A 56,133-nucleotide genomic window follows, 5' to 3' on the forward strand; every position below is an offset into this window, starting at 1 on the left:
CCCTGTGCCCAGGTTTGAAGCTCGCGGGCATCTTCTGCGCGAATCGTCTCCCCCGGTGCGCGGGGTGGGCGCAGCTGGGACTTAGAGCTGTTGCGGCGGAAGGGGTTGAACATGGCTCTTTAGCCTACAGGAGGCATCCTTGAGCCCCTTCGCGCGGAGGATGCCCTAATTCACCCCACCCGTGCGCGCCTTTTATAAACACGCTGTAGAATCGAACACTAGCGTTTCAATAATTCCAACTTTCGAGGAGTCTTAATACTTATGGCACACTCTGTTGTGATGCCCGAACTGGGCGAATCTGTAACCGAAGGCACGATTACCCAGTGGCTGAAGTCCGTCGGCGACACCGTTGAGGTCGACGAGCCTTTGCTCGAGGTCTCCACCGACAAGGTCGACACCGAAATCCCATCCCCGGTCGCCGGCACCATCCTCGAAATCAAGGCAGAGGAAGATGACACCGTAGACGTGGGCGAGGTCATCGCCATCATCGGTGACGAGGGCGAGTCCGCACCGGCTGCTGAGGAGTCGGAGGATTCCTCCGAGAAGGCCAAGGAGACTCCGGACAAGCCTGCTGAAGACGCTGAGTCCGAGGCCCCTGCTGCTTCTGGTGATGCCACCGACGTTGAGATGCCGGAACTCGGTGAGTCCGTCACCGAGGGCACCATCACCCAGTGGCTGAAGTCCGTCGGCGACACCGTCGAGGTCGACGAACCACTCCTCGAGGTCTCCACCGACAAGGTCGACACCGAAATCCCGTCTCCAGTCGCCGGCACCCTCGTTGAAATCCTCGCCGAGGAAGACGACACCGTCGACGTCGGCGCCGTCATCGCCCGCATCGGCGACGGCTCCGCCGCCTCCGAGAAGCCTGCCGCCAAGGAAGAAAAGGCAGAAGAAACGAAGGAAGAGCCCAAGGCAGAGGCTAAGACCGAGGACAAGCCTGCTGCTTCTGGTGATGCCACCGACGTGGAAATGCCGGAGCTCGGTGAGTCCGTCACCGAGGGCACCATCACCCAGTGGCTGAAGTCCGTCGGCGACACCGTCGAGGTCGACGAACCACTCCTCGAGGTCTCCACCGACAAGGTCGACACCGAAATCCCGTCTCCAGTCGCCGGCACCCTCGTTGAAATCCTCGCCGAGGAAGACGACACCGTCGACGTCGGCGCCGTCATCGCCCGCATCGGCGACGGCTCCGCCGCAGCCTCCGAGAAGCCGGCCACCAAGGAAGAAAAGGCAGAGCCGAAGGCAGAAGAAAAGAAGGAAGAGCCTAAGGCAGAAGCCAAGACCGAGGACAAGCCGGCCGCTTCCTCCACGTCCTCCGAGCCGAAGGCATCCGAGACCTCCACGAAGGTCAACAACGGTGACAACGTCCCGTATGTCACCCCGCTGGTACGCAAGCTGGCCGAGAAGCACGGCGTGGATCTCTCCACTGTCTCTGGCACCGGTGTTGGCGGCCGCATCCGCAAGCAGGACGTGCTGGCCGCTGCTGGTGAGGGTGAGGCTCCGGCTTCCTCCGCTAAGGCAGCTTCCACCAGCCCGCGCGCTCGCTGGTCCACCAAGTCCGTGGATCCGGAGAAGCAGGAGCTCATCGGCACCACCCAGAAGGTCAACCGTATCCGCGAGATCACGGCATCCAAGATGGTTGAGGCCCTCCAGATCTCCGCCCAGCTGACCCACGTCCAGGAAGTCGATATGACCGCCATCTGGGATATGCGCAAGCAGTCCAAGCAGGCGTTCATTGACAAGTACGAGGCCAACCTCTCCTTCCTGCCGTTCATCGTGAAGGCAACCGTAGAGGCACTGGTGTCCCACCCGAACGTCAACGCGTCCTACAACCCGGAGACCAAGGAGATGACCTACCACGCTGACGTCAACGTGGCCATCGCCGTGGACACCCCGAAGGGCCTACTGACCCCGGTCATCCACAAGGCTCAGGAGCTGACGCTGCCGGAGATCGCTCAGAAGATCGCCGAGCTGGCTGACAAGGCACGCAACAACAAGCTCAAGCCGAACGATCTGACCGGTGCAACCTTCACCGTGACCAACATCGGCTCCGAGGGCGCCCTGCTGGATACCCCGATTCTGGTTCCGCCGCAGGCCGGCATCCTGGGCACCGCCGCTATTACCAAGCGCGCGGTTGTCGTCACCGAGGACGGCCAGGACGCCATCGCTATCCGCCAGATGTGCTACCTGCCGTTCACCTACGACCACCAGGTGGTCGACGGTGCCGACGCTGGTCGCTTCATCACGACCATCAAGGACCGCCTCGAAACCGCAGATTTCGAAGCTGACCTTGACCTCTAAGACTTAACAAGACTCTAGGTCTTAAGAGGCTGCTCCCCCACCACTGCGGCGGGGGAGCTTCGTCGTTTTCGCCCTGCTTTCCTCCACCCCACAAACACAGCTCGGTGACATCGCTCAGCGGCGCCGCAACTGCCCGTTCTGCCAAAGTTATCGTCCTCGACTCAAGATCTGGCCGGATCTTTGGCAACAACGGCAGTTAGGCGCGTTTTCTTTATCCGTCTTGCCACCAAGACCCGACAACTGTGACTCAGCACACTAGACTGAGCCGCATGGTTTCTCAGAAGTGGTTTCGCGTCGCACTCGGTATGTTCCTCGTCGCCTGCGGCGCTAATCTCTTCGCCCCCATGGTCGTGGTCTACCAAACCACCACCTCCCTCGGGGTTCTGCAAACGACCTTCCTTTTTGGCATCTACGCCCTCGGCATCATGGTCGCCCTATTCATCGGTGGTCCGCTTTCGGATTCGCTAGGACGCCGCGCCATCATGCGCCCAGCTGTCCTCACCACCACCGCCGGTTCCCTCGTTTTCCTCACCGGCGCAGGCGGCGCCTTCCTCCCCTTGTTGATCGGCCGCCTGTGCGCCGGTGCCGCCGTGGGCCTCGCCATGTCTTCCGGCGCAGCCTGGATCAAGGAGCTCAGCACACACCTGAGCGTTGGGGCCAAGCGTTCCTCCATAGCGCTGTCGGCCGGTTTCGCATCGGCACCCGGCGTGGCTGGTATCGCCGCCGAGTTCCTCCCCTGGCCCACCGTCGTGCCTTATCTTTTGCACATCGGACTAGCACTCGTCGTGGTCCCACTCGTGTGGACGGTGCCGGAACCGAGATCTACACAGGCAGCTTCGAGGCGCCGTTCATTTGTCCCGACCAGCCTGATTACTCCCCGCTACTTACCGGTGGTGGCCTACGCACCGTGGGTCTTCGGCTCCGCCACCACCGCCTTCGTATTCCTGCCCGCGCAGCTCAGCGAGCACCTACGCCACCCCGTTCTTGTCGCCGGCCTGTGCGCGCTTCTCACCATGGGCAGCGGCGTGGTTATCCAGCAACTGGCTGGCCACATCCGCGTGACCTCGTTCCACGGCATGGCGCTGGCCGCAGTAGGAATGGCACTGTGCCTCGCCGTCCTCGCTGCGGCTCATCATGGTTGGGCAGTTTTTCTCCTGCCTATCGCGGCCATCATCATGGGCAGCTCCTATGGAATCGGCATGCTCAGCGGACTCGCGGAGACCCAAGCCATCGCCGACGCAGAGGAGCTCGGCGCAGCGACGGGGGTGTTTTATTCACTGACCTATCTGGGTTTCTTTGCCCCCTTCATCCTGTCACTTTTGGGCCCTGCCGTTGGCTATTCCACGGCCTTCGTCATCGGCCTCACCGTCGCGGTAGCGACCGCCGTAGCGCTGCGCCTCCATGTCAGGGGTAACCGGGGCTAATGTCATGGCCTACGCCTTATACTTGGGGGCAGTTTAGGTCACACAAACTAACGCCACAAAGGAGATAAAACACATGGATTTCATCTCTCGCCACCTCGGGCCTGATGCGGCCGAGTGTGAGACGATGCTCAAGGCAGTGGGCTATGACAGCGTGGAGGCACTCGTCGATGCCGCCCTGCCCACCTCCATCCGCGCCACCGAAGCGCTGAACCTCCCGGAAGCTTTGAGCGAAGATGACGCGCAGGCGAAGCTGCGCGAGTACGCCTCCCAGAACGTCGTGCTGAAGTCCTTTTACGGCCAGGGTTATTCCGATCCCCTCACCCCGGCGGTCATCCGCCGCGGGCTGTTGGAAGATGCCGGCTGGTACACCGCCTACACGCCCTACCAGCCGGAGATTTCCCAGGGCCGCCTCGAAGCCTTGCTCAATTTCCAGACCATGATTGAGTCCCTGACCGGTCTTCCCATCGCGAACGCCTCGCTTCTCGACGAAGCCTCCGCCACCGCCGAAGCCGTCGGCCTCATGGCCCGCGCGGTGAAGAAGGGCCGCCGCGTGCTGCTCGATTCCCGCCTGCACCCGCAGGTTCTCGCCGTCGCCGCCGAGCGTGCACGCGCCATCGAGCTCGAGGTCGAGATTGCTGATGTCCGCGATGGCATCGTCGGCGAAGACTTCGTCGGCGCCGTTCTGGCTTACACGGGCACCGAAGGCGATATCATCGACCCCCGTGCCGCCATCGAGGAGCTGCACACCCGCGGCGCTCTTGCCGCCGTCGTGGCTGACCCCCTGTCGCTGCTTCTCTTGGAAGCCCCCGGCGAGATGGGCGCAGACGTCGTCCTCGGCTCCTCGCAGCGCTTCGGTGTCCCGCTCTTCTTCGGCGGCCCGCACGCGGCCTTCATGTCTGTTACGGACAAGCTCAAGCGCCAGCTGCCCGGCCGCATCGTGGGCGTGTCCAAGGATGCCGCTGGCCGCCCCGCCTACCGGCTCGCATTGCAGACTCGTGAGCAGCACATCCGCCGCGAGCGCGCGACCTCCAACATCTGCACCGCCCAAGCACTTCTGGCCAACGTGGCCTCCATGTACGCGGTGTACCACGGGCCTGAGGGCCTCAAGGCCATCGCGCAACGTGTCCACGACCGCGCTTCTGCTTTCGCTAAGGCAGTCACCGACGCAGGCAAGGACATTGTCTCGCGCGACTTCTTCGACACCGTGACCGTCACCGGCGTGGATGCCGCGGCCATCAAGACCCAGCTGCAGGAGCAGGGCTACCTGGTGCGCACCATCGGCTCGGACAAGGTCTCGGTCTCCTTCGGCGAGTCCGCCACCAACGAGGATGTCAACATCCTCACCGCCGCCTTCGGCGCCGAGTCCTCCGCTAACTCCGAGCCGGCCGCGTCTGGCTCCTTCGAGATTCCGTCCTCCGTCCAGCGCGCCGAGGCCCCGCTGCAGCACGAGATCTTCAACTCCATCCACTCCGAGACCCAGATGCTGCGCTACCTGCGTACCTTGGCGGATAAGGACCTGGCCCTGGACCGCACGATGATCCCTCTGGGTTCGTGCACGATGAAGCTCAACCCCACCGCTGCGATGGAGCCCATCTCCTGGCCGGAATTCGCCGGCATCCACCCGTATGCCCCGGAGGAGACCACCGCGGGCTGGCGCGCGCTGATCGACGAACTCGAGTCCTGGCTCGCCGAGATAACCGGCTACGCCCAGGTCTCCATCCAGCCCAACGCCGGCTCCCAGGGCGAGCTGGCCGGCCTTCTGGCCATTCGCCGCTACCACGTGGCCAACGGCGATCACGGCCGCGATGTCATCCTCATCCCGGCCTCCGCGCACGGCACCAATGCGGCCTCAGCCACCTTGGCCAACCTGCGCGTCGTCGTGGTCAAGACCGCGGACGATGGCTCGATTAACCTCGCCGACCTCGACGCCAAGATCGAGCAACACGGCGAGCACATCGCCGGCATCATGATTACCTACCCCTCCACCCACGGCGTCTTCGACCCCGAGGTACGCGAGGTCTGCGACAAGGTCCACGCGGCCGGCGGCCAGGTCTACATCGACGGCGCCAACATGAACGCGCTAGCCGGTTGGGCCCGTCCGGGTGCCTTCGGCGGCGATGTGTCCCACCTGAACCTGCACAAGACCTTCACCATCCCGCACGGCGGCGGTGGCCCGGGTGTGGGCCCGGTGGGCGTCGCCAAGCACTTGGTGCCCTTCCTGCCGTCGGATGCCAACGACCCCAAGCTGGATCCCTCGCAACCGACTGCGGAGACCACCGGCGTGCCGTCCACAGCATCGCGCTACGGTTCCGCCGGCGTGCTGCCGATTTCCTGGTCCTACCTGGCCATGATTGGCGCCCAAGGACTCACGGAGGCCACGAGTCACGCCATCCTCGGCGCAAACTACCTGGCGCAGAGCCTGAAGGATTCCTTCCCAGTGCTTTACACGGGCAATGCCGGCCTCGTGGCTCACGAGTGCATCTTTGACCTGCGCGAGCTGACCGACGCCTCCGGCGTCACCGCCGCTGACGTGGCCAAGCGCCTCGTGGACTACGGCTTCCACGCGCCGACCCTCTCCTTCCCGGTGGCCGGCACCCTCATGGTGGAGCCCACCGAGTCCGAGGACCTGGGTGAGCTGGACCGCTTCATCGAAGCCATGCGCTCCATCCGCGCCGAAATCCAGGAGATTATCGACGGCCAGGTGGCCTACGAGGACTCCGTCATCCACCATGCCCCGTTCAACGCCGAGTCCGTCGCGGCCGACGAGTGGGATTTCGCCTTTAGCCGCCAGCAGGCCGCCTACCCGGTAACTTCGCTGCGCGCCAACAAGTACTTCCCGCCGGTGCGCCGCATCGACGAGGCTTATGGTGACCGCAACCTGGTGTGCACCTGCCCGCCGCCAGAGGCTTTTGACTACTCCGACGACAACCAGGAGGTTTAATCAATGACTGACTACCTGCACTCCCCGCTGCACGCTGAGCACGAGAAGCTCGGCGCCACTTTCACGCCCTTCGGGCCGTGGGAGATGCCGCTGAAATATGACAACGAGCTTGAGGAGCACCGCGCGGTGCGCGGAGCCGCCGGCCTCTTCGACCTGTCCCACATGGGTGAAATCTGGGTCAACGGCCCGGACGCCGCCGAGTTCCTGTCCTACTGCTTCATCTCCAACCTGGTTCCCCTCAAGGTGGGCAAGGCAAAGTACTCCATGATCTGCGCCGAGGATGGCGGCATCATGGATGACCTCATCACCTACCGCTTGGAGGAGACCAAGTTCCTCGTCGTGCCGAATGCTGGCAACGCCGATACCGTGTGGGAGGCTCTCAACGAGCGCGCCGAGGGCTTCGACGTGGACCTGAAGAACGAGTCCCGCGATGTGGCCATGATTGCTGTCCAGGGCCCGAAGGCGCTGGAGATTCTCGTCCCGCTGGTGGAGGACACCAAGCAGCAGGCCGTGATGGACCTGCCCTACTACGCCGCAATGACCGGCAAGGTGGCGCGCAAGTACGCTTTCATCTGCCGTACCGGCTACACCGGCGAGGACGGCTTCGAGCTCATCGTCTACAACTCCGATGCCCCGGAGCTGTGGGAAGAGCTGCTCAAGGCCGGCGAAGAATACGGTATTAAGCCTTGCGGCCTGGCTGCGCGCGACTCGCTGCGCTTGGAGGCCGGCATGCCGCTCTACGGCAACGAGCTCACCCGCGACATCACTCCGGTCGAGGCCGGTATGTCCCGCGCCTTTGCCAAGAAGGAGCAGGACTTCGTGGGTGCAAAGGTGCTGCGCCAGCGCGCCGAAGAAGGCCCGCAGGCCGTTATTACCGGCCTGGTTTCCTCGCAGCGCCGCGCCGCCCGCGCCGGAGCGGAGGTCTTCGTTGGTGAGAACAAGGTGGGCACGGTGACCTCCGGCCAGCCCTCCCCCACCCTGGGCCACCCTGTCGCGCTCGCGCTCATCGATACCGCCGCAGGCTTGGAGGCTGGCGACGCCGTGGAGATCGACATCCGCGGCAAGCGCTACCCCTTCGAAGTGTCCGCGCTGCCCTTCTACAAGCGCGAGAAGTAAACTCCACTACTGAATCCATCTACCGAAAGGACATCCCTTCTCATGGCTAATCTTCCTTCCGATTTTTCTTACTCCGAGGACCACGAGTGGATTAACGCAGCTGCTGATTCCGTCGTCGGTTCCACCGTCCGCGTCGGCATCACCTCCGTGGCCACCGACCGCCTGGGGGAGGTCGTCTTCGCCGAGCTGCCGGCCGTGGGCGATACCGTCGAGCACGGCGAGACCTGTGGCGAGGTGGAGTCCACCAAGTCCGTGTCTGACCTCTACTCCCCGGTCACCGGTACCGTGACCGCCGTCAACGAGGGTGTGCACGATGACTACGCCGTCATCAACAACGATCCCTTCGGTGAGGGCTGGCTCTTCGAGGTCGAGGTCACCGAAGCCGGCGAGCTGATGACCGCTGAGGAGTACGCCTCCGCCAACGGCGTGGCCTAAATCTGCGCCTGAACAGCACGCATTCAGCCCTTGTCTGGCTGAATCTTCGCGGGGACTAGCATGGGTATCCATGACTGCTCCCCGCGAACCTTTCTTTCCCGCCAACCGCTCTATTCGCGCTTCCGACGAGCCACTGGAGATCCGCCGCTTGGGCCGCATGGGCTACCAAGAGGCCTGGGATCTCCAGGCCGAGCTCGCCGCAGCGCGGGCAGCGGGCACGCAGGGTGATGTCATCCTCGTGGTTGAGCACCCCAACGTCTACACCGCCGGCAAGCGCACGCAGCCGGAGGATATGCCCGATAACGGCCTGCCGGTCATTGACGTCGACCGCGGCGGGCGTATCACCTGGCACGGCGAGGGCCAGCTGGTTGTCTACCCCATCATTAAGCTGGCCGAGCCGGTCGACGTCGTTGACTACGTCCGCCGCCTCGAGGAAGCCATCATCCAAGCCGTCCGCGAACTCGGAGTGAGCACCGCCGGGCGCATCGATGGCCGCTCCGGCGTGTGGGTCCCCTCCACCACCTGCGCCGCCGATCCGTCCGCCCCGAAGCGCGACCGCAAACTGGGCGCCTTGGGCATCCGCGTTACCCGCGGTGTAACCATGCACGGCCTCGCCCTCAATTGCACCAATACCCTGGAATACTACGAGCACATCGTCGCCTGCGGCATCGACGATGCCGACGTGTCAACCCTCTCGCTAGAGCTTGGCCGCGAGGTCACCATTCAAGAAGCGGAAGCGCCGCTTCTCGACGCCCTCCTCAAAGCCCTCTCAGGCGAACTCACCGTGGCCGACCACACCTTCGCCTCGGCGCCTGATCCCATCAAGGTGGCCAACGAGAAGGCACGCCAAGCCCGCAAAGCAGCAGAGGGAAAATAGAAGATACATACCCTCGGTGGAATAAACCCGGCTCTCGCAGGACTTGTATTAGGAAGAGCTAACCCCAACGCGTAAAGTGAGGTTCCGTGACTGTTAAGCCTGAAGGACGCAAGATGCTCCGCATTGAGAAGAAAAATGCGGAGTCGCCCATCGAACAGAAGCCACGCTGGATCCGCAACCAGGTTCGCACCGGACCGGGTTATGAGGACATGAAATCCCGCGTATCCGGAGCTTCCCTACACACCGTGTGCCAGGAGGCCGGCTGCCCCAATATCCACGAGTGTTGGGAATCGCGCGAGGCCACCTTCCTCATCGGCGGTGACAAGTGCACCCGCCGCTGCGATTTCTGCGATATCGCCACCGGCAAGCCGGAGGAATTGGACCGCGACGAGCCGCGCCGCGTGGCCGAGAACATCCAGGAGATGGATCTCAACTACACCACCATCACCGGCGTGACCCGCGATGATCTTCCCGACGAGGGCGCCTGGCTCTACGCCGAGGTTGTGCGCAAGATTCATGAGCTCAACCCCAATACCGGCGTGGAGAACCTCACCCCGGATTTCTCCGGTAAGCCGGATTTGCTCCAAGAGGTTTTTGAAGCCCGCCCTGAGGTCTTCGCCCACAACCTGGAGACGGTGCCGCGCATCTTCAAGCGCATCCGCCCGGCCTTCCGCTATGAGCGTTCACTCGACGTCATCCGCCAGGCTCACGATTTTGGTTTGATCACCAAGTCCAACCTCATCCTGGGCATGGGTGAAACCGCCGAGGAGATCGAGGAAGCCCTTCGCGATCTCCGCGAGGTCGGCTGCGACATCATCACGATTACCCAGTACCTGCGCCCCGGTCCGCGCTTCCACCCCATCGAGCGCTGGGTACGCCCAGAGGAGTTCGTGGAGCACTCCAAGCTGGCCAAGGAGCTCGGCTTCGGCGGCGTCATGTCCGGTCCGCTGGTGCGCTCCTCCTACCGCGCTGGCCGCCTCTACGTGCAGGCTATGGAGGCCCGCGGCCTCGAGCTTCCGGAGAACCTGAAGCACTTGGCTGAGACTTCCCAGGGTGCTACCGCCCAGGAGGCCTCCACGCTTCTGGAGAAGTACGGCCCCTCCGAGGAGACTCCGGTGACCACGCGCATGGTTAAGACCCCGGCCGGTGCAGCGAACCCGAACTCTGCGGCGTCCACTATTCGCTAGTTCGATTCTCTTTTTGACCCTCTGACCTCTAAAGTAGGAGCCATGGCTAACGACGACAAGGCATCGCTCAAGGAAGCGAAGAAGCAGGAGCGCGCGGCCAAGCGTGCTCAGCGCAAGCAGAACTGGTCACAGATGTGGCAAGCGTTCAACATGCAGCGCAAGCAGGATAAGGCGCTCATCCCCATCATGCTGGCTGCCTTCTTGGGCATGGGCTTGCTCTTCTTCCTAATCGGCATGCTCTTCAACGGCGAGTGGTTCATGCTCATCCTGGGCTTGGGCATCGGCGCCATCCTGGCCATGTTCCTGTTTACCCGCCGCCTCGAGCGCGATATGTACAAGAAGGTGGAGGATCAGCCTGGCGCCGCCGGCTGGGCCTTGGAGCAGCAGCTGCGCAACACCGTCGGTGTGGTGTGGAAGGTCAAGACTGGTGTGGCCGCTACCCGCCAGCAGGACCTTATCCACCGCGTTATCGGCAACTCCGGCGTCATCTTCGTCGTCGAGGGTGACCGCAAGCGCGTCGGCCCTACTCTTAACCGCTTGAAGAAGCGCGTGGACCGTATGGCCGGCGGCGTGCCGGTGTACGAGGTCTTCGTGGGCAATGGCGAGGACGAGGTTCCCGTGTCTAAGCTGCGCAGCCACATTATGAAGCTGCCGCGCAACTACAACAAGAACGAAACCTACGACAACATTCGCCGCATCGAGGCCATGGATGATCTGCCGGGCACCACCCCTGGTCTGCCCAAGGGCCCGATGCCCCGCCAGGCTCAGAACATGGCGGGCATGAACCGCCGTATGCGCCGCATGCAGGAGCGCAAGGGCGGCAAATAAGCCACTAGCTCCAAGCACAACAAGGGTCCCTTCCGAGATTTCGGAAGGGACCTTTTTACGTTGCCTTCGAAGCCTACCGGCCTAGTTGCCTCACGCACCCCAGCAGCTTTATCGCTGGTCCCAACAGCCTTAGGCCATGATGACGGCGGTGCCGGTGGCGCGGTCGTGGAGGCCGCGGCCGTCGGCGTCGACCATCGCTGCGGGAAACAGCACGGCGGTCAGCAAGGTACGGACCGCCGCACGCCACAGGCCGACGGAGGTGCCCGGCACGTCGAGGCGCGCCACGCCCATACCGAGCAACGCCATTCCCGGGGTGCGGGCGAACAGCCACCCGCACACGATGCCCATGACTACCCACACTGCATAACCCAAGAAGGCGGGACCGCCCAGATTGTCGGTGAAGAGCTCGAGAACGTTGGCAATGATCATGGCCAAAATCCAGTCAATTAACACGCCGAACGTACGCCGCATTACCGACGCCAGGGCACCTGGCCCCTCCTTGGGCAAGCCCAATGCCTGCCCAGGCCACTGCCCCGACCCGATGCCATCGTTGTTATCTGCCATGCCCACCAATCTAGCCGCCGTCCATCCCGAGCAGAAATTTTGCCTTCAGGTGCCCACGCGTCCCAGTGATGCAGCCAATACCTGTAAACTAGTCGGGAGTACTACACGTCAACCAACAGGAGACCACCGTGTCCTTTGAGACAATCCAGGACGTCATCACATTCATCAAGGAAGAGGACGTCAAGTTCGTTGACATCCGCTTTACGGACGTCCCCGGCACAGAGCATCACTTCTCTATTCCGGCCGAGGAATTTACTGAAGACGCAGCCGCCGACGGCCTCGCCTTCGACGGCTCTTCCATCCGCGGATTCACCACCATCGATGAGTCCGACATGACGCTGCTGCCGGATCCGAAGACTGCCTTCGTGGATCCTTTCCGCACCGCGAAGACTCTGAACATCAAGTTCTTCGTCCACGACCCGTTTACTCTGGAGCCCTTTAGCCGCGACCCGCGCAACATCGCCCGCAAGGCCGAGGAATACCTCTCCTCTACCGGCATCGCGGATACCTGTAACTTCGGCGCTGAAGCTGAGTTCTATATCTTCGATTCCGTTCGCTACGGCACGGAGATTAACAACGGCTTCTACGAGGTGGACACCGATGAGGGCTGGTGGAACCGCGGTTCTGAGACCAACTTCGACGGCACCCCGAACACCGGCTTTAAGACTCGTGTGAAGGGCGGCTACTTCCCGACGGCACCCGTCGACAAGCACGGCGAAGTCCGCGATGCCATGGTGGAGCAGCTGCAGAAGGCTGGTTTCACCATCGAGCGCTTCCACCACGAGGTGGGCAGCGGTCAGAACGAGATTAACTACCGCTTCAACTCCCTGCTGCACGCGGCTGATGATATTCAGACCTTCAAGTACATCATCAAGAACACCGCGGAGCAGTTTGGTAAGACCGTAACCTTCATGCCGAAGCCGCTGGCCGGCGATAATGGTTCCGGTATGCACGCCCACATGTCCCTGTGGCAGGACGGCAAACCGCTCTTCCACGATGAGGCTGGCTACGCTGGTCTGTCCGACATGGCTCGCTACTACATCGGCGGCATCCTGGCCCACGCACCGGCTGTGCTGGCGTTCACGAACCCCACCCTGAACTCCTACCACCGCCTCGTTCCGGGCTTCGAGGCGCCGATTAACCTGGTGTACTCGCAGCGCAACCGCTCGGCTGCCATCCGCATCCCGATTACCGGCTCCAACCCGAAGGCCAAGCGCATCGAGTTCCGCGCGCCGGATCCGTCCGGCAACCCCTACTTCGGTTTCGCTGCCATGATGATGGCGGGCCTCGACGGCATCAAGAACCGCATCGAGCCGCACGCTCCGGTGGATAAGGACCTCTACGAGCTGCCGCCGGCAGAGGCCGCCTCCATCCCGCAGGCACCGACCTCCCTGGAGGCCTCCATCGCAGCACTCGAGGAAGACAACGACTTCCTCACCGAGGGCGATGTCTTCTCCGAGGACCTCATCGAGACCTACATCAACTACAAGCGCGAGAACGAGATTGCGCCGGTCCGCCTGCGTCCGACTCCGCAGGAATTTGAAATGTACTACGACTGCTAGAGCCTAGCTCTGAGCCAGCTCTGAATCCGATCCGGGCCCTGACGATTCGCATGAACCGTCGGGGCCCGTCGTCGTATCACGCAGTGAGCATCGCTGCCGACGGTGAAGTCAACCGCCCACGCACATCCTGTGTGCCCTCCCCTACTGCCGAGCGCAACAGGGTGCAATCTCACGGCCCAATTATGCGGATCAATGGGGCCGAAATGCAGTGGGATGGCTACCATTCCAGCTGTGACTGACAGATTCCGCCAACTGCCACCGCCCGGGCCCGCATGGGGCGGCAGCCTCATGGGAACCTCCATCGTCTCCCGGCTGCTCGTTGAGGAGGGCATGCTGACAGGCTCCGCCGTTTTCGCAGCGCTATCCTGCATTATTCTCCTCGTGCTGACGGTTGGCTTTGCGCTATACCGCCAGCCCAGCTTCGCGCGAACCTCGATGGCTGAATGGTCCATGTATTTCATCGGCATCCTGGCGCTCGGAGCAGCGCTGTCCGGGTTGACGGATATCGGAACCTTCCGCTTAGTGGGCTTTTGGATTGGCGGCCCGGTTACCGTCATCACGTGGGCTATTCAGCTCACCCGCTTCGACGGTGAACCGCGCTTTACCTGGGGCCTGCCGCTGGTCGGTCCCATGATTTCATCCTCCGTGGCTGGCTTTCTTGCCCTCGACTACGGGCATGCCTACCACGTCATGGGCACCATTCTTTTCATCATGTCGATCTCTACCGCGGTTCCCACCTTCATCCGCGTGTACTGGGCCGCTTGGCACGGCAAGGTAAATCTCTCCGGAGCCAACTCAGCTACCGCCTGGGTTCCGCTGGGCGTGGTGGGCCAATCGACCACCGCGATGCAGATCCTCTACCCCGGTCATGTTTCCGTCTATTACGGGCTGACCGCCATGGTCATCGCCGTCCCCCTCGCGCTCTATGCCATGATCACCTTCTACCCCAATGTGGCTCGCTGGGTGGACTACTCGCCCGCATGGTGGGCCTGCACCTTCCCGCCCGGGACGGTCAGCATGGGTGGTCACCAGGTAGCCCTAGTGAATGGCTCGGAGCTTCTCGACGTCATCGCGCTCAGCATCCCGTTGCTCCTCATCGCGCACTGGTCTGCCTGCTCCTGCCGCTTCATTAGCTGGCTCATCGAAGGCCGGCGCGCACAGAGAAGCGGAGCTAGCCCAATCTCGAGCTAGCTCCGCAGTGCACGCTGTCAGCGTGTTTATCAGGCTTTAGTTTTCAGCCTTGGTGAACTGGATGACCTGGCCCTGGCTGCCCAGCGCAAAGGTGTTGCCCTCTACGGGGAAGACAACTGGCTTGGCGGAGAGGATGGCGTTGAGCGCATCGGCATCAGCCATCTCATCCGGGGCGCAGGCACGCATCGTGGAGTTCAGGTTCTCCACCACGATGGCATCGGTCTGATCAAGCTTGTAGCTGCCGCCACCGGAATTGCAGCCATCGTTGTAGGTCAGCGTTCCGTCGTCATTGAAGGTCACGGAAATCGCCGGGTTCTTCTTGGCAGTGAAGGTACCGTTGAGAACCTTCTGCGCCTCATCAGCGGGCAGCTTGTCCTGCAGGCCGTCGATGTCTTCATACTTCTCAATCAAGCCAGAGCCTTGCGGAGCTTCCGGCTTCGTGGAGGACGAGAAGGAGTCACCGAACAGGCGCGAGCTCAGCTCCTGAATCTGGCTGGACTTCACGGAGTCAGCGGAGGATGGTTCCTGCGCACCGGCAGTACCGGCACCCAGGACGCCGCCCGCGAGGGCGACGAACGCGGTTGCAGTGGTTACTTTCTTCAGTGTGCGTGAAATCATGACCCCGAAGCTATCGAGCACCAACGGCAACATCAACCCACTTCATGCGTTTCTGATGATACTGTGCGGTAACTCCAACGATTCCCAGCCCACGGACAAACCTCAAAGAAAAGACCCCTGAACTGGGTTTTTTAGTTGCGCTTAACGTAGCCCATCCGCGGACGGAAGCCCTGCGGATGTTTCATCTGCGCCACGGCGTCCCCGATGATCATGCGATGGCGCGCGCTGACAGACGTCGGCATCTGCGCCACCGAGAACCACTGCGCGGCAAGGTTCTCTTCGTCGGAGACGACCGGCTCCGCATCATCCGGAACGGAGACACGGATGGAGGTATCCATGTAGATGCACTTATCCCCATTGGGACAGACCACTGGGCCCACCTGACCGACGCCGAGGAGCGCTTCGATACGGCCGTCGAGCCCCACCTCTTCCTTGAGCTCACGCAACGCGGTCGTCGTGACTTCCTCGCCAGGCTCACAAATACCGGAGATGGGAGCCCACGTGCCATTATCGGCTCGCTGGGCCAGCAGCACTGAAGGCAGCTCCCATATCGCAGAACCGGTAGGAACCGCCCGCACAATAACCGCGGTCACGCTGGGAAGGAAGAGCTGCTCGTGACCAATCTTCTCACGCAGGGACACAATAAAATCAGGAGTCGGCATGAGTTTAATCTTAGCGCCTAGACCCGCTCCAGAATCTCCGGCAGGAGTGCCTCGATGTCGGAGGCAGCGGTAAAGGACATCTCCGCCTCAGACCCATCGATGCAGCCCTGACTACGTGCCGCGGCTTCCGTCGTCCCTGACAGAACCCCGACGATCACGCCTTCAAAGGGGCTGCCCGGCGCGCCAAAGACCGGCGCCCCGGAATCACCATGCGTGGAACAGACTCGGGCACTCGCCGAGACGGTGTCCAACGTTCGGTCGCCAAACTGAAGTTTCCCGTGGCTTTCTCCATGCGTTAGCGGTCCGCACGTCTCTCCCGTGATGCGCCCCAGCTTGCACACCTCATCCGGAAGCTCCTCCTGCCCCGCAGCGACCACGCTGGTAGGCATGTCCTGCGGGACATAAAACTCCGCCTGCCGCGTGATCTCCACCAAAGCGAAGTCGAGCTGGTGTGTGTCAGGTGAGCTGAGATCGGAATAGATGATGGTGCCGACGGGCTCCGCTGGGTACACGAATTCCCTATCCTCAGCGCCCGCCCACACCGTATCCCCTGGCTCACCGCAATGGGAGGCGGTGACAGCGATGGTACGGGCGTCGTCAAGCACGAAGCTCCACGCCACCGTGCAGAGGTTGAAGTCAAAGGCTTCGCCGGGAACGGGCTGCATAGCAGAGATGTCGAGCGCCGCGCCCGGCGGCACCGGGGAGGCATCGGGCGTATGCGTCTGCGGCGGGGCCGGTGAAATCGTGGTGTACTCGGACGTGCTCGAGGCAGCTTCGGGAACGGAGTCAACCCCCATAGGCATTGAGCATCCAGCCACTGCCAGCGCAGTCGCGCTGAGCACCACCAGAAGGTAAGGCCTAGTCCTCCTGAGCGGATGCAGCCTCACCCGGGTCCGCCTTTTGATCCTTGTTTTCCTTCTCCATCTCAGCGACCTGCTTCATGTCACGGATGAACTTCTCCGGGTCAAACTCGGTGAAATACTCCGGACCCGAGAACTGTTCCTGTGCCATTGGCTTAAACCTCCGTGCTCTTGATGTACTGCGTGATGTAATCCTTCACCGCCGCCGCATCGTTGGGCAGATCGGTGACGTGACGCTCGGCTTCCAGGATTCCGGCGAAACGCTCCGGCACCTCCGGTTCAGTGCCGATGGCTTCCGAGATGGTCTCCGCGAATTTCACCGGAAGCGCGGTTTCTAGGCACACGATGGGAGTGTCAACGCCGAACTCATCCTTAACTGCGCGGGCAACCTTGATGCCGTCGGCAGTGTGCGGATCCACCAGCACGCTGTAGCGCTCGTGGACATCCTTAATGGTGGCAAGGCGGTCGGCGTGGGTCGAGGAGCCAGACAGGAAGCCGTACTCGGCGCGGGCAGCGTCGAGCGCCTGCTTGTCGACGTTAAACCCGCCTTCCTTCACCTTCGTTCCAAACAACTCCTTAACTTGTGCGGCATCGCGGCCCAGCAGGTCAAAGGCGAAGCGCTCGAAGTTCGAGGCACGGGAAATATCCATCGACGGCGAGGACGTCTTGTACGTCTGCTCCGAGGAGCGCGGGCGGTAGCTGCCGGTGCGGAAGAACTCATCGAGCACGTCATTCTCATTGGTCGCGACGATGAGTTTGTCGATGGGCAGGCCCATCTGGCGGGCGATGTGGCCGGCGCAGATATCACCAAAGTTGCCGGTGGGCACACTGAAGGAGACCTTCTCGGTGTTCTCCGTGGTGACCTTGAGGTAGCAGTTGACGTAGTAGACCACCTGCGCCATGAGGCGGGCCCAGTTAATGGAGTTGACCGCACCGATGCGGTTCTCGGCCTTGAAGTTGGCGTCGGCCGATACCGCCTTGACCACGTCCTGGCAGTCATCAAAGACGCCATCGAGGGCGATATTGCAGATATTCGGGTCATCCAGGCCGAACATCTGGGCTTGCTGGAAGGGCGTCATGCGCCCGGCCGGGGTCAGCATGAAGACGCGAATTCCCTTGCGACCGCGCATGGCGTACTCCGCCGAGGAACCGGTGTCACCCGAGGTAGCGCCCAAGATGTTGAGGGTCTCGCCACGGCGGGCCAGCTCGTATTCGAAGAGCTCGCCCAACATCTGCATGGCCATGTCCTTGAAGGCGGCCGTCGGCCCTTCAGAGAGGTGACCAATGTACAGGCCCTCCCCCAGTTCGCTGACGGGGACGATCTCCTCGTGGTCAAACTTGGGGTAGGTATAGGCGCGCTGGGCAATTCCTTCGAGGTCTTCTGCGGGAATATCATCCACGAAGAGCTTGAGCACCTCCGCGGCCAAGGCCGCGTAGCCGTCCTCCGCCAAGGTCTGGCGCCAGTTAGTCAGGGTGGCGTCATCGATGCGGGGGTAAGTTTCCGGCAGGTAGAGGCCGCCATCAGGGGCCAGACCTCCAAGGAGGATATCCGTGAAGGAGGCGGGCTGGCGGTCGGTATCGCGGGTCGAAATGTACTTCACCCCCTGCATCTTAGTTGGTGACGCGTAAAGTATCAGCCATGTCGGTTCCTCATCCACGCAATGTAATTACCACGAAGGCTCTCTCTGTGTGGGTGGCTGCGGTGTTGGTCTATATCGTGGCGATGACCGGCCGCACGTCATTTGGCGTGGCGGGCCTCGAAGCCATCGATCGCTTCGAGGTCGACGCCTCCCGCATTGCCGTGTTCACCGCTGTGCAATTGGGTATCTATTCGCTGGCGCAGATCCCTACCGGGATGCTCGTCGATAAGTTCGGGCCGCGGCGCCTGCTCGTCATTGGTTCCGTCATCATGGGCGTGGGTCAGGTACTCCTTGGCTTCACCAGCAATTATTGGGTAGCCATCGCCGCCCGCCTGCTCATCGGCGCGGGCGATGCCACCGCCTTCCTCTCCGTGATGCGCATCTTGCCCTACTGGTTCCCGCTGCACCGCACCCCCATGTTCACTCAGGTCACCTCGTCGCTTGGGCAGCTGGGCCAGTTCTTGTCCGCCCTTCCTTTCGCCATGCTGCTGGGCTGGGGTGGGTGGACCATGGCCTTCGTTAGCTTGGGTGCGGTGGGCATCCTCATCGCCGTTGCGGCCGCGGTGGCGGTGGCTGATTCCCCAGAATCCCTCGGCATCGTGCCCAAGCCGAAAGAAAAACCTAACGCGAAGCCGGAAAGCACAGCAGCGCTGTTATCCACCGTTTTCCGTTCCCCCGTAGCCTGGCAGGCATTCTTTATTCACTGGATCGGCCTGGGGGCCACCAACGTGTTCGTCATGCTATGGGGCGTGCCGCTGATGACTGCAGGCATGGATTTTTCTAAGACTAGCGCCGGCTGGATCCTGACGTGGTTTAGCGTGTGCATGGTGCTCGTCGGCCCACTGCACGGCAAGCTTTCCTCCAGGGCCAGCGGTTTCCGCCCGTGGCTCGCCTTAGGGTTTGTGGCTACCCACTGCGCGGTGTGGGCCCTGTTCTTCCTCTTCGGTGGCAGCTATCTCTCGCTGTTCATCCTCATCAGCCTGGTAGCCCTGTGCACACCGGTGGCAAATTACGGTTTCGACATTGTCCGTGAAAACCTCGACCGCACTGTCGTCGCCACGGCGACGGGCCTGGCCAATATGGGAGGCTTCATCGCCACGGTCATCGGCGCCCAGCTCGTCGGCATGGTTCTCGATCACTTGGGTAATGGGCCTGACTACCCCTTCCATGACTTCCGGCTCGCTGCTTGGGCAGTCTTTGGCGTGTGGTGCATTGGCATCGTGGGTGTTCTCATCACGCACATCCTGCGCAGCCGCGGCGAGGACGGCGGCCCGCACGTCACCATCGTGCAGGTTGGTTAGTTCAGGGCTGGGCTAATGAAGGGCCGCGGCGCTGAACGCCGCCTCAAGGGGTACCGAATTGGCCACTTCGAAGACCCCGAGCCCACCGCCAATCGGAACGAGGACGGCAATGCTCACCCCCAGGGCGGTTCTGAGCAGCTCGCGTAGTTTTCGTTGTTTCTCCACCTCAACGCACCAACCTTTATCGATTCGTTATCTGTGCGTGTGAGCTTAAGATCCGCGGCTGCCAGGCAGATCCCCGTTGACTGCGTATCACCTGCCAGTCCCTGTGTATTCGCGCCGGCACCCCAGCCGGGCTAGTTCATCGGGCTATTCGGCCGGGGTCGATTCCACGAGAATCGGGCCATCCACCGGGGCGACGACCCCGGCGTCGAAGGCGGCGAGCACACCCTTCGCATCATCTTTCGTAATTGCACCCGCCTCCACGGCCTTCTTGAGATCAGTCTCGAGGATCTGGCGGGAGCGGTACCTGTCTGATGCCACCGACAAGAGGCCGCGAGGAACCGACTCCGACGGGATCCCCAGTGCCTCTGCCAGCGAAACAATGCGGTCATTTTCAGCAGGGTCGAGCTGAACATCAACCGACTGATCCTGCGGGACGCCACCGTTGACCACCTGCTCCACGGTCAGCGCGCCCTCCGGCACCTGGTGCCGCTCTGTGGCCCACCAGCCTGCGCCGACGGCGGTGATGACTGCGATCACAACGAGGACCCACACGGCGATAAACTGCTTGGACTTCACGGCCACAACCTTAGACTTTTCTCACACCGCCGGCTTAATCCGCGCCAGGGCCAAAGGTCCCAAAAGAGGTACCGCGCGGGGGATGCGGCGAATCCAGGCGCTCGGACAGCGCATCAATGATGGACCGGATAGTTGACTCCGCGACGGAGCGATCGAGGCTGCTGCGGCGTGGGGTCTCTGGCTTCGGCTCAGGAGGGACAACGCGGGGCTTGTCGACGTCCAACCGCATCACCGTCCCCTCCACGCTCAGCGCGGCGGCGGGATCGCACCCGGCGGCTCGGGCCGCGGACAAGAATGCATCGAGATCAGCCAGCGTGGCAGCGTTGAGGTCGAGAGAAAGATTAAGGCTCATGGTGTTCTCCTTTCGGGCTCCTTGAAGGGCGCGGGACACTATCTGTTCACTTCCGCCTAAGGCTAACGGCTTATCACCTGATTGAACAGGGGGTGTGCGTTAATTTCAGGGATAGATCCGGGTTAACTCAGGGTGCGGATCAGGGAGAATAAGCGCCTCCCCTCGCTGTGCTCTACTAATCGTGCTCGAATGACTCAGTCTCACCCCAAAACACCTCGTCGACTACCTTCCGGGCGTGCCGGGTGACTTTGAGATAGTGCTCTAGGAATTGTTGGTTGTGCTCGGGCTCCCAGCCGGCCGCACCAGCCACCTGCGCCAGTTGAGGGCCCGGTGCCGGAAGCTGGTCCACGCGCTTACCACGCACCAGTACCAGGGCGTTGCGGGCATCGGTGGCCAACAACCAGGCCTCTCGCAGCTCCTGCACTTGTTGGACTGGAATGACCTCGCTCTCCTCGAGGGCGTCGAGAACGCGCAGTGTGGAGGGATCATGGAGCGCCGGCACGTCGTGAGCATGCATCATCTGCAGCAGCTGGACGGTCCATTCGATATCGGTCAACCCGCCGCGCCCCAGCTTGGTATGGGTATTGCGGTCAGCGCCGCGCGGCAAACGCTCGTTATCAACGCGCGCTTTCATTCTGCGGATATCGCGGATGGTCTTCTCGCTTACGCCCTGCGGCGGATAGCGGAAGACATCCACCATGGTGAGGAAACGTTGCCCGACGTCTTTGTCCCCCGCCACGAAAGCCGCGCGGAGTAGTGCCTGCATCTCCCAGGGCTCGCCCCACTGCGAGTAATAACGCTCATAGGACTCGATCGAGCGCACAACTGCTCCCGACCGACCCTCTGGGCGCAAGCCCAAATCAACGTCCAAGGGCGGATCTCCGGAAGGCTTTGCCAAGCGGCGGCGCAGTTTCTCGATAATGCCAATTGCCCACGGCAGGGCTTCCTCTTCGGCATTGTCTTCGGTTGGCTCTGCCACCACGATGACATCGGCGTCCGAGCCAAAGCCCAGCTCCATGCCGCCGAGCCGCCCCATTCCAATCACGGCGATGCGGGCTGGTGGTTCGGCGTCATCGTTCTCCAGCCTCCAGGCCCTGACTTCGGCGCGCAGCGCGGCTTCCAGCACTGCATTCCAGATGGTGGACAGCTCAAAGCACACCTGCTGGACCGGTAAGAATCCCAGCAGATCCGCGGCAGCGATCCGCGCCAGCTCCGCGCGGCGAAGGGCTCGGGCTACCGACACGGCCTTGTCAGGGTCCGCGTGACGCTTAGTCGAATTAATCAATGCGGAGGAAACTTGCGCCGGTTTGGTTTCCAATAGCTTGGGCCCTGCCGCGCCATCGGAGAGCTGCTTGACGACGTCCGGCGCGCGGATAATGAGCTCCGATGTAAATGGCGAGGTGCCCAATATCTTCATGAGGCGCTGGCCGACGACGCCTTCGTCACGAAGCATGCGCAGGAACCACGTTCGGTCGTAGGCCGCCTCCGACAGCTTGCGATAATTCAGCAGGCCCATGTCTGGATCGGCCGTGTTTGAGAGCCACTCCATCAACGTCGGCAGCAGGATGGCCTGGATACGGGCCTTGCGCGACTGCCCAGCCGCCAGGGAGGTGAGGTGCTCGAAGGCGCGATCCGGGTGGCGATAGCCAAGTGCCGCCAGCTGCAAAAGCGCTGCTTCGCGCGACAATTTGAGCTCATCCGCAGACATCGACGCCACGGAATTCAACAGCGGGCGGTAGAACAAGCGCGAGTGCAGCTCAGAGATGAGCAGGCGAATCTTCCGCAGGTGGGCGTTCATCCGATCCGCTGCTGATTGATGCCCCTGTGGGTGAAATCCTGAATTGATGGCCAGCCACGTCAGCGCCGTGAGGTCATCTTTTTCCGGCAATGTGTGCGTACGGCGGAAGCGCTCCAATTGGAGGCGATGCTCGAGCAAGCGGAGAAACTCATAAGCCTCGATGAGCTGGGTGCCGTCCTCGCGTCCGACATACCCGGCGCGCACGAGCGCTGCGAGGGCATCGACCGTCGCCAGCGTGCGCAGCGATTCATCTGAGCGGCCATGAACCAATTGCAACAGTTGGACGGCGAATTCCACGTCCCGCAAACCGCCTTCACCGAGTTTGAGTTCGCGAAGGCGCATATCCTCCGGGACGTTGTCCAGCACTCGACGGCGCATAGCCTGGACGTCTTCCACGAAGGATTCCCTCTGCGATGCAGTCCACACCATGGGCCCAATCTGGTCGAGATAGTCCGTGCCCAAGGGCAGGTAGCCGGTCTGCGGCCGCGCCTTTAGTTGGGCTTGGAATTCCCACGTTTCCGCCCACCGCTTGTAGTAGGCCACGTGCGAATCCAGTGTTCGGACCAGCGCACCAGATTTGCCTTCTGGGCGCAGGTTGGCGTCAACCTCAAAGAAGCACGCCGAGCCGATTCGATTGAATTCTGACGCGAGACGGGTGATCCGTGGCGTAGCCTCCGAGCCCACGAAGATCACGTCCACGTCGGAGATGTAGTTCAACTCGCCCGCACCGCACTTGCCCATCGCGATGACTGCCAGCTGCGCATCGAGTGGCTGATCCTCGTAGACCACTCGGACCGCACCCGCGAGCGCTGCCGTCAAGGAGGCGTCAGCGAGGGCCGTCGTCAGCCGCGTGATTTCACGGAAGCCCACCCGCGGCTGCGGCCGTGACTGTCCCTTGCGCGAATGGAAAGTCCCTGCGAGGTCATGAGCGGCGATGCGCATCATGAGCGTCCGGTAAGCCACCTTGAGCGATGCCTTGTGGTCGCCAAGAGCCGCCCGGTATGTACCGGGAGAGGTCAGATCGGGGCTCGCGGTATCAGGACGAGTGGGCGGCTCGGCGTACGTTGCCGGTTCCGCGCCTACCTCTTCCAACAAGGTGTGCAGCATTTCCGTGGGAGTCGGCAGCGGGCGCTGGAGCTCGCGCCAGGTCTCTGGGTGGGCGGCAAGGTGATCACCAAACGCAGAGGAGCCGCCCAACAGGGCCATCAACCGTACCCGGAAGGTTTCGTCCTCACGCATCGCCGGGCCAATCTCAGGCGCTGACTCGATGATCCTCATTAACGTATTGAGGGCCATATCGGGATCACCGGCTGCGGCCAGGGTCCACAGCAGCTCGAGAGACTCAGGATTATCCCACCCAAGGCGGGACAAGTCCTCCGCAGCAGTTGGCCGGGTAAGGCCAAGAGTTGCCGGGGACGGTACAGATGCTGGTCGCATGCTTCTCCTAGAAATTCAGGTTGTTGCGCAACTCGAATGCGGTGATCTGCTGCTGATACTCGTGCCACTCATCCCACTTGGCGCGCAGGAAGTACTCAAAGACGTGCTCTCCTAGGACTTCCGCCATAAACTCAGAGCGCTCGAATTCACGGAGTGCCTGGTCCAAGCTGCTTGGCAGATCCTTGTACCCCATCGCGCGGCGCTCACGACGGGTCAGCTGATGGACGTCATCCTCAGCGGGATCACCAAGCTCATAGCCTTCCCTGATTCCGCGCAGGCCAGCGGCAAGCAACACCGCGTAGCCCAGGTAGGGGTTCATCGCTGAATCTAGTGAACGGATTTCAACGCGGCGCGACATTTCTTTGGAAAGACGATAGGTAGGAACTCGAACCAAAGCCGAACGGTTGGAGATTCCCCACGTCACTGATCCCGGGGCTTCGCTGCCAAACATCAAGCGCTTGTAGGAGTTGGTCCACTGGTTGGTAATTGCGGTCATTTCCACAGCGTGCTCAAGGATGCCGGCGATAAACTGCCGCCCCGTACTGGAAAGTGAAATCTCATCGTCGGGGTCGTGGAAAGCGTTGGAATCTCCCTCGAAAAGGCTCAAGTGGGTATGCATGCCCGAGCCAGAGCGATGCTCAAATGGCTTCGGCATGAATGTGGCGTGCACTCCTTGCTGGGAGGCAACCTCTTTAATGAGGTAGCGGAAAGTCATGATGTTGTCCGCCATGGACAGTACGTCGGCATGGCGTAGATCGATTTCCTGCTGCCCAGGTGAGGTTTCATGGTGGCTGAATTCCGTGGCAATGCCCATGGATTCCAGCGCGTACATCGACCGGCGCCGGAAACTCGGGGCGTTATCGTGCGTGGCTTGGTCGAAGTAGCCTCCGTTATCGGTGGCAATCAGGGTATTGATATCGCGGGCGTCTTCCAAGAGATAAAACTCAATCTCAGGAGAAGCCTTGCACGTAAACCCTTCATTGGCAGCCTCAGTAACCTGACGGCGCAGAATGTGGCGTGGGTCCACCAGGGAAGGTTGCCCATCGGGCTGGGTAATGTCACAGAACATGCGCGCCGAAAGAAGCTCTGGTTCTTCCTTGTCAAAGGGCATGATTTGGAAGGTTGAAGGGTCGGGCATAGCGATGGTGTCTGCCTCTGAGATGCGGGAGAACCCTTCCACCGAGGAACCATCGAAGCCAACACCTTCCTCGAAGGCAGATTCCAACTCTGAAGGGCTCATTACCACCGATTTCAGCGCCCCCAAGATGTCAGTAAACCAAAGGCGAATGAAGCGGATATCGCGTTCTTCAACTGTACGAAGGACGAATTCGTGTTGGCTGTTCATGTTCTAAACCCTACCGCCGCGGGCCCAAGTAACGGCGGGAGTTGCATCTTTTGCCCCCGCCCCGCCAACTATTCCCCCAGTTGACAAGAGTATCTCGGGGGCAACTTTTTTCGATTCTTAGGCCAGATGTCAACTTCACGTGCTTGAATGGCCCCACAACCGAACAGATGTACCCATACAAACGGAACAGGAACAGCTATGAACAACCACCACGGAACCTTAAGCGCACGAGGACTCGAGCTCATTTGCCAAGCGGCCAGTCAAGGATGGTCACCTAAGGACTTACTCCACGTCCTAGGCAGCTTTTGCCACCCTCTTATTTATCGTGCCGCTGCTCATATTCCCGCGCAAATTAGTTCTACTGTGCTGCGCAAGGAATGGTTAAGCGTCTCCCCACCTAACTCGATGACTATGTCGACCGATGACCTCATACGGCTCATTGACGCTACTTCCGCTCTGCCCCCACTGCGTGACGTTGACGTGCTCGCAGCAGAGAAAACTAGTTCTCGGGCAAGCCAAGACAGCAAAGAGAATCGGATCCGCAACAAGATCACCCAGCTTCTGCGAAAGGCTGAATCCACTCCTTATGAAGAGGAAGCCAGTGCGCTCATTGCCAAAGCACAGAGCCTTCAACAACGGCACCGTCTCGATGAGGCACTGGCCGAATCCCCGGACACGGTGATGTCCACACGCATCCATATCAGTGCGCCCTATATCAACCACAAAACCACGCTTCTTAGCGTCATCGCAGATCGCAATGGATGCACCGTCCTCAAGCTTCACCCCAAGGGAATCATCACCGTCTTTGGCGCCGAGGCGGACATTGATCATGTCAGCGACCTGTTCGCTTCCCTCCTGCGGCAGTGCGAATGGCACATGACTCATGGGGAGGCTGCCGACAACGCGCGATTACTCGGCAATGTAGCGTCGTTTCGCCGAAGCTTCATTTTGGCCTACGCCACCCGCATTGGGGAGCTTTTGGAGGAAGCGAACGCCTCATTGGCGCCTCACGACGAGAAACAGACAGACTCGGCTGCGGGCAGCAACGCCAAAAGGAAAAACGACGTAGCCCTCGCTCAGCGATCTTTATCAGCGGTGGAAATACGCAGACATAAGGCAGAAGCTTTAGCTGATCACCTCTTCCCTGATTCGCGAACCATCTCCTTAGCAATGAGGAACCATGCAGGAATGTCCGCAGGTGCAACTGCCGCGGAGAATTCCCACTTGGGTGGTGATTCCTCGGGCCTGGGTGGGCGCCGCCAACTCACCGGTTAAGGACCAGCAAGGGTTGGCACATTTGCACTATTAGCCAGGTAACCTAGAAGGCAGTGCAGAGGTTTTATACCTCTTCTTTTATCATTTCGCTCCCCGACGAAGGTGTGTACATGTCTCCAAAGACGTTTCTTGAAATCGAAGCCAAGTTCGCCGTGGATGAAACCACCCCGGTACCAGATCTCGCCCGCCTCGATGAGGTAGCCCGAGTCGCAGAAACTCGCCACCACTCGTTGTCGGCGATTTACTACGACACTGAGGATCTCCGTCTTACTCACGCGAAGATCACGCTGCGACGCCGCACCGGTGGAAATGACGATGGCTGGCATATCAAAATTCCCGGCGCGGAAGGTCGTACCGAAATCCGAGCCGAACTCGGTGACCCCGTCGACGGCAAGTACGAAGTCCCTGCCGAGCTCCTCCACCAGGTTCGTTCGGTGATCCGTAACCACCCGCTTGAACCCATTGCACAAGTGGACAACAACCGCACCGAGTTGCTCCTCGTAAACGCGGACGAGCAGCCTGTCGCTGAGTTCTGCGATGACCATGTCACCGCATTCTCTTTCCTACCAGGTGGCTCTCAGAGCACGTGGCGCGAGTGGGAAGTAGAGCTCGCAGGAGAACTGCCCGGTACGAAGGAGGGCAGCGCGCTACTGCGGCATGCCACTTCCCTGTTGATCAGTTCTGGTGCGCGGGTTTCCTCCTCACCGTCCAAGCTGAAGTCAGCATTGGGGCAGTCCATCAACAATGTCGAGCTTCCCCCAGCACTCGCAACGTCTAACGTCGAGCCCGGATCCCCTGCGGCGGCAGTCGTGGAGGCACTGCGAGCTAATCGGGATAAGCTCGTCGAGTTTGATCCGCGGGTACGCCGTGATGAATGGGATTCCGTGCACCAAATGCGCGTTGCTACCCGCGAATTGCGCAGCCACCTTCAAACCTTCCACGGCATTGTCGTGGGCCCGGAGATCAAGCGCCTAGAGTCCGATCTCAAGGAGCTTGCGGCCATGCTTGGCGTTGCTCGTGACGCCGAGGTCGTGGAAGAGCGCTGGCAGAATCTCCTCGCCTCCGAGGACTCCGATGTGCTTGATGAAGCCACCCGCGAACACATCGCGCACGATATGGGCCGCGCTTACCGCCGCGCGCATCGTCGTGTCATCGCTGCTCTCGATTCTGACCAGTACCTGGCTCTGCTCGATGCGCTCGACGCATTCCTTTCCAACCCGCCAGTCGCCGCCGAGGATGCTTCGGTTGACGAAGACACCAGCGCCGGGGACAACGGTGCGGTGGAATCTGATTCCGCTGCCACAGCTTCCGCTGAACTATCTGAGCAGCAGGAGGCAGCGAAGGACTATGCGCCGAAGCACGCCAAACGTGATGAAGAAGAGTCCCACGATCTTGACACGGTGATGGCGCTGCACCTCAAGCAGGCCTATGACAAGCTGGTCAAGCGCCACAAGAAGGCTATCTCCAACTGGGATAACACCGAGCTGACGCTGCATGAGCGTGAAGAGTACTTCCACGATATGCGCAAGGCCGCAAAGAAACTGCGCTATGCAGCTGAGGCAGCTGGTTCAGCCACCACGCTAAAGACCAAGAACCTCTACAAGGCCTGCAAGCAGATGCAATCTGTCTTGGGAGACTTCCAGGATTCCGTGACATCTCGCGATAAGTTGCTCGAATTGGCAGAAACCGCACGCCGGCGTGGCGAGGATACCTTCGGCTATGGTCTGCTCTACCAGCGCGAGCGCGTCATCGGGTTGGAAGCACTCAACGCCTACTCGGACAGCTTTAAGGCCATCAAGTCCGCGTTTAAGCCACTGCGCAAGAAGCTGCGCTAGGCCGCCGGCTCATCCTGCGTGGCTGCGTAGTTGTGCAGTCACCACAACGGCCCACACCATCGCCTACTTGCGGTGGTGTGGGCCCGAGCTTTTCGTAGCCGCTTCATGGCCGGCCATGAGGCGTTTAGTTATCGTCTTCGGCGGCATCCTCAGCATCAGCCGCGGCGGTGCGGGCTTGCGCGATTTCAATAGCGTGCTCGGCTTCCTCGCGGGAATTGTAGGGGCCCATGCGGTTCTCCCAGCCGGACACCTTTCCCTGGGATACCTCGCCGGTAGACGGGTCGTAGAACCACTTGTTGTCAGCCTCAGCCATAGTTTTCTCCGTTCTGTCGGGCAAGTAATCAGTGCACCCCACACTACAGACCGCCCGCGGGTCACGCCCGTTAGAATAGATTGGTCACCTACTACTGCCTTTTCTTTTAGGCAGGCTTTCGCCACCAGCAAAGGAGAACCTTCCCGATGCCCCTGTGGACTGCCCCTTCGACCCCGGCCGTCGACCGCGTTCGCGCCGCACACCGCGAGAACGTGGGCGCTGATGCAGCTCATGTTGCTAGCGCCCCTGCCACCTGGGCACTCATCGGCGAGCACATCGATCACTACGGCGGCATCGCCATCATGGGCCTGGCCAACATCCGCGCGGCAGCAGCTGTCAGCCCCCGCAGCGACGGCCTGGTCAAGGTTCGCCTAGAGCACACCAACGGCGAGACCGTTGAAGACCAAATTTCCCTCGAGCAGGTCTCTTCCCTCGCCGCGGAGCAACAGCCCAGCGTCGATTCCGAAGGCCAGCCCATCGAACCCCCTGCACCCGAAGGGGCCATCGCCGCGCGCCTCGGCGGCATCATCTACACCATGATCAACCGCCAGCTCCTTACCCGCGAGACCGCCGGCGCCGATATCACCGTGGTCAACGACATCCCCGATTCGACCGGGCTCGGCGCCGCCGCAGCCATCGACATTGCCACAGCGCTAGCGTTGCTCGGCAACGCAGATGATCTGCATGATGCTCCGCTGCGTGCCCGCATCGCGGAGGTGTGTTCCCAAGCAGTTGGCACCTTCGCCCGATTCCCTGCGCTGCGCGCCCGCCACTCCGCCGCGCTGCGCGGCGCTGGTGAGTCCATCACCATCATCGACTACGCCGACGGCTCCGTCACCCAGGCTCCGCACATGGTCAACAAAGACATCGCGGCCTTCGCTCTGGCCGTGCCGAGTGACGCCGATTCCTTAGAAGCCGTCGCAGAGATTCGCACCCGCGAGCGATTCATCGACGCCGCCTGCCGCGCCTTCGGCACGCCTTCGCTGCGCCTGTTGCCGGATGCACCCCAACGCGTCCTCGAGTGGCTCGCCGCTGTCCACAAGGTGCACGGCACCGAGAATCAGCCGACCATCGCGCAAGCCACCGCGTGGCTGACCTTCTACTCAGAGGAAACCGAGCGCGCCGAAGGAGTTGCCCGCGCTTTGCGCTCGCGCCGCGGCACCGAGCTTTTCCCGCTCCTCACGCAGTCGCAGTCAGCCTTGTCCACCGTGTATGAATTCAGCTCCGCGGAGAAACTCGCGCAGCTGGCCACCGCGCGCGGCGCCGTCGCGGCACGCTCCGCCCACGCGGGCACGTCCTCCGCGGTCATCGCCTACGTGCCGAGCACCAAGGCCGCAAACTTTGCGGCCGACTTGGCCGAGGACGGCCTGCTTGTCGTCCCGCTTACTGCCGGAAGCCCAGCAATCACCGAGGACTAGTCCGCCGGCCACGCGAAGAGCACATCGCGCTCCTCAACGTCGGCCTTGACCAAGGACACCATCGTCTCCTTGCCGGTCTCCGGGTGGCCTACGGCCTGCCCCATCACCGGCGGGTCTAGGACGAAGAGGCGCGCCTTCTCGCGCTGTTCCCCGCCATCAACCACCACGGCTTCGAAGTTGGTGCCTACCCACGGCGCCAAGACCGTCGCCTCCGTAAGGTTCAAACAGGCCTTATCCACCTGGGAGGCCAGCTGCGATGTCGAGCGCATCGTGGAAATGACATCCCCGGCGCGCTCACGCACCCACTGCGGAACCTCGTAGCCGCCGCTGAGCGCCAGGCAGACCTCCGTGGCAAAGCGGTCAACTAAACGCCGCAACGGGGCCGTCACGTGTGCATAGTAGCCGCCGATTCCCGCGTGCACGTCCGCCTGGCCATCCTCCAGCCACACGTAGTCAGCACCACGAAGCAAACGCTGGGCCTCGCGCATCACCGCCATCCCGCGCGGCGAATCCGCATCCACGGAATGCAGGAATTCAGAGATGCTGCTCTCCCCCAGCTCAAAGCCCAGGGCCTCCGCCTCAGAGCGGAAGGTGGCCTCAGCCTCCGGGGTGGCCGCCGATAGGGTGCGCAGGAATCCAACACCGTGTGATTCCATCAGCCGCCCCGCGCACATCCCGGTGAGCAGGGAAATCTCCGAGTTATAGTCCATCACCTCATGGCGCGGCTCCATGACCAGCTCGTAATGGCCTTTCTCCCCATCGCTGCTTTCGGATACGCGCTGCGAGGGAATGCGCAAGTTGATCGCCTCGCGGCGCAGCGAGGAAGCCTGGCGCAGCTTTCCCACCTCCGGCAGCAAGGCGATGGAGGAATGCAGCGTGCCCTTCTCCAAGTCGGCGTGCACTTGGTCGTAGTCCAGCCGCGCGTGGCTGCGCACAAGCGCGCGCTCCACCGAGAAGTCCTCCACCTCACCTGCGGAGTCAAGGTCAAAGGTCCAGAGGACGGCGGGGCGGTCGACGTCGGCAAGCAGCGAAGCCCTATCTTCGGAGAGCTCTGCCGGGTGCAGCCGCGCCGGCTCATCGGGCAGGTAAATGGTCTGGCCGCGCTTGAGGGATTCCTGCTCCAGTGCGGAGCCCGGTTCGATGAACGCGGCGACATCCGCGATGGCATAGAGCACGCGGTAGCCGCCATCGCGCGCCTCGATGAAGACGGCCTGGTCCAAGTCCATGGAGCCGGCCGGGTCGATGGTCACCAGCGGGATGTCGCGGGCATCGCGGCGCTGTTCGGCATAGCGGTCCTGCGCGGAGGCGGCCTGTGCGGTGACGTCCTCCGGGAAGTCTGTCGGAACGGAAAATTCCTCGGCGATGGGCCGAAAGTCCAAGGGCGCGGCATACAGTTTCATGCTGCCCCATTGTTCCAAAAAATAAAAGCGTGGGTGCGAATGAGCCAACCTATAAGCCGGATTCTGTGCCGCGCGCGTGGCGCGGTGGCAAACATCCATCCAGGCCAACCGTTGCCAGTTGGCTCAAGCAGCTACCTTCAGGCTTCGGCGAGCAACCTACTAACGCCTGATCGGGCCCGCAAGCGTGGCGGGCCGTGATGCCTTGCTCCCAGTGGGGTTTACCCAGCCACCGCCATCGCTGACAGTGCTGGTGCGCTCTTACCGCACCCTTTCACCCTTACCGCTTCCCTTTCGCCGCGCCGAAACGCGGTGGAGGTACGCGGCGGTCTACTCTCTGTTGCACTTTCCCGCGGGTCACCCCGGGTTGCTGTTAGCAACCACCGTGCTCTGTGGAGTCCGGACTTTCCTCGGCCCGCGCCTAGCCCCATAATGGGGCCGGTTCGACGGAACGCGTTTGCCCGGTCGGCTCATTCGCGCCTGTTAGTTTATCGCAGCGCGCCCAGATGCCCCACATCGTTGAAACGGTGCAGGGTGCTACCGCCCTCGAAGAACTCGACCTCACTCAAGGAAGCCAGCTCAAGGAAGAGGTGGTTGGGCGTTTGCGGTCCGGAATCGAGTGCTTGGCGCACGAAGGACTTGATGGGGTTGACGTGGGAGACCACGAGGACAGTCTGCTCTGCATAGCGCTGCTGCAGCTCGCGGCGCGCGGCGCTGACACGGCGGTGCACGGCGCGCAGGGACTCCCCGCCCGGACAGGCCACGGACGTATCTTTCAGCCAACGCGCGTGGAGCTCAGGGTCGGCGGCATCTGCTTCGGCGAAGGTCTTGCCTTCCCAGCGCCCGAAGTTCACCTCGATGAGGTCCTCGACGGTTTCCACACGCAGCTCACGGCCCTTAACCACGGCGGCAGCCGTCTGCTGACAACGGCGCAGCGGCGAGCACACCACGGCATCGATGTGGGTATCGGCCAAGGCTTGGGCAGCGGCGAGCGCTTGCTTCTTGCCCAGCTCGGTCAGCTCGGGGTTTGCACGCCCGGAGTACTGCTTGGCGGCGGACATCGCCGTCTGCCCGTGGCGCAGCAGGATGAAGCGGGTGGACTGTCCGGTCTCGGGGCGCCAGTCGGCTGCGGTAGAGGACGCCGTGCTTGCCGACGTCCCCCCGACCTCCCCGCTGGCATCCTGACCATCCGCAGCGACGGCCTCAGCGCCGTCGCCGGAACCCATGTCGAGGATGCCCGCGGGATCGCCCTTCGCGGCGGCGTCCATCGCCACGTTGGAAAGCGCATCGGCCACAGAGTTCTTCGCGCGCGGGACCCACTCGAGGCTAAAGCTAGGAATCTGATCCAGCAGGCGGCGCGCCTCGATGGCGAGCTTCTGCATGTCCGGGTGCTTGATCTTCCAGCGCCCGTTCATCTGCTCCACCACGAGCTTGGAGTCCATATAGAACTCCACCTCATCCGCGCCCAGCTCCACCGCGGCCTCCAAACCGCGCAGCAACCCGTGGTATTCGGCCACGTTATTCGTGGACTTCTGGCCCACGACGTAAGCGATTTCCCTGAGCAGCTGCGAGCGGTCCTCGTTATAGACCGCAGTTCCGGAGCCGGCGATCCCGGGATTGCCGCGGGAGCCGCCGTCAGCAAAGATGACTAGCTTCATGAGGCCGGGCGCACCAGGTAGGAGCCGCAGTCGCTGCACTGCGGAACCTCGTCGGCAGCAGCGTTGCGCACCGCGTTCTGCTCGGCCGGCGGCAGCACGATGAAGCAACCACCGCAACCACGCCCGGTGAAGGCCGCAGCGCCCACGCCGTTTTCTTCGCGCACGGTCTCGTACTCCTCCAGGACATCCGCGGGCAGCTGCTCGCGCAGCTCGCCGATGCGCACCTGCGGATCCGGGCGGTTCGCCGCGGCCTCTTGGGCGGCCTCGGCCGCGCGCTTGAGTACTTCGAGTTTACGCTCGGAATCGGAGACCTTCGCGCCGTGAACATCAAGGTTGGCGCGCAGTGCGTGGATTTCGTTATGGGCTTCCTGTAGCTCGCTCATAAGATCCGCGATGCGGGACTTTGCAGCGTAGAGATCGTGCTCCAGGTCCTTGCGGGTCTCTGGGTCGGTCGCAGCACCAAGCTGCGCCTTGTCATCGCGCTCGCGCTGGCGTAGCTTGCGCTCGTCGGCCTGGATGCGCAAGATCTCCAGTTCCATGTCGTCGACGGCGAGCTGGGCGGAGCCGGAGGCGTCGACAAGCCGGGCGTGTGCGGCCTGGGCCTTCTCGTACTCCTCTTGCTCCGGGATGGTAGTAGTTCCACCGTGTGCCTGGGAGCGCTCGAGGGTGGCCAGCTCCAGCAGGATGTTCTGCAGGTCCTGTGGCAGTTTCATTTAGTTCTCCTTATGCGCAGAAATCGTCCATGGGTCGGTGCGGACATCGATGATCTCGGTGTTCACGCGCAATGCGCCCTCCACAATATCGCGCGCTTGGGCAGTCCAGGGAAACTCGCTGGCCCAGTGAGCGGTATCCACCACGGCCGGGCCCTCCGGCTCCGCCAGGTGCGCGGCGCGCAGGTGCTCGTCCACTGGGTGGTGGCGCAAATCGGAGGTGACGTAGACGTCCACGCCGAGCGCTGCCGCCTGGTCCAGGAAGGAATCCCCCGAGCCACTGGAGACGGCAACTTTCTTCACCATGCGCTCCGGATCGCCGGCCGCGCGCACTCCCCATTCGGTTTCCGGAAGGGCATCGGCCACGCGCTGGGTGAATTCGCGCAGAGTCACCGGCTGCTCAAGCTCGCCCACGCGCCCTAGCCCTAAGGCCTCGTCGAGGTTCTCATAGGGCTCCACCGGGACGATGGGGCGGCCGGGCGTGATACCGACGAGCTCAGCCAGCTTGTCGTTGACACCCGGGCGGGCCTTATCCGCGTTGGTGTGCGCGGCCAACAGGGCCACGCCATTGCGTATCAGAGTGTGGATGACCTTGCCCTTCGGCGTATCCGCCGCCACCGAGGTCACCCCGCGAAGCAGCAGCGGGTGATGCACCACGAGCATCTGCGCGCCGAGCTCCACGGCTTTGTCTGCCACTTCCTGGGTGCAGTCCAAGGCAAAGGCCACGGTGCTCACCTCGTCCGCGGGGTCACCGCACACCAGACCAACGGCATCCCAGGGCTCGGCCAGCTGCGGCGGGTAGGCCTCGTGGATTACGCGGCGGATCTCGCCAACGGTCGTTCGTTCTGCCATCTCGTTTGCTCCTTGTTGGCTTGAGGTTTCACGTCAGTCGCGTCGCTGCTATATCCTAGCTTTCGTTCGCCAGCGCACCCCTCTAGCTTAAGGAGCCTTTGCATGACGCCTCCGGAGAACGACAACCAGCTCCACATCGTCTTCGTGTGCACGGGCAACATTTGCCGCTCACCCATGGCGGAAATCATCACACGCGACGCCATGGAGACCGACATGCTCGACCTCCTCGCGCGCGTGAGCTCCTGCGGCCTCGGCGGCTGGCACGTGGGCCAGGGCGCGGACGAGCGCGCCGTGGCTGAGCTGCGCCGCGGCGGCCACGATGGCGCCGGCCACCAGGCCGCCCAGTTGGGTCCGGACCATATGGACGCGGACCTCTTCGTGGCCATGGACACCGGCCACCGCGATGCCCTCATCGAGCGCGGCATCCCGGAAGACAAGGTGCGCCTCATGCGCAGCTTCGATCCGAACTCCCCGGAGGATGCCAGCGTGGAGGATCCTTTCTATGGCACGGAGGAGGACTTCGCCCGCACCCGCAGTGAGATCGATGCTTCCGTTCCGGGCCTGCTCGAGTGGATTAAAGAAAACCACGGCTAGATAATTCTGCGCGGCTACTAGACTGATCATCATGCTCAAGACATTCCTCAAGCCTGGGTGGGTGCTCTTTCTCATCTTCATCGTCGCGTTTTCCTATTTGTCTTTCACGGTGCTCGCTCCGTGGCAGCTGAATAAGGACGCGCAAATTGTGGAGCGCAACCACCTCATTGAGGAGGCCTACGACGCCGACCCCCAGCCGGTCACCGAAGTCTTTTCTGATGATGGATCCTTGCACAAGGAGTGGGAACGCGTGGAGCTAACCGGCCACTACCTCCCGGAGGATGAGGTGCTCCTGCGCCTGCGCCCGGTGGAATCCGCCCCGGGATTCCAATCGCTGGTCCCCTTTGAAACCGAATCTGGTGAGACGTTCCTGGTCAACCGCGGCTGGATGCCCACGGATGAGGGCAACTCCGTCCCCCACATCGACCCGGCCCCGCAGGGCGAGGTCACCATCGTGGCCATGGCGCGCTACGACGAGCGCAAGCACACCTCCGCACCCATTGAGGAACAAGGTTACACGCAGGTCTACTCCATCAATACGGAGCAGATTGCAGAGCTTGTCGACGTCCCCCTTGCCCACGACTACCTCCAACTCTCCCCCGAGCAGCCGGGTGAGCTGCATGCGCTGCCGGTTCCAAAGCTGGACCGCGGCAACCACTTGTCCTATGGCTACCAGTGGATTGCCTTCGGCGTGATGGCGCCGCTGGGGTTTGCGTATTTCGTGTGGTCTGAGATTCGGGAGCGCCGCCGCGCCCGCGATGAGGATGCCCTGATTGCTGAGGCCACTGCGGCCGCCACCGGTGCCGGCTCCCCCGATGCGGCTGCGGACGTCAATAGCTCCGAGCACGAGGAGCCTTCCGGCGAGCACTCTGATGCTACGACGCCTGCTGCCCCGCCTTCGACGCCTGCGGCTGCCACGCAGCCTTCGCGCCGCTCCCGCTCACGCTATGGCTCCGCCAAGCCGGACTTCTACGAGAAGATCCGTGAGCGCGGCCAGGAGCGCTACTAGCCTCGACCCCCAAAGGGGACGATCATGAACGCGATTGCGTGGACGCGAGAAGCGACCGAAACCGAGATTTCCGAGATTTCCGACAGTATTCTTGAAGCCGCTGGCTGCACCGCTGAGAACTGCATTCCCAACTGGGACGACGACATGGGCCTGACCCCGGAAAGTAGACGCGTCGGGGGTTAGGCCCGATCGACACTCCCCACTAGAGCAAAAAGCATCTTTCGCCCAAGCGCAAAGGCTTCCTTCTCATTCACGCCCGACGCTACTAAATACGGGTCAATGCGGATACCGATGCACCTTCCTGTGCTCGAACCAGGCCCAAATCAAAGAAGCCAAGAACAACAGTGGCGTAACCCACGCCAGACGATGCCACCAATGTGCTCCAAAGTATGATTCATCAGCACTTAGTCCTGCTAGATAATTGATTACAAGCGTTGCGATGAACAGCACTACAACGACAGTAACGCTCGACCAGTAGGCTGCGCTTTTCTGTTTACGCATCAATGCCATCCTCCTCAATACATGTTTGCTGTTTTAGCGCGGGTTTGTGTGGTTAGTCGTCTCCCTCACCCGGATTACATCGTTCGGCTATTGTTCTAGGAAGTCCAACATCAGGGCGCCAATCCTCCAAGTTCCAACTAGGCTTAACTCGGGCGACTTGAGATAGCGGGTGACACACAAACTGGTTGTGGAGGCTTCCAGTATCCGCAACCCCCTTGGATTTTGCTTCATTCCAATCAGCCGGTCGGAACGGTGCTGCTTAGCATTTCCGCTCCCCCGGTGACAGACTCGCACCGAGGCTAGCCTTGGCGCAAGGGTATGTTGACCACACAGCACACTGGGTCGACATGCTCGGACTCGTCGGAAGGTCGCACGTAGAGCACCACACAAGGGCGGTTTTGGCCTTTAGGGAAAGAAAGGATAGATAAATGGAAATTCCGTCGGACTTCTACTCAACTAAGAGCAACCCGTTCACTAAGGAACAAATATCTAGATTGAAGCGGAGCACAGATTCCTCTCTACCTAAAGACTATCTGGAATTTCTATCACTCTATGGAGGTGGAGTTATTTCTGAAGCTTACTCACGCGTACAGCTCAAGACAGACGACGCAACCCTTCTCGAGGTTGAAGCAACCATGTTCTTTGGAAACATAGCACCAATAGATATATGGGAAAATTCCATCCAATTGGATCCAACTTGGCTCCATGACTGGGCATTCTACTTTTGCGAAGCAAGTAACCCTCCCGAAGACAAGATTCTACTCAACCTCTCAAACGAGAAATTCAAAATCGGAAGCATACTATATGAAGATGAAGGGAAAATCTTCCAAGTGTCCGAGGATTTTACATCCTTCATATCACTTCTAACAAATAATCGAAGAGACCAGCCCGAAACACGTAAACATATATCGGATAAATTTGGCAATTTCCACATTCCAAGCAAAACGGTTAAAAAGATTGAGTTCCCCAACCGCAATCCTGATCGAGATTAGTAGCGGCATTTTAGGGTTAAGTAGCAGAATGTGTGTCCGTGCGGCGTGTCGCGGGGCGGGTACACGGTTTGTTACTTCATGGGGCCTTTTCTGATTCCTATCGAGTGTTCGTACTCGTAGTCTCCAGTATCCCCGTGGGCTTTGATAAACAAGGCGCACAGGTGCGCGCCTTGGGCTTCACGAACAATGTCAGTCAAGCCGACTCCTTACTGTTCCCAGCGGAAGGCGAGGGGATAAGGTTCGACGCCCTCCATCCAACACATCCAGCAGCAAATTGACAAACAGTACCTACTACTAGCTTGATCCATATGTGCTCTCCGGGGTTAGTCCAAATAAACATCGGAACCGCAGGGGCAGCAAATAACAACGCAAGAAGGAACAACCATAAGGCAGGTTTGTTTCTCGATGACGTTATAGGGCTCGTTCTATCGGCAGCGAGATAATAGAAAAATACTGACGATACTCCCAGTAAGACGAATATCGTCGCGGCCACACCCTTGATAATTCTGGGAACTTCTCCTTCCACATCACCGACAAGCACAGAATAGTTATTAATCAAGAAGAGGAGTGTTTGATAAGTGATTATCCCCAGGTTCCCATATCTGTGCAGTTCAGCGTCTGAGAAGCAATGCCAATTTGCACTTCTTACCTCGCGTTCTTCTTGCCTAAGGGCCGACGGACGTCTTAAAGATAAGCGATTGAGAGCTCGTGTAACGAGGTGAAAGCCGATCAAAAACGGCACCCACTTTATATCGTTCGCCACTTGCTGAGACTGTTTCGGCTTAATCTTCTTGTCTACGTCTTGCTGCGGAGTGCCTTCTTGCTTCGCAGGGGGAGTTTCGCCTTCTTGTGCGGATTGAGATTCATCTTTACTTGTGGACATAAATACTCCTTTTGTGAGAACCGTTATTTATTGCATGAATATCTTTTCTGAGTATTCAACTGTGGGCGATAAGGAAAATTCTCCCTACTTAACCAACTTTATGCACTGCATGGCCCACCGTCTCCTGTATCTATTTCTCCAGTTGCAGAGTTGGGTACTGCTGCATACTTAGATAAGTTTCATGCGTCCAGTGAAAGTAATCCGATTACCTGACGTACACCCCCGGCTACGGATTCAATACGCGCAAACAAGCGGAATAATGGCTTGCCCGCGAAGAAGAACACCTTGAGGCATGCCGCAAAGGGTATACGGAATGGATTCCGCCGAAGCAGCGCGGCAAGCTCAAGGAACAGCAGAGCTTAACCGTTGGTGACTGGATCAACCGTTTCTACAACTCCCCAACCCAAGCAAAGCGGTGGAAGCGGTCTACCCACGAGAAGTACCAAGAGCACGTTTACTACCGGCTAACAGGCGACTTCCTAGCGGGCATGAATTCCGGACAGCTACAGCACATTGCACTAGCAAAGCTAACCCGTGCCGACATTCTGGAATGGTGGGAGCATGTCAGTTGGGACTTCCCCGATAAGTACGCGCAAAACCATAAGCGCTACATTCGGCTACGTCAGGCGCTTAAACAAGCTGTAGTGCAGGGGCTTATCCCGTTTAACCCTGCCGAAAACTTAGGTATCCCACTACCGGATAAGGCCGATAAGTACCTGCCGACGGATCTTTGCATTCGACACCCAGCGCACCCCTCATCAAGTGCATCTACACACTCGGGGCCACCTCATTGAAGTGGGCTTGCTTTCAGAGTTTTTGGGGTGTCTGCGGTAATGCCCAAGTGACGTGTTTGTCCTCGGGCATTGATTCAGGAGATTGTTGTGCCTGGCAGTTGGTTAGTGGGCGAGTGTGCTGCCGTCGGGGAAGTGGATGGTGGTGGTGCCGCTGATGTCAATGAAGGCAAGGTTGTTGGCTTTGGCGAGTTCGAGGCAGCGTTGTGCTGCGTCTTCGGCGACGGCGTAGTCGAAGCCGATGTAGAGGAAATCGTCGCCGATGGTGTAATCGGCGGTTGTGTCATCATCGTCTTCATCGTCGAGGTCGTCGGCGGCGTTGAGATCAGGGAAGTGTTCAGTGATGGCGTTGTAAAACGCCGCAATAGAGTCGGTGGAGCCATCGGTAGTGGAATAATCTCGATCGTCGCTCCATTCCGTGGTCTCTTCGTACCAGGACATAAAGGCAGCATGGGTAGATGTGGGTACGGTGGTCGGTTCGATGATCATGATGTCGAAGCTCATGGGGTGTCCTTCGTTGAAGTCGTTTGAGGTTAGCTGTGTTTGGCGATGTAGTCGTCAACACCTTGACGAAGATGTTCGAGTTCTTCCACATCGCTCCATTTGCCGGGTCGTGTTTCTAGGCCCACTAGGTTGAATTGTTCTGGGGTGAGCTGTTGCCACTTCGGGCCGAAGGTCTCAGTTTCGACTTCTTGGCTGCTGTAGGCCCATTCGATGATGGCTTTGCGTTGGCTCATTATTTTTGCCCGTGTTTCGACGGATCCGCTGCCTCGGACGGAACTGTTTTTCCGTAATGAATGGTCGAGTTTGGCAAGGGGCTTAGCACTCGCGCCGTAGGCGAAGCCGACATCGTCAATGCCTGCAATCGAACGGTCAATTCCGCCATAGATGTAGAAGACGAGTCCTTTTGATAGTTCTTTGAACCAGCATGCCCCCCAAGTGTACTTGCGCTTATAGCCTAATTCCGCAAACTGGTCATCGAGAAAGGTTAATTTTTTGCCATTGGTGTTCTCCTTTTTCTTTGTCCAATTTTCGTCGTCAACTACACCGATAACACTTCAATTTCGGCATTTGGATTGCTCTGAGCAACCGTTTATGCCTGGTGCAAGTCTACAGTCGTTATCTCCAGTTGAGGTGAAGTAGGGTACACCCCAACCGAACACTCCCCGGGCATTGCCGGCCAAATCATCGGCTACGCCCGCGTCAGCACTACTGACCAAAACCCCGAACGCCAACACACCCAACTCAAAGCAGCCGGAGCAGTCCGCATCTACACCGACCACCAAAGCGGCCTTCGCCCTAGAGCACCCGCGGGCGCCCTCCGAGCACGACGAAACCCCTCTCCGACTTAACGGAAAGGGGTTTCATTTGGTGCGGCCTGAGGGGATCGAACCCGTGGTTTATCCCTGTTGGTAAACGCACTGTTTAGCGGTGTTTTTAGCGCTCCTGCATTGGGTAGAAACTCTACCAAACCATGCGCGTGCAATAAACGTGCAATAAGGAGATTAAGGAGCGCCTGTAATGGATACAGCGACGAAGTTGGACGGGCTGAGTATCCCGTTCTTGGTGAGCGTGAACAACGTGGAGGGACGGCTACAGCTATCGCATGACGCTGTGCTGCAAGACTGGCACCCGCTGGTGGCCTCGGTGTTGGGATACACCCGGCGCGCCGGGCTGTGCGTGCTGCACGATGACGAAGGCGATAACGACTATTTCGTTTCTGGCCGTGAGCGCGAGAGGTGGTTTATCCCCGGTGTTTAACTACAAACTCGAAACGCTAGCCAACGGTGTTCGCCTTACCTACGAATTGCCGTATCCAAAGCATGTACCGGCGTCTGTAACCGAATGGATAGCTAGCCAAGATATGACGCGGATTAGTACCAGCGTTTCCGGAACTACAGCGACACAGGTTTACGTAGTCTAGGAATACGAATGCCCCGGCCCTTTTTCAAGGTACCGGGGCGTTTCTGGCTTTGTAGACTTATGCGCCTGCCATAGAGGATGCCAGTAGCGCGGTTGGTCCTGCAATGCTGGAACCAACACCTAGAGCGAGTGCCGCAAGGCCACCGAAGAATACACCGGCAACCAACTTAACGGCCTCCGGATTAATCATATCCGGGTTTGCGATGAAAAATTCAGCTGCGTTAGTAAGCATGTCACTTCCTTTACTTAATCGATAGAGACTTGTTCATATTACCCAATACACCCCGCGCACGGTGCGTTTTAGTTATTTTCCAAAGCACGATAGATGCTAGGACGTGATACGCCGTAGCGACGGGCGATTTCTGCGATTGATACGCCGCTGGCTTTAAGCTCTACAACTTCATTGACCTGTGCCGGAGTTAGCGACGGTTTACGGCCCTTGTATTTTCCTTTGGCCTTTGCAATAGCGATACCCTCCCGCTGGCGCTCCTTAATCATGGAGCGTTCAAACTCAGCGACTGCACCTAGCATGTTCAGCAACAGGTTAGACATGGGCGAGTCTTCACCGGTGAACTCTAAATTTTCTTTGACAAAGCGGACGGTAACGCCCTTGGCGTTTAGTTCTTCCACTATCCCGCGTAGGTCAACGATGTTGCGTGCGAGTCTGTCCATAGAGTGCACCACGAACACGTCCCCCTTGCGGGCGTAGCGGATAGCAGCACTAAGCTGCGGGCGGTTTGTGTCTTTGCCGCTGGCCTTGTCCGTAAACATTTCGTCTACATCTACATCTGATAATTGGCGTTCTTCGTTTTGTCCGTATGAACTTACGCGCTGGTATCCGATTACTGACATTTGCTTAGCGTCCTTTGTGAGAATGTACCGGGGTGTACGTTGGAGTCTATAACCCGGCGTACACAGTGTCAATAAATAGGGATTAGCACCCTATCGTACAGGGGATACGTACACCGCCCCCGGTGTCCGCAGGGGTATAGTCTATCGGACACCCTCGCAGGGACTACCGTGCACACACTGGGTTTGGATTAGGCAGGCTTTGCCGCAGGTTTGTGGTTGAGTTGGGATTGCAACACCTAGGCTTGCACTTTGGCACGGACAACGGCAACACGGAGCCGCCACACCGCTAGCGTCCCCCGCTAACAACGCGGCACCCGTGCACGATTCACAGAGCTGTGGACACCTCTAGCACGTCAAACACACACCCGATAGGGGCAGGGGCCATGCCCCCGCCCCCGGTATCACCACCGAAGCGTATTGCGCCTGCAAACCCGCGCCGGGGTTGCGAAGTCGATGAATTTAATTCGTCAAAAACTTGACAACGGCGTGTGCCATAGGGCATACTGAGGAGTGCTCAGAAATGCCTAAACTCCCGGCAAGCTGCTACTTGACGGGTGGTCTTTTTTAATTCTGAGTTTGGTCTGTTCACCCTGAGGGCGTTGGTAGCAACCTTAGTCGATGCACTGAATTTGCGCAAGCGCCCTCCGCTTTGAGAGAGGAAGATAAACGATTCCGAGAACGACTACTATGGCAGAGTTCCGCACACGCCGAGCGGAGCTAGCAGAAATTGGGCTACGCCAATGCACACGCTGCGGTGAGGTGAAGCCACTCGAATCCGGCTTTGATAATGACCGTACCGGAGCCAACGGCAAAGCTGGCCGGTGCAAGGAATGCCGCAACGCCAGCGCCCGTGAGCGCCACAACCGCAACGACGGATTGCAAGGCGCATTGGATAACGGTTTCAAGCGTGCTGCTAAGGCAGGCAGACGACGTAAGAGGTTCAGCGTCGAACATCTGCTAAAAACGTGGGAACGCAACGGGATTGACCCGTGGCGTTGTTACTACACCGGCGTTGATTTAACCCGCGAACCTGGCCTACCGAACACGCGCCAGCTTGACCATATTGAAGCGTTGGCTGTTAAGGGCAGCGCTGGCCACACCGCCGGGAATATCGTGCCGTGCGCTGCTTCGTACAACGGTTACAAGCACGACCACCGCGCGGTAACGCGGTATCTCAACGCACCGGAGCACCTGGCCCCGATTGCTTCATACGCTGGCCTAGGCGATGGCATGGCAGGTGTTGATGGTTTTGGTACGCCCCTTGTCCCGGCGCGAGCCGAGTTCACCGACACGGAGGATGACGCGGTTACGCCGCCGCCGCAGATGGGCTACTGCCAGTGGCTTAGGACGTTTGCCATGGCCTAAGTCTTGCTTTGATTACCCCGGTGTGGATGCCCCGCACCGGGGCCTTAGGCATGGACAACTAGTTTTCGATATGAAGGAGATTTCATTGAATAACACCGGATACACAGATGACGAGGTGCAGGCAATGGTGGATGAGTATTTCTCTTCACTACTACCGGAGCGTTCCGCACAGGATTGGTTGAATTTATTTGACAACGATTTAGATGAATGGATTTACCCGGGAATTCTCTGTGATTCCTACACCATGTTTGTCGGTGCGCCGAAGTCTGGTAAGTCTCAAACCGCTGTAGAGGTAGCGGCTGCTATCACACGCGGCAGGCCTGTTCTTGGTGTAGATTCAACACGCGGTAGCGCGCCGGGAAACGTTTTATTCGTCACCACCGAATCCAACGGCCCGAAGGAGAATCTAAGCCGTCTCATAGCCGCAGACGCTGACATTAATCGTGTGTGGATTGACCAGGCCGCCGCTGGCGGTACAGTGCCAGAGAGTTCGTACGCAGCCGCAGAGGCTGGCAACCTGGCACTAGTCGTTGTTGACCATATTCCTGGCCTGTGCGCGAGCAGAGGCGTTGATACAAATTCCCTAGACGCGGTTGGGGTTATTCTGTCCGTGGCCAGCAGATTCAACGCTGCTAACGTCCCTGTCCTGTTCGTGCATCACGCTAATAAGGGCTACAACGGAGACCCCGTAGGCGCTGCGAGTGGGCATAGTTCTATCGCTGGCCTTATGCGTCATCTTGTCGGATTCAAGATGGCGGGTAACAAAGCGTTTACCACCCTGAGGTTTAACGGCAATATCGCCGGTGGCTTTGATGAGCCTGTGAAGGTCACCTTAGGCAACAATGGAAGGTTAAGCCTGGTCGATTCTCAACAACCGAAGGCGGCAACGGACACAGACGCGGCAGAGGCTGCTATGGCTGAGATTGCTAAATCAATCCCTGGCCCCACCACGAAGAAAGCGGTGTGTGAAGCTGTGGTAGCTGAGTTGACCAAGCGCGGTTTCGAGAACAATCGCGGTAGGCCCTTTAGCGTCGAATCCGTAAAGAAGAAACTCAACGGCATGAGCACTCTGGCATGGGATGCGACGGCGGGATTTGTACAATCCTAGGTTTTCCCGTTTTCTACGTTTGTGCAGGTCACAGCGTTACTATGCGGGAAACTGTTTTCCCTTTGGTTTACGTTTCCGCAGGTCACAGGCGTGGGATTCGGGAAATCGGGCTCCTTATACACTCACTTCGTTCGTTTATCCTCTAGCGACAAACTTGTTTGGCGCTACGCTTTCTTCGGAGAGTGAGTATTAGCGACCGGCTTAGGCGGTCGTTGATGCGAACGATGAACACCCCGAAGGGGAGCAGGCTATGGCTGCTCCACGAAGGACTCTAAGAACCAAGGGAGTGGCATAAGGGCTTATGCCGCTACCGTAGGCGTTATACCGACCAAAGGGAGGTAGGTTACCCACCTGAGCAGGTTCAGCACCTGCGAAGGGGGCGGTGTGGTTGTGGACTAGGCAGAAGCGGTGAGCTTCGGCATAGGCCACCAAGGACAATAGTGTTCCGAAGGGGAAAGCAACAACGCTTTCCCACGAAGGAAGTTGGTAGACCTGAGTATTCAGACTACGAAGGGCTACACACACCGTCCTGTGCAATGAGCCTAAGCCTCATTGCCCCAACAACGTCTAATCGTCAAGGTCTACCCGGCGCATAAGCTCTACTGGCCGGGCCTCTCTTGACTTCATATAGACGTTAACAATGGTTGATACATCTTCCTGGCCTAGGATTCTCCCTATCTCCCTAGGGGTTGCGCCTGCCTCTGCAAGGCGCGTGATGATGAAGTTCCGGCCGTAGTGTGGCGTGATGGGCTTATCAATCCCGGCGCGTTGTTTAGCTCTGTTGAACACGCTGCGGTAGGAAGTATCAAAGACCACCGCACCGGCTTTAGTAAGCGTTGCGTATTCCTCTGGGTGCGTAGCAAAAGTTTTGAGATGCCGAATCACCACCGGAACGAATTCACGAAGCAACGGCACCGTGCGGTATCCGGCGTTTGTCTTCGGAGGATGAAACGCCATCTTCACACCACCTTTGCCATTGGGGACTCTGACAAGGTTCCCCTCAACCCGCACGCTGGCCCCGTTGGTGTCGAATACGAAGTGTTTGTTCTTCACGGCTAATGCTTCGCCTATCCGAAGCCCGTGGAAGAGGCACAACACGGTTATAAGCCGGTAGCGCTCTGGAACGTTGTCCAGAATGGCCCTAAGCTCCGCTGTGGTTGGAAGTTCCTTGGCCTTTGATTTAGCCCTTGTCCTGGCGGCGCTTATCGCAACCGGGTTCGTGGGCAGATAACCGTATTCCACAGCCAGCGCTATCGCAGCCCTTAGTTTGTGATACGCCCTTGCGTTGCGGTGGTTCGATGCCGGAAATGCCTGTACAGTTTCTTGCCACCACGCTGCGACGGCTACCGGCGTGAGTTTATCTACTGGAATAGCGCACAGCGTTTCATTTCCTAGCACCCGTGCTGTTACGAATTCTTCGTATGCCTTGTACGTTGAATCCCGCACCTGTGGCTTGGTCAACGCCAGCCAATGCCTCACCATTTCCCCTACCGTAGGAATTTTGGTCTGTGTTTTCTTCACCACCGGTGGTTCCCACGCGCCTAGGTCTATCTCCTTGCGCACCGCAGCTAGCCACGCCATTGCGTCTAGCCGGTCTCTGAATGTGTCCGGCGCTTTGTAGCGTTGTTTGTCCGGCCCTTGGTAAGTGGCCTGCCAGCGTCCGCTTGGTAATTCGCGCGTAGCGCCCCATGAATTCCGTGCCATTAGCGTGCAATATCTCCCCCGATACATGTACTCGGGCGGGGGTACACGTTTCGGTGGTTGGGTTATACTGAAATCGCCCTGTGCAGGGGAAACGGTGGAAACACAAAGAGGCCAAACCCCCCGAAAAGGGGGCCTGACCTGCTGTTTTGTGCGGCCTGAGGGGATCGAACCCCCGACCTACTGGGTGTAAACCAGTTGCTCTTCCAGCTGAGCTAAAGCCGCAGTGCACTGTGTGCTCGCACAAGATTAGCCTATGGGCACCCGCAGCAACAAATCAGGGTGTAACTAGTCGCTGCAAATGCCGCGTGAGCAGGCATAACCTGCGATACTCCTTAAGGCTTCTTGGTGTAGCCGCGGGCCACAAGGCAGGAGCCCTGCCACTCACCGAGGCGCTCAGCCTTGGTCTGCACCAGACCAGCCAGCTGTGCGGATTCGGAGATCTCACCGGGCTCGAGGTTGCCCGGCTTTCCAGCGCCTGGGGTCAGCAGCCAGATACGACCGGAATCACCCAGGGGACGGGTGGCATCGACCAGCCCATCGACCAAATCGCCGTCCTCCGCGCGCCACCACAGCAGCACGAGGTCACACAGCTCGTCAGTCTCCTCATCGAGGAAATCCTCCCCCAACACGTCCTCGATGGACTCAGAAATCGTGGAGTCACAGTCCTCGTCCCAGCCAAGCTCCAGAGCAATCTGCCCCTCTTCGATGCCGAGCTTGGCTGCAAATCCCGTCACTCGCTGAGTTCCTTCCGATGAAGTAGTTGATGTCATGCAGAGTATTTTAACGTCTACGGTGCACTTTTTCGCGACGAACCTCCCCCGATCTTCCCCAGTGGTGGACATTTTCCCCCATAAAACCACCCCTGGGGGCCTCCAAATGCCCCGCCGTGAAAGCGGCGCGTATCCTAGGAACAGATCTTTGTACTACGAACCAGGAGGATTTAATGGCCGACTTGGACGCCCACAACGGCGACTCCAACTTCCCCATCGTTCGCGATGGCGTGGCAGCATACCTGCACGACTCCGACCCGGAAGAAACCCGCGAGTGGATGGACTCCCTCGACGGTCTGCTGGACTCTTCCGATCCGGAGCGCGCCCGCTACCTCATGCTGCGTCTTCTTGAGCGCGCTACCGCCAAGCGCGTGCCGTTGCCGTCCCTAACGTCCTCGGATTTTGTCAACACCATCCCAACCTCCCTCGAGCCGGAGTTCCCGGGCGATGAGGAATTGGAGAAGCGCTACCGCCGCTGGATCCGCTGGAACGCGGCCATCATGGTGCACCGCGCACAGCGCCCGGGCATCGGCGTCGGTGGACACATTTCCACGTACGCAGGCGCTGCCCCGCTGTATGAGGTGGGCTTGAACCACTTCTTCAAGGGCAAGGACGATCCCTCCGGCGGTGACCAGGTCTTCTTCCAGGGCCACGCTTCACCGGGCGTCTACGCACGCGCCTTCATGGAAGGCCGCCTCACCGAGGAAGACCTCGACGGTTTCCGCCAGGAGCACTCGCGCGGCGAAGGCAAGGGCCTGCCGTCCTACCCGCACCCGCGCCTGATGCCGGACTTCTGGGAATTCCCCACCGTGTCCATGGGCCTTGGCCCCATCAACGCCATCTACCAGGCACGCTTCAACAAGTATCTGGAGAAGCGCGGCATTAAGGACACCTCCAAGCAGCACGTCTGGGCCTTCCTCGGCGACGGCGAGATGGATGAGCCGGAGTCCCGCGGTCTGCTGCAGATGGCGTCCCTCTACGAGCTGGACAACCTGACCTTCGTGGTCAACTGTAACCTGCAGCGTCTCGACGGCCCGGTGCGCGGCAATACCCAGATCATTCAGGAGCTGGAGTCCTTCTTCCGCGGCGCTGGCTGGTCCGTCATCAAGATTGTTTGGGGCCGCGGCTGGGACAAGCTGCTTGAAGCCGATAAGGACGGCGCCCTGGTCAACATCATGAACACCACCTCTGATGGCGACTACCAGACCTTCAAGGCTAACGACGGCGCCTACGTCCGCGAGCACTTCTTCGGCCGTGATGAGCGCACGCTCAAGCTGGTTGAGGACATGTCCGATGATGAGATTTGGGCACTGCGCCGCGGCGGCCACGACTACCGCAAGATCTACGCCGCATACGACAAGGCGCTGAGCTACGCGGGCACCGGCCGCCCGACGGTCATCCTGGCCCACACCATTAAGGGCTACGGCTTGGGCCACAACTTCGAGGGCCGCAACGCGACCCACCAGATGAAGAAACTGACGCTGGAGGATCTGAAGCTCTTCCGCGATAAGCAGGGAATCCCGATCAGCGACGAGCAGCTCGAAGCCGATCCGTACCTGCCGCCGTACTACCACCCGGGCAAGGACGCCCCGGAAATCAAGTACATGCTGGAGCGCCGCAACGAGTTGGGTGGCTTCTTGCCGGAGCGCCGTGAGAACTTCGAGACTCTCACCACCCCGGATCTGTCCAAGCTGCGCTCGGTGCGCAAGGGCTCGGGCAAGCAGGACGTGGCAACGACCATGGCTCTGGTGCGTACCTTCAAGGAGCTCATGCGCGATAAGGAGCTGGGCAAGCGCGTCGTTCCGATCATTCCGGATGAGGCCCGCACCTTCGGCATGGACTCCTGGTTCCCCACCCTGAAGATCTGGAACCCGCGCGGCCAGAACTACGTCCCGGTGGATCATGACCTCATGCTCTCCTACCGCGAGGCTGCCGACGGCCAGATTCTGCACGAGGGTATTTCTGAGGCAGGCGCAGCCGCCTCCTTCACCGCAGCTGCTACTTCCTACGCCACCCAGGGCGAGGCGATGATTCCGCTGTACATCTTCTACTCGATGTTCGGCTTCCAGCGCACCGGCGATGCCTTCTGGGCCGCCGGCGACCAGCTGGGCCGCGGCTTCATCATCGGCGCTACCGCCGGCCGCACCACCCTGACCGGCGAGGGCCTGCAGCACATGGACGGCCACTCGCCGATCCTGGCATCGACCAACCCGGCCGTGGAGGTCTACGACCCAGCCTTCGGCTACGAGATTGCACACCTGGTTCCGCGCGGTATCGAGCGCATGTACGGCGAGGACAACGAGCCGATCATGTACTACATCACCGTGTACAACGAGCCGGTCAAGCAGCCTGCCGAGCCGGAGAACCTCGACGTCGAGGGCCTGCACAAGGGCATCTACCACTACAACACCGCTGAGTCCGGCTCCATCCCGGCCAACATCCTGGCCTCCGGTGTGGGCATGTACGAGGCCCTGCGCGCACAGGAAATCCTGGCTGAAAGCTACGACGTCAAGGCGTCGCTGTTCTCCGTCACCTCGTGGGTCAAGCTGGCGCGCGACGGCGCTGCCCGCAACAAGGAAGCTCTGCGCAAGGGCGTTGAGCCGACCGAGGCATTCGCCACCTCCCAGCTCAAGGGCTTCGAGGGACCGTTCGTTGGTGTCTCCGACTTCGCCACGGACCTGCAGGAGCAGATTCGCCCCTACGTCCCGGGTGACTACATCGTCCTGGGTGCAGACGGCTTCGGCTTCTCTGATACCCGCGAGGGTGCCCGCCGCTACTTCAACACCGACGCCGAGTCCATCGTCGTCGCAGTCCTCGAGGGCTTGGCTCGCGAGGGCAAGGTGGAGCGCAGCACCGTGGAAAAGGCGGCTCGCGAGCTCAAGCTCGACGACCCGACGTCCACCCTCTCCACGTCCTCCGATGAGGACTAAGGCTTAGGACTTAAGAGCCTCAAGCTTTCCAGCCCCTTCTGCCTGAGCAGGAGGGGCTTTCTCATGTTCAACTCATGTTCAAGCCCAGGGGCAACTGCCCTTGTTGCCAAAGTTCTGGCCAGATCTTGAATCAGAGGCTATAACTTTGGCAGAACGGGCAGTTCGGGCACCGCGCGTGGCCCAGCCAACGCCAATAGAAGGCTCAACCGCCATCAGCAGCAGGCCCTAGCTGCCCAGCACCCCATCGAGGACGCGCCCCAACGCCTTGGAGACCTCGCTGGGCTCCTCCAAGATGACCATGTGCCCGGCGCCGTCGATGACAGTCAGGGTGGAATCCGGCCAGTGGCGGGCAATGACCTCCGATTGGCGGTGCGGGGTCACGATGTCGAGGCTGCCCACCACAATTTCGCCCGGCACGTTTCTAAGCCTGGCCGCCGCGCCGAACTCGGAGTGCTCCACCAAGTCGTCGAAGAAGCCTGCGTAGCTCGACATCGGGGTATCCAGCAGCATCGCCACGTGGAATTGCAGCTTGTCCATCTGCGGGAAGCCCTGCAGCAGCGCCGCGAAGGCCGGGGCGATGAGTGCGGCGGCCTCGAAGCGCACGCGGTTGAGCCGGCTCGGCAACCGCAAACAGGCGCGATAGACCATGCCCAGAGTCTTCGATTCCAAGACTCGCGCCACACCCTCGGCCGCAAAGCGCTGCATCGAGGTAGCCACCAGCGTCATGCCCTTAACGCGGTGAAAGACCTCCCGCGGGGCGCGCCGCAGCAGGTTAAGCGCAATCATTCCGCCCATCGAGTGCCCAAGCAGCACCAACGGCCCCTCGGCGGCGCGCTCAGCGATGACGGCCAGCACGTCATCGGCCGCGCCCCGAACCGTGCACTGCGCGGGGGCGACGTGGGTGGATTGGCCGTGGCCGCGGACGTCGACAAGCAGGCAGCGCACCGAAGGGTAGTTGCGGCGCACGTTGTTGACCTGGGAGTAGAAGCTCTCAGCAGACAAGCAGTAGCCGTGGATGAAAACCACGGTGACCTCCGCGTCCTGCGGGCCTACCTCGTACCATGCCACGCGCACGCCGTCGTTGTCCACGAAGCCCGAGTCCGTCACCCCGGTCAGTCCCGGCTCTGTCGTGAGATCATGCAACTGACCGTGGACGGTGTGCTCGATGGAGCGCATGCGAGGGCGGGCCCGGCGCGACCAGCTGCGGGCGATGGCGGAGGAACGTGCTCGAATAACCATGACATTTCAATACTAGACTGGGCCCCATGGCTAATGACCTTTCAGCGCAACTCCAAGCCCGCTTCGGCTCCGCGCCGGCAGAAGAAAAAGAAGCTTCCCCAGCCGGGGACGCATACGGCGAGCTCACCCGCCTCATCACGAAGGTGACCGGCGTGGAGGAAGGCCTGGAGCGCGAAGCGAAATTGGAGGACCTGGGGGTTGAGTCGCTCGAGCGCATCGAATTAGCTGTGCGTCTCGAAGAGGCCTGCGGGGTCCGCCTCAACGAAGAAACCATGCTCTCCGTCACCACGGTGGGCGAACTTGCTGATTATGTGGAGGAACACTCGTGATTTCCTATCTCTCAGACATGGACGGCGTCCTCATCAAGGAAGGGGAAATGATTCCCGGCGCGGATAAATTCATCCAGGCGCTGAAGGATAACAACATCGAGTACATGGTGCTCACGAACAACTCGATGTCCACCCCGCGGGATCTCTCTGCACGTCTGAAGAACACCGGTCTGGACATCCCGGCGGAGCGCATCTGGACCTCGGCGACGGCCACGGCGGCCTTCCTGTCCAACCAGGCGGGATTGTCCACAGCCTACGTCGTGGGCGAGTCCGGCCTGACCACCGCCCTGCACGAGGCCGGCTGGATTCTCAACGACCGCGACGCGGACTTCGTGGTCTTGGGTGAGACCCGCACCTATTCTTTTGAAGCCATCACCACGGCGATCAACCTTATCCGCAACGGCGCGCGCTTCATTGCCACCAACCCGGACGTCACGGGCCCGGCCCCGCAGGGCGTGCTCCCGGCCACGGGTGCGGTTGCGGCGCTGATTACCGCGGCAACCAACCGCGAGCCTTACTACGTGGGCAAGCCGAACCCCGTCATGATGCGCAGCGCGTTGAATAACATCGGCGCGCACTCGGAAAATACCGTCATGATCGGTGACCGCATGGATACTGACGTCAAGTCCGGTCTGGAGGCCGGCATGCGCAGCATCCTGGTGCGCTCCGGCATCAGTGATGACAGCATCATCGAGCGCTACCCTTTCCGCCCGACTCACGTCATTGACTCCGTGGCGGAGCTTCCGGAGCGCATCCTCGATCCCTTCGCGGACTAGGACTTAGACCGCACGCTTGACGACGCCCCTGAACCCGTACTCCCCCGCCAACATCTCCACGGCGCGGCCCAGCGCGTCCAGTTCGCTGGGCGTTCCCGTAATAACTTGCTGGCAGCCTATCCCGAGGCCACCTGCGTTGTCAGGAACGCGGCCGCTAAGCGGATCCCATACTGGGTCGCGGTGCCAACGGGTACACCATTGGGCGGTCAGCGGGTCATCACCAGGCACTATGAACTCGCTTTCGCTGCTGATGCAGCGCGCCATGGCGCGCTCGATGGCAGGGCGCAGGTTGCGCGGCATGCCCGAGATCTGCAGCACGGCGGTGCAGACCTCACCGCAGGCGCGGTTGGGCCAGCTATCTGCCGGGCTGCCAAGTGGGGTGGCTGAAGCGGCCGGCGCGGTGTCACCGGCCAGCTGCGGGTGAACGCGTTGATTCACTCCTTAAACTCCTTTGACGTGCGAGTGATGGCACGCCGGCATGCGCCGACGCAAGACGAGCTTCGTCTTCCCCTACGAACTTGTCTTCATCACGTCACTCGCGCCGAGGCGCGAACACCGCTTGGTGTCGCCGCAGTATGCGGCCACGCGGTGCGTCGTTGTGTGCCCACAATTTTCCCCCGCCACTTGAGCCACAACAACCCTCAACCTGCGCTTAAGCCCCCACAGCCTCAACAAGAACTTGAGACTTCCACCCCGAAAATCGCCCCATCAATCACTTCAGTCACATAAGCCAACGCGTGCAACACGCGCGCGTTGTCGCCACAGCTACCCCACTACCCCCGTTGCGGCGCCCTACGGTACGCCGCGACGACGCTCAACACCGTCATGCCACCCCGGCTAGCCCGCCTGGCACTCCTGCCAGATGGCCGTGTTGGTCTCGGCCCACAAAGGCTTGCACCACTCGCCAAAATCGCGGTCCGTCAGCGCAACCATGGCCCAGTCACCAGCCACCCACAGGTAGGTACCGCTCATGCCGAAGTGCCCCACGGCATCGGCGGGCAAGCCACCCATCCACTGCTGCTTCTCACCGTGGATTTCAAAGCCCAACCCCCACGTGCAGTCTTTGAAGCTGCCATAGCCGGGCACGATGCCCCGCAGTCCCGGAAACTGAACGCTGCGCATTTCCTCCACCGTCGAAGGATCGAGCAGGCGCGGCGAATAAACCTCGCCGGCAAAGGCAGCGAGATCCTCCACACTAGAAACCAAACCGTGCCCGGCCGAGCCTTCCAAGGTAGTGGCCCGCATGCCCAGAGGAGCACACACGCCTTCAGCAAGGTATTCAGCAAAAGGAATCTCGGTGGCCTTTTCTACTTCCTCGGCGGCCCATTCATAGCCGGCCGAGGAGTAGATTCGGCGCTCCCCTACGGGCTTTTGTGGCTCGCGGGAATCAAAGCCCACGCCCGAGGCATGTGCCAAGAGGTGGCGCAGCGTGGAGCCTTCAGGGCCTGCCGGCTGATCCAGCTCCACCGCCCCTTCTTCCACGGCCACCATCACCCCATAGGCGGCCACCAGCTTGGTCACGGAGGCCACCGGGAAGCGGCGGGAGGCATCCCCCAGCTGCTCTACTACCTCGCCGCGGTGCAACAAGGCGGCGGCAACGGTATCGACTGGCCAGGACTCAAGGGAAGAAAATGCGCTCATGCGCTCCAGCTTAACGAGGATCGCGCTCGCAGCCTACGCCATCACCATCGCGGTCGAACTTGGAGCGGAAACCTGGCTCACCCGCATAGATCGGGCGGCCTAGTGCGTTCCACACGTCTGCGCAGCGAGTAAAGGACGCGGGGGCAGGCTTCGGGGCCGGAGCCGGCTTAGGTGCGGGAGCCGGCTTGGGCGCCGGGGCTGGAGCAGGAGCCGGAGCTGGCTTCGGCGCGGGGGCAGGGGCAGGGGCAGGCTGCGGTGCAGGAGCAGGTGCCGGTGCCGGAGCTGGTGCCGGCGGAGAAGGGATGATGCCCGGCAGCGGGTTCGGAATGATGCGCTGCTGCACCGCCCAGTACACGCCACCGGCGGCAGCCGCGAGGACCGCTGCGGTAATACCCACGCCGAGTGCAATCATTTCACCTTCGGAGGACTGCTGGAATTCGGCGTCATCCTCGTCCGTGTTGGAGGAGCCAGAACCCTGGCTCGAGGAATCAGCTTCCTGGGAGGAGGAGTCAGACTCGGAGGAAACCGTTGCGGTTGCCTCGGCGTTAGGGGTCGTGGTCTCCGCCTGAGCAGGAACAACAACGGACAGTGCGACAGATACAGAAACAGAGGCGGCGAGGGCCGCACGAGAGAACTTCTTCATAAACTCAAGTTATATCCTGCAGCACTACCCCGCAGGAAATCGCGCTCAACCGAGGGCTACATCACGTCGGAAAGCCACAGCGAGCTGGAAATCAGCAGCGGGCTACACCGCATGCGTTAACGGATGAGCCCGCCGCGCCGATATCAAAAATGTAGCGCATTACGTCGCTGCACTTCCCTATCACTCATATCTCTGATGCGCCCTCTCCACGCGCCTCTCTCATCTCTTTGTGGCGCCTCTCGGTGATGCCGCGGAGCTACATCACGGTGGACGGCTCTGCGGCTCCCTCAGAAACGATCGCGGAAGGCTGCTCATTCGCCGTGGGCGCGGGCGTTTCGGAGTTTTGCTCCACTGGGGCCTGGGTTTCGGTGTCCTGCGGATCCGCGGGGGCATACACAGCTTCGCTGTCCGGGTTGCTATCAGTTGGCATGTCCGGATCAACTTCTGCCGTCGGCTCCTGTTCTGCGGAGCCCGTGAAGTCAGTAACCGGCGCCTCCTGAGGTGTGGTCAGTGGCGCGGATGAAGACGCAGAAGGTTGCGCCGACTCAGAAGTGGATTCGGACTGCCCCATCCACCGCGAGGGCGATAGCCACCCGGCGTCCACCCCATCAGGGTTAGCGGAGGAAAGCAGCAACAGGCCAACTACACCGAGGCCGGCGATGAGCCCCGTGGTTGAGGCCCGCACGCGCCCGCCAAGCGTCCAGAAATAGTTCCACTTGTTGTCCGGCTTATCGTCGCGCCAGATGCCGCGCTGATAATCGTCCTCTTCTTCCTCCTCGGAGTCATCCGCATAAGCCGGCCGGCCCGGCCCGTCATCCTTGCTGTCTTGGGGCATAGCGCCGGCATCAGCGACGGCGTCGGCAGCAATGGCCTCCGTCTCCGCATCCGATGCCACGTCTTTGCGCGAAGGCTCCGCAGTATCTGCCGCCGGCATGATGGTGGTGGGGGCGTCGGCAGCGGAGACGTCGCCAAGCTCCTGCGAGGCATCCCCCGGCACGCCCTCAGTGGTGGGAAGCTTGTACAGATCCCAGAAGGTGGAGAGCAGCGCCGAGCGGATCGCGCGCTCCACCGCCCACTGGCGGGCGGGGTTGACCTGTACGAGGACGCGGTACTGCACCTGCCATGGCTGGCCGGCCGCAGTGGGGGCCGTGAGCCCAGTGGCGGGCAGAACGTCGAGTTCACCGGCCACATCCGCGTGGATGTCTGGGGCTTCAAGGGCTCGCTTCGAAATTTTTTCCACCTGTTCGGTGATCTCCGGCAAGGACTCGCCCTCGTGGACCGGGATGGCGATATCCACCACCGCGCGTGACCATTCTTGCGAGAAGTTTGTGACCACGCCCGCGGAACCATTCGGCACCATGACCACTTCACCGGTGGGTGTGCGCACAGTCGTCGTTCGCAGGGTCAGTGAAACGACGGTGCCCTCCACACCAGTCACGCCGTCA

55 protein-coding genes, 1 tRNA gene, 1 other RNA gene and 1 pseudogene (2 of these 58 only partly in view) are annotated in these 56,133 nt (G+C 60.7%); 26 read left to right on the plus strand and 32 right to left on the minus strand.

Annotation, left to right across the window (positions count from 1 at the left end; translation table 11 throughout):
• Positions 1–113 carry the 5' portion of an oxidoreductase gene (locus HMPREF2808_RS01545; protein ID WP_070519782.1) on the minus strand. Its footprint begins 286 nt before the window's first position, so 113 of the gene's 399 nt are visible here — the first part of the coding sequence; the start codon lies at positions 111–113; the stop codon falls past the left edge of the window.
• Between the two features lie 148 nt (positions 114–261).
• Between HMPREF2808_RS01545 and sucB the strand changes: the two genes are divergently transcribed.
• The 8 genes from sucB to HMPREF2808_RS01585 all read left to right on the plus strand — a co-directional run bounded on the left by sucB (position 262) and on the right by HMPREF2808_RS01585 (position 11,109).
• Positions 262–2,301, plus strand: coding sequence for a 2-oxoglutarate dehydrogenase, E2 component, dihydrolipoamide succinyltransferase (sucB, locus tag HMPREF2808_RS01550; RefSeq protein ID WP_083309010.1), 2,040 nt, complete (start codon positions 262–264; stop codon positions 2,299–2,301).
• Positions 2,302–2,570: 269 nt separating this feature from the next.
• Positions 2,571–3,725, plus strand: coding sequence for an MFS transporter (locus tag HMPREF2808_RS01555; RefSeq protein WP_070623292.1), 1,155 nt, complete (start codon positions 2,571–2,573; stop codon positions 3,723–3,725).
• Positions 3,726–3,798: 73 nt separating this feature from the next.
• Positions 3,799–6,666: an aminomethyl-transferring glycine dehydrogenase gene (gene gcvP / locus HMPREF2808_RS01560; RefSeq protein WP_070623294.1), complete on the plus strand. Its 2,868-nt coding sequence runs from the start codon at positions 3,799–3,801 to the stop codon at positions 6,664–6,666.
• 3 nt (positions 6,667–6,669) lie between these two features.
• Entirely contained in the window at positions 6,670–7,782 is a 1,113-nt protein-coding gene (gene gcvT, locus HMPREF2808_RS01565) for a glycine cleavage system aminomethyltransferase GcvT (RefSeq protein WP_070519776.1), read from the plus strand.
• A gap of 42 nt (positions 7,783–7,824) precedes the next feature.
• Positions 7,825–8,217, plus strand: a complete 393-nt coding sequence (gene gcvH, locus HMPREF2808_RS01570; RefSeq protein WP_070562740.1) for a glycine cleavage system protein GcvH — start codon at positions 7,825–7,827, stop codon at positions 8,215–8,217.
• 70 nt (positions 8,218–8,287) lie between these two features.
• Positions 8,288–9,094 (plus strand): lipoyl(octanoyl) transferase LipB, encoded by an 807-nt coding sequence (gene lipB, locus HMPREF2808_RS01575; RefSeq protein ID WP_070623297.1) that lies wholly within the window; start codon positions 8,288–8,290, stop codon positions 9,092–9,094.
• Between the two features lie 113 nt (positions 9,095–9,207).
• Complete coding sequence (gene lipA / locus HMPREF2808_RS01580; protein WP_070519769.1) at positions 9,208–10,281, plus strand: lipoyl synthase; 1,074 nt, start codon at positions 9,208–9,210, stop codon at positions 10,279–10,281.
• Between the two features lie 42 nt (positions 10,282–10,323).
• A complete protein-coding gene (locus HMPREF2808_RS01585; protein ID WP_070519767.1) occupies positions 10,324–11,109 on the plus strand; it encodes a DUF4191 domain-containing protein in 786 nt (261 codons plus the stop codon).
• Between the two features lie 129 nt (positions 11,110–11,238).
• Here the strand turns inward: HMPREF2808_RS01585 and HMPREF2808_RS01590 are convergent, their stop codons facing one another.
• Positions 11,239–11,673 carry an RDD family protein gene (locus HMPREF2808_RS01590; RefSeq protein WP_070623300.1) on the minus strand — a complete coding sequence of 145 codons (435 nt, stop codon included), beginning with the start codon at positions 11,671–11,673 and terminating at the stop codon, positions 11,239–11,241.
• 128 nt (positions 11,674–11,801) lie between these two features.
• Between HMPREF2808_RS01590 and glnA the strand changes: the two genes are divergently transcribed.
• Together glnA and HMPREF2808_RS01600 are read left to right on the plus strand one after the other, a co-directional pair.
• Entirely contained in the window at positions 11,802–13,235 is a 1,434-nt protein-coding gene (gene glnA, locus HMPREF2808_RS01595) for a type I glutamate--ammonia ligase (RefSeq protein ID WP_070623303.1), read from the plus strand.
• Positions 13,236–13,457: 222 nt separating this feature from the next.
• Entirely contained in the window at positions 13,458–14,426 is a 969-nt protein-coding gene (locus HMPREF2808_RS01600) for a TDT family transporter (RefSeq protein WP_083309017.1), read from the plus strand.
• 36 nt (positions 14,427–14,462) lie between these two features.
• On the opposite strand, the gene HMPREF2808_RS01605 is transcribed toward HMPREF2808_RS01600, so the two are convergent.
• The 5 genes from HMPREF2808_RS01605 to thrC all read right to left on the minus strand — a co-directional run bounded on the left by HMPREF2808_RS01605 (position 14,463) and on the right by thrC (position 18,167).
• Positions 14,463–15,044: an META domain-containing protein gene (locus HMPREF2808_RS01605; protein WP_246818490.1), complete on the minus strand. Its 582-nt coding sequence runs from the start codon at positions 15,042–15,044 to the stop codon at positions 14,463–14,465.
• A 131-nt stretch (positions 15,045–15,175) separates the two neighbouring features.
• On the minus strand, positions 15,176–15,706 hold the full coding sequence (locus HMPREF2808_RS01610) for an NUDIX hydrolase (RefSeq protein WP_070623311.1): 531 nt from the start codon (positions 15,704–15,706) through the stop codon (positions 15,176–15,178).
• A 17-nt stretch (positions 15,707–15,723) separates the two neighbouring features.
• Positions 15,724–16,503: a trypsin-like serine protease gene (locus HMPREF2808_RS01615; protein WP_230310854.1), complete on the minus strand. Its 780-nt coding sequence runs from the start codon at positions 16,501–16,503 to the stop codon at positions 15,724–15,726.
• 61 nt (positions 16,504–16,564) lie between these two features.
• Positions 16,565–16,717 (minus strand): hypothetical protein, encoded by a 153-nt coding sequence (locus HMPREF2808_RS13435; RefSeq protein WP_168165060.1) that lies wholly within the window; start codon positions 16,715–16,717, stop codon positions 16,565–16,567.
• A 4-nt stretch (positions 16,718–16,721) separates the two neighbouring features.
• On the minus strand, positions 16,722–18,167 hold the full coding sequence (gene thrC, locus HMPREF2808_RS01620) for a threonine synthase (protein ID WP_070623314.1): 1,446 nt from the start codon (positions 18,165–18,167) through the stop codon (positions 16,722–16,724).
• 38 nt (positions 18,168–18,205) lie between these two features.
• On the opposite strand from thrC, the gene HMPREF2808_RS01625 reads away from it, so the two are divergent.
• Positions 18,206–19,507, plus strand: a complete 1,302-nt coding sequence (locus HMPREF2808_RS01625; RefSeq protein ID WP_070623317.1) for an MFS transporter — start codon at positions 18,206–18,208, stop codon at positions 19,505–19,507.
• A gap of 15 nt (positions 19,508–19,522) precedes the next feature.
• Positions 19,523–19,654 carry a hypothetical protein gene (locus HMPREF2808_RS13865; protein WP_255362876.1) on the plus strand — a complete coding sequence of 44 codons (132 nt, stop codon included), beginning with the start codon at positions 19,523–19,525 and terminating at the stop codon, positions 19,652–19,654.
• Between the two features lie 162 nt (positions 19,655–19,816).
• On the opposite strand, the gene HMPREF2808_RS01630 is transcribed toward HMPREF2808_RS13865, so the two are convergent.
• The 4 genes from HMPREF2808_RS01630 to HMPREF2808_RS01645 form a co-directional block, all read right to left on the minus strand.
• Positions 19,817–20,248, minus strand: coding sequence for a hypothetical protein (locus HMPREF2808_RS01630; protein ID WP_227485674.1), 432 nt, complete (start codon positions 20,246–20,248; stop codon positions 19,817–19,819).
• A 34-nt stretch (positions 20,249–20,282) separates the two neighbouring features.
• Positions 20,283–20,600, minus strand: coding sequence for a hypothetical protein (locus HMPREF2808_RS01635; RefSeq protein WP_070519746.1), 318 nt, complete (start codon positions 20,598–20,600; stop codon positions 20,283–20,285).
• A gap of 175 nt (positions 20,601–20,775) precedes the next feature.
• Positions 20,776–23,835 carry a bifunctional [glutamine synthetase] adenylyltransferase/[glutamine synthetase]-adenylyl-L-tyrosine phosphorylase gene (locus HMPREF2808_RS01640; RefSeq protein ID WP_070623320.1) on the minus strand — a complete coding sequence of 1,020 codons (3,060 nt, stop codon included), beginning with the start codon at positions 23,833–23,835 and terminating at the stop codon, positions 20,776–20,778.
• A 7-nt stretch (positions 23,836–23,842) separates the two neighbouring features.
• Positions 23,843–25,180, minus strand: a complete 1,338-nt coding sequence (locus HMPREF2808_RS01645) for a glutamine synthetase family protein (RefSeq protein ID WP_070519741.1) — start codon at positions 25,178–25,180, stop codon at positions 23,843–23,845.
• A gap of 411 nt (positions 25,181–25,591) precedes the next feature.
• Between HMPREF2808_RS01645 and HMPREF2808_RS01650 the strand changes: the two genes are divergently transcribed.
• Together HMPREF2808_RS01650 and HMPREF2808_RS01655 are read left to right on the plus strand one after the other, a co-directional pair.
• Positions 25,592–26,455 (plus strand): DUF2786 domain-containing protein, encoded by an 864-nt coding sequence (locus HMPREF2808_RS01650; RefSeq protein WP_230310853.1) that lies wholly within the window; start codon positions 25,592–25,594, stop codon positions 26,453–26,455.
• 110 nt (positions 26,456–26,565) lie between these two features.
• Positions 26,566–28,290, plus strand: a complete 1,725-nt coding sequence (locus HMPREF2808_RS01655; protein WP_070623325.1) for a CYTH and CHAD domain-containing protein — start codon at positions 26,566–26,568, stop codon at positions 28,288–28,290.
• A gap of 124 nt (positions 28,291–28,414) precedes the next feature.
• Here the strand turns inward: HMPREF2808_RS01655 and HMPREF2808_RS01660 are convergent, their stop codons facing one another.
• Positions 28,415–28,603, minus strand: a complete 189-nt coding sequence (locus tag HMPREF2808_RS01660) for a hypothetical protein (protein ID WP_070596507.1) — start codon at positions 28,601–28,603, stop codon at positions 28,415–28,417.
• Positions 28,604–28,749: 146 nt separating this feature from the next.
• On the opposite strand from HMPREF2808_RS01660, the gene HMPREF2808_RS01665 reads away from it, so the two are divergent.
• Complete coding sequence (locus tag HMPREF2808_RS01665) at positions 28,750–30,021, plus strand: galactokinase family protein (protein WP_070519733.1); 1,272 nt, start codon at positions 28,750–28,752, stop codon at positions 30,019–30,021.
• Here HMPREF2808_RS01665 and HMPREF2808_RS01670 read toward each other — a convergent pair.
• The 5 genes from HMPREF2808_RS01670 to HMPREF2808_RS01690 all read right to left on the minus strand — a co-directional run bounded on the left by HMPREF2808_RS01670 (position 30,018) and on the right by HMPREF2808_RS01690 (position 34,638).
• A complete protein-coding gene (locus HMPREF2808_RS01670; protein WP_070623328.1) occupies positions 30,018–31,421 on the minus strand; it encodes an RNB domain-containing ribonuclease in 1,404 nt (467 codons plus the stop codon). The two genes, HMPREF2808_RS01665 and HMPREF2808_RS01670, sit on opposite strands and share 4 nt — an antisense overlap.
• 36 nt (positions 31,422–31,457) lie before the next feature.
• Positions 31,458–31,891: RNase P RNA component class A (rnpB, locus tag HMPREF2808_RS01675), an RNA gene on the minus strand.
• A gap of 15 nt (positions 31,892–31,906) precedes the next feature.
• Positions 31,907–33,076, minus strand: coding sequence for a bifunctional RNase H/acid phosphatase (locus tag HMPREF2808_RS01680; protein WP_070623331.1), 1,170 nt, complete (start codon positions 33,074–33,076; stop codon positions 31,907–31,909).
• Positions 33,073–33,789, minus strand: coding sequence for a zinc ribbon domain-containing protein (locus tag HMPREF2808_RS01685; protein ID WP_070596510.1), 717 nt, complete (start codon positions 33,787–33,789; stop codon positions 33,073–33,075). The genes HMPREF2808_RS01680 and HMPREF2808_RS01685 overlap by 4 nt, the downstream gene beginning before the upstream one ends.
• The gene (locus tag HMPREF2808_RS01690; protein ID WP_070623334.1) at positions 33,790–34,638 is read right to left on the minus strand and encodes a Nif3-like dinuclear metal center hexameric protein; all 849 of its coding nucleotides are present in this window, start codon (positions 34,636–34,638) and stop codon (positions 33,790–33,792) included.
• Positions 34,639–34,740: 102 nt separating this feature from the next.
• On the opposite strand from HMPREF2808_RS01690, the gene HMPREF2808_RS01695 reads away from it, so the two are divergent.
• The 3 genes from HMPREF2808_RS01695 to HMPREF2808_RS13440 are packed head-to-tail and all read left to right on the plus strand — an operon-like array spanning position 34,741 to position 36,424.
• Positions 34,741–35,232 carry a low molecular weight protein-tyrosine-phosphatase gene (locus HMPREF2808_RS01695; protein WP_070596512.1) on the plus strand — a complete coding sequence of 164 codons (492 nt, stop codon included), beginning with the start codon at positions 34,741–34,743 and terminating at the stop codon, positions 35,230–35,232.
• A gap of 31 nt (positions 35,233–35,263) precedes the next feature.
• Complete coding sequence (locus tag HMPREF2808_RS01700) at positions 35,264–36,241, plus strand: SURF1 family cytochrome oxidase biogenesis protein (protein WP_070623337.1); 978 nt, start codon at positions 35,264–35,266, stop codon at positions 36,239–36,241.
• 24 nt (positions 36,242–36,265) lie between these two features.
• Positions 36,266–36,424, plus strand: a complete 159-nt coding sequence (locus tag HMPREF2808_RS13440; RefSeq protein ID WP_158011571.1) for a hypothetical protein — start codon at positions 36,266–36,268, stop codon at positions 36,422–36,424.
• Positions 36,425–36,794: 370 nt separating this feature from the next.
• Here the strand turns inward: HMPREF2808_RS13440 and HMPREF2808_RS13935 are convergent.
• Positions 36,795–36,965, minus strand: a pseudogene (locus HMPREF2808_RS13935) (DUF2599 domain-containing protein); the annotation flags it as partial.
• 205 nt (positions 36,966–37,170) lie between these two features.
• Here HMPREF2808_RS13935 and HMPREF2808_RS01705 point away from each other — a divergent pair.
• Positions 37,171–37,734, plus strand: a complete 564-nt coding sequence (locus HMPREF2808_RS01705) for an SMI1/KNR4 family protein (RefSeq protein WP_070623340.1) — start codon at positions 37,171–37,173, stop codon at positions 37,732–37,734.
• Between the two features lie 71 nt (positions 37,735–37,805).
• Here the strand turns inward: HMPREF2808_RS01705 and HMPREF2808_RS13870 are convergent, their stop codons facing one another.
• The 4 genes from HMPREF2808_RS13870 to HMPREF2808_RS01715 all read right to left on the minus strand — a co-directional run bounded on the left by HMPREF2808_RS13870 (position 37,806) and on the right by HMPREF2808_RS01715 (position 40,145).
• Positions 37,806–37,931, minus strand: coding sequence for a hypothetical protein (locus HMPREF2808_RS13870; RefSeq protein ID WP_256388830.1), 126 nt, complete (start codon positions 37,929–37,931; stop codon positions 37,806–37,808).
• Positions 37,928–38,617 (minus strand): hypothetical protein, encoded by a 690-nt coding sequence (locus HMPREF2808_RS13260; protein WP_141752570.1) that lies wholly within the window; start codon positions 38,615–38,617, stop codon positions 37,928–37,930. The genes HMPREF2808_RS13870 and HMPREF2808_RS13260 overlap by 4 nt, the downstream gene beginning before the upstream one ends.
• A gap of 896 nt (positions 38,618–39,513) precedes the next feature.
• A complete protein-coding gene (locus tag HMPREF2808_RS01710; protein WP_070532697.1) occupies positions 39,514–39,912 on the minus strand; it encodes a hypothetical protein in 399 nt (132 codons plus the stop codon).
• Positions 39,913–39,941: 29 nt separating this feature from the next.
• Positions 39,942–40,145: a hypothetical protein gene (locus HMPREF2808_RS01715; protein WP_070532699.1), complete on the minus strand. Its 204-nt coding sequence runs from the start codon at positions 40,143–40,145 to the stop codon at positions 39,942–39,944.
• 450 nt (positions 40,146–40,595) lie between these two features.
• On the opposite strand from HMPREF2808_RS01715, the gene HMPREF2808_RS13940 reads away from it, so the two are divergent.
• Positions 40,596–40,760 carry a recombinase family protein gene (locus HMPREF2808_RS13940; protein WP_371325871.1) on the plus strand — a complete coding sequence of 55 codons (165 nt, stop codon included), beginning with the start codon at positions 40,596–40,598 and terminating at the stop codon, positions 40,758–40,760.
• A gap of 169 nt (positions 40,761–40,929) precedes the next feature.
• Complete coding sequence (locus tag HMPREF2808_RS01720; protein WP_070623343.1) at positions 40,930–41,169, plus strand: hypothetical protein; 240 nt, start codon at positions 40,930–40,932, stop codon at positions 41,167–41,169.
• A 220-nt stretch (positions 41,170–41,389) separates the two neighbouring features.
• On the opposite strand, the gene HMPREF2808_RS13445 is transcribed toward HMPREF2808_RS01720, so the two are convergent.
• Both HMPREF2808_RS13445 and HMPREF2808_RS01725 read right to left on the minus strand, forming a co-directional pair.
• Positions 41,390–41,563 (minus strand): hypothetical protein, encoded by a 174-nt coding sequence (locus HMPREF2808_RS13445; protein WP_168164086.1) that lies wholly within the window; start codon positions 41,561–41,563, stop codon positions 41,390–41,392.
• A gap of 68 nt (positions 41,564–41,631) precedes the next feature.
• Entirely contained in the window at positions 41,632–42,183 is a 552-nt protein-coding gene (locus HMPREF2808_RS01725; protein ID WP_070623346.1) for a recombinase family protein, read from the minus strand.
• 759 nt (positions 42,184–42,942) lie between these two features.
• Here HMPREF2808_RS01725 and HMPREF2808_RS01730 point away from each other — a divergent pair.
• Both HMPREF2808_RS01730 and HMPREF2808_RS01735 read left to right on the plus strand, forming a co-directional pair.
• Entirely contained in the window at positions 42,943–43,548 is a 606-nt protein-coding gene (locus HMPREF2808_RS01730) for a hypothetical protein (RefSeq protein ID WP_210386946.1), read from the plus strand.
• 85 nt (positions 43,549–43,633) lie between these two features.
• Positions 43,634–44,656: an AAA family ATPase gene (locus HMPREF2808_RS01735; protein ID WP_168165061.1), complete on the plus strand. Its 1,023-nt coding sequence runs from the start codon at positions 43,634–43,636 to the stop codon at positions 44,654–44,656.
• A 567-nt stretch (positions 44,657–45,223) separates the two neighbouring features.
• Here the strand turns inward: HMPREF2808_RS01735 and HMPREF2808_RS01740 are convergent.
• The 3 genes from HMPREF2808_RS01740 to HMPREF2808_RS01750 all read right to left on the minus strand — a co-directional run bounded on the left by HMPREF2808_RS01740 (position 45,224) and on the right by HMPREF2808_RS01750 (position 47,130).
• Positions 45,224–46,180 carry a tyrosine-type recombinase/integrase gene (locus HMPREF2808_RS01740; RefSeq protein ID WP_168165062.1) on the minus strand — a complete coding sequence of 319 codons (957 nt, stop codon included), beginning with the start codon at positions 46,178–46,180 and terminating at the stop codon, positions 45,224–45,226.
• A gap of 329 nt (positions 46,181–46,509) precedes the next feature.
• A tRNA-Val gene (locus HMPREF2808_RS01745) sits at positions 46,510–46,582 on the minus strand.
• 110 nt (positions 46,583–46,692) lie between these two features.
• The gene (locus HMPREF2808_RS01750; RefSeq protein WP_070517365.1) at positions 46,693–47,130 is read right to left on the minus strand and encodes a DUF3052 domain-containing protein; all 438 of its coding nucleotides are present in this window, start codon (positions 47,128–47,130) and stop codon (positions 46,693–46,695) included.
• 173 nt (positions 47,131–47,303) lie between these two features.
• On the opposite strand from HMPREF2808_RS01750, the gene aceE reads away from it, so the two are divergent.
• Positions 47,304–50,060 (plus strand): pyruvate dehydrogenase (acetyl-transferring), homodimeric type, encoded by a 2,757-nt coding sequence (aceE, locus tag HMPREF2808_RS01755; protein ID WP_070532701.1) that lies wholly within the window; start codon positions 47,304–47,306, stop codon positions 50,058–50,060.
• A 225-nt stretch (positions 50,061–50,285) separates the two neighbouring features.
• Here the strand turns inward: aceE and HMPREF2808_RS01760 are convergent, their stop codons facing one another.
• Positions 50,286–51,299, minus strand: a complete 1,014-nt coding sequence (locus tag HMPREF2808_RS01760) for an alpha/beta fold hydrolase (protein WP_070596521.1) — start codon at positions 51,297–51,299, stop codon at positions 50,286–50,288.
• Positions 51,300–51,325: 26 nt separating this feature from the next.
• Between HMPREF2808_RS01760 and HMPREF2808_RS01765 the strand changes: the two genes are divergently transcribed.
• Together HMPREF2808_RS01765 and HMPREF2808_RS01770 are read left to right on the plus strand one after the other, a co-directional pair.
• Positions 51,326–51,628, plus strand: coding sequence for an acyl carrier protein (locus tag HMPREF2808_RS01765; protein ID WP_070519714.1), 303 nt, complete (start codon positions 51,326–51,328; stop codon positions 51,626–51,628).
• The gene (locus tag HMPREF2808_RS01770) at positions 51,625–52,404 is read left to right on the plus strand and encodes an HAD-IIA family hydrolase (protein WP_070532705.1); all 780 of its coding nucleotides are present in this window, start codon (positions 51,625–51,627) and stop codon (positions 52,402–52,404) included. The genes HMPREF2808_RS01765 and HMPREF2808_RS01770 overlap by 4 nt, the downstream gene beginning before the upstream one ends.
• 3 nt (positions 52,405–52,407) lie before the next feature.
• Here the strand turns inward: HMPREF2808_RS01770 and HMPREF2808_RS01775 are convergent, their stop codons facing one another.
• The 4 genes from HMPREF2808_RS01775 to HMPREF2808_RS01790 all read right to left on the minus strand — a co-directional run.
• Positions 52,408–52,842, minus strand: coding sequence for a hypothetical protein (locus HMPREF2808_RS01775; protein ID WP_070596522.1), 435 nt, complete (start codon positions 52,840–52,842; stop codon positions 52,408–52,410).
• Between the two features lie 399 nt (positions 52,843–53,241).
• Positions 53,242–54,045, minus strand: a complete 804-nt coding sequence (locus HMPREF2808_RS01780; RefSeq protein WP_070596523.1) for a serine hydrolase domain-containing protein — start codon at positions 54,043–54,045, stop codon at positions 53,242–53,244.
• A gap of 10 nt (positions 54,046–54,055) precedes the next feature.
• Positions 54,056–54,688 (minus strand): excalibur calcium-binding domain-containing protein, encoded by a 633-nt coding sequence (locus tag HMPREF2808_RS01785; protein ID WP_070623359.1) that lies wholly within the window; start codon positions 54,686–54,688, stop codon positions 54,056–54,058.
• A 256-nt stretch (positions 54,689–54,944) separates the two neighbouring features.
• Positions 54,945–56,133: the 3' portion of a mechanosensitive ion channel family protein gene (locus tag HMPREF2808_RS01790; protein WP_070623362.1), read on the minus strand. 392 nt of this gene lie beyond the right edge of the window; only the last 1,189 of its 1,581 coding nucleotides appear in the window; its start codon lies off the right edge, out of view — the gene reads right to left on this strand; its stop codon occupies positions 54,945–54,947.

Source organism: Corynebacterium sp. HMSC078A10 (genome assembly GCF_001811565.1).
GTDB lineage: Bacteria > Actinomycetota > Actinomycetes > Mycobacteriales > Mycobacteriaceae > Corynebacterium > Corynebacterium hesseae.

Bases quoted from the DNA above. Each gene is read 5' to 3' on its own strand.
- HMPREF2808_RS01720 (WP_070623343.1), top strand. From the start codon at position 40,930: ATGGATACAGCGACGAAGTTGGACGGGCTGAGTATCCCGTTCTTGGTG.
- HMPREF2808_RS01585 (WP_070519767.1), top strand. From the start codon at position 10,324: ATGGCTAACGACGACAAGGCATCGCTCAAGGAAGCGAAGAAGCAGGAG.
- HMPREF2808_RS01685 (WP_070596510.1), bottom strand. From the start codon at position 33,789: ATGAAACTGCCACAGGACCTGCAGAACATCCTGCTGGAGCTGGCCACC.
- lipA (WP_070519769.1), top strand. From the start codon at position 9,208: ATGCTCCGCATTGAGAAGAAAAATGCGGAGTCGCCCATCGAACAGAAG.
- HMPREF2808_RS01780 (WP_070596523.1), bottom strand. From the start codon at position 54,045: ATGAGCGCATTTTCTTCCCTTGAGTCCTGGCCAGTCGATACCGTTGCC.
- HMPREF2808_RS01690 (WP_070623334.1), bottom strand. From the start codon at position 34,638: ATGGCAGAACGAACGACCGTTGGCGAGATCCGCCGCGTAATCCACGAG.
- HMPREF2808_RS01765 (WP_070519714.1), top strand. From the start codon at position 51,326: ATGGCTAATGACCTTTCAGCGCAACTCCAAGCCCGCTTCGGCTCCGCG.
- gcvT (WP_070519776.1), top strand. From the start codon at position 6,670: ATGACTGACTACCTGCACTCCCCGCTGCACGCTGAGCACGAGAAGCTC.
- HMPREF2808_RS01650 (WP_230310853.1), top strand. From the start codon at position 25,592: ATGTCGACCGATGACCTCATACGGCTCATTGACGCTACTTCCGCTCTG.
- HMPREF2808_RS01660 (WP_070596507.1), bottom strand. From the start codon at position 28,603: ATGGCTGAGGCTGACAACAAGTGGTTCTACGACCCGTCTACCGGCGAG.
- HMPREF2808_RS01695 (WP_070596512.1), top strand. From the start codon at position 34,741: ATGACGCCTCCGGAGAACGACAACCAGCTCCACATCGTCTTCGTGTGC.
- HMPREF2808_RS13435 (WP_168165060.1), bottom strand. From the start codon at position 16,717: ATGGCACAGGAACAGTTCTCGGGTCCGGAGTATTTCACCGAGTTTGAC.
- HMPREF2808_RS01640 (WP_070623320.1), bottom strand. From the start codon at position 23,835: ATGCGACCAGCATCTGTACCGTCCCCGGCAACTCTTGGCCTTACCCGG.
- HMPREF2808_RS13445 (WP_168164086.1), bottom strand. From the start codon at position 41,563: ATGCTTACTAACGCAGCTGAATTTTTCATCGCAAACCCGGATATGATT.
- HMPREF2808_RS01645 (WP_070519741.1), bottom strand. From the start codon at position 25,180: ATGAACAGCCAACACGAATTCGTCCTTCGTACAGTTGAAGAACGCGAT.
- gcvP (WP_070623294.1), top strand. From the start codon at position 3,799: ATGGATTTCATCTCTCGCCACCTCGGGCCTGATGCGGCCGAGTGTGAG.
- HMPREF2808_RS01710 (WP_070532697.1), bottom strand. From the start codon at position 39,912: ATGAGCTTCGACATCATGATCATCGAACCGACCACCGTACCCACATCT.
- HMPREF2808_RS01635 (WP_070519746.1), bottom strand. From the start codon at position 20,600: ATGAGCCTTAATCTTTCTCTCGACCTCAACGCTGCCACGCTGGCTGAT.
- HMPREF2808_RS01680 (WP_070623331.1), bottom strand. From the start codon at position 33,076: ATGAAGCTAGTCATCTTTGCTGACGGCGGCTCCCGCGGCAATCCCGGG.
- HMPREF2808_RS01725 (WP_070623346.1), bottom strand. From the start codon at position 42,183: ATGTCAGTAATCGGATACCAGCGCGTAAGTTCATACGGACAAAACGAA.
- HMPREF2808_RS01605 (WP_246818490.1), bottom strand. From the start codon at position 15,044: ATGATTTCACGCACACTGAAGAAAGTAACCACTGCAACCGCGTTCGTC.
- HMPREF2808_RS01655 (WP_070623325.1), top strand. From the start codon at position 26,566: ATGTCTCCAAAGACGTTTCTTGAAATCGAAGCCAAGTTCGCCGTGGAT.
- HMPREF2808_RS13865 (WP_255362876.1), top strand. From the start codon at position 19,523: ATGAAGGGCCGCGGCGCTGAACGCCGCCTCAAGGGGTACCGAATTGGC.
- aceE (WP_070532701.1), top strand. From the start codon at position 47,304: ATGGCCGACTTGGACGCCCACAACGGCGACTCCAACTTCCCCATCGTT.
- HMPREF2808_RS01615 (WP_230310854.1), bottom strand. From the start codon at position 16,503: ATGGGGGTTGACTCCGTTCCCGAAGCTGCCTCGAGCACGTCCGAGTAC.
- HMPREF2808_RS01705 (WP_070623340.1), top strand. From the start codon at position 37,171: ATGGAAATTCCGTCGGACTTCTACTCAACTAAGAGCAACCCGTTCACT.
- HMPREF2808_RS01715 (WP_070532699.1), bottom strand. From the start codon at position 40,145: ATGAGCCAACGCAAAGCCATCATCGAATGGGCCTACAGCAGCCAAGAA.
- sucB (WP_083309010.1), top strand. From the start codon at position 262: ATGGCACACTCTGTTGTGATGCCCGAACTGGGCGAATCTGTAACCGAA.
- HMPREF2808_RS13440 (WP_158011571.1), top strand. From the start codon at position 36,266: ATGAACGCGATTGCGTGGACGCGAGAAGCGACCGAAACCGAGATTTCC.
- HMPREF2808_RS01665 (WP_070519733.1), top strand. From the start codon at position 28,750: ATGCCCCTGTGGACTGCCCCTTCGACCCCGGCCGTCGACCGCGTTCGC.
- HMPREF2808_RS01625 (WP_070623317.1), top strand. From the start codon at position 18,206: ATGTCGGTTCCTCATCCACGCAATGTAATTACCACGAAGGCTCTCTCT.
- HMPREF2808_RS01555 (WP_070623292.1), top strand. From the start codon at position 2,571: ATGGTTTCTCAGAAGTGGTTTCGCGTCGCACTCGGTATGTTCCTCGTC.
- lipB (WP_070623297.1), top strand. From the start codon at position 8,288: ATGACTGCTCCCCGCGAACCTTTCTTTCCCGCCAACCGCTCTATTCGC.
- HMPREF2808_RS01670 (WP_070623328.1), bottom strand. From the start codon at position 31,421: ATGAAACTGTATGCCGCGCCCTTGGACTTTCGGCCCATCGCCGAGGAA.
- HMPREF2808_RS01610 (WP_070623311.1), bottom strand. From the start codon at position 15,706: ATGCCGACTCCTGATTTTATTGTGTCCCTGCGTGAGAAGATTGGTCAC.
- HMPREF2808_RS01700 (WP_070623337.1), top strand. From the start codon at position 35,264: ATGCTCAAGACATTCCTCAAGCCTGGGTGGGTGCTCTTTCTCATCTTC.
- gcvH (WP_070562740.1), top strand. From the start codon at position 7,825: ATGGCTAATCTTCCTTCCGATTTTTCTTACTCCGAGGACCACGAGTGG.
- HMPREF2808_RS13260 (WP_141752570.1), bottom strand. From the start codon at position 38,617: ATGTCCACAAGTAAAGATGAATCTCAATCCGCACAAGAAGGCGAAACT.
- HMPREF2808_RS01785 (WP_070623359.1), bottom strand. From the start codon at position 54,688: ATGAAGAAGTTCTCTCGTGCGGCCCTCGCCGCCTCTGTTTCTGTATCT.
- HMPREF2808_RS01760 (WP_070596521.1), bottom strand. From the start codon at position 51,299: ATGGTTATTCGAGCACGTTCCTCCGCCATCGCCCGCAGCTGGTCGCGC.
- HMPREF2808_RS01750 (WP_070517365.1), bottom strand. From the start codon at position 47,130: ATGACATCAACTACTTCATCGGAAGGAACTCAGCGAGTGACGGGATTT.
- HMPREF2808_RS01590 (WP_070623300.1), bottom strand. From the start codon at position 11,673: ATGGCAGATAACAACGATGGCATCGGGTCGGGGCAGTGGCCTGGGCAG.